Here is a 56,307-nt window from a genome sequence, read left to right as displayed (position 1 = left end):
AAAGTTCAAAAATATGCTCTGCACTTAAAATTGGGTACCTTTTTCAGTGCCTTCCAAAGCTTACATCCCTCATTCTAATTTGACAAATTTGAACCAAATGATATCTTATTATGAGGGCGAGGGGGATAAGAAAATGTTGCCTGAAATATATTACTTGGCAGGTTCTACCTATTTTGATTTACACGACTCACCACAAGCATTGGATTATTATCATAAGGTCTTGGATAACATTACAGCCGATGAATATTTGCGCCTGTGGGGAATTACACATGCGCAAATTGGTTATGTCATGCTTTATCAAGGCAATTATATGTCTGCAGTTCAACATTTTAAAGAGTCTTATTTCGTTGATTCTTTAAGAAATGATGTAGAGGGAATGATTTATGACTTGCGAGATTTGGGCTATTCTTATTCAAGTACAGAGAAATTGGATAGTGCGATTTTTTATAGCCATAGAGCTTTACAGCTTTCTTTGAAAATAAATAATTCAAAAATGGCAAATAATGCAATGTCAAGTTTGGTGGGAATTTATTTGGACTCTCGTTTTTGTAATGTTGATTCTGTAGCCAAATACATTTACCCTATGATTAATGATGTTGAGCCTGAAGATAGGAGCGGTGTGTATTGCGTTGCGATGAAATATTATATGTTGCGCAATATGCCTGATTCCGTCAATTACTACATAGAGAAAATAGAAAAGTATGGAGAGGTATATGCAAAATGTGATGCCTATCGTATAAAATTAGAAATGATGTTAGAACAAAAAGCAGACAAAAATAAGTTGAAAGTATGGCGTCAGTTTCTAAACTATAGTGATTCTATAGAAAAGATTACCAAAACAGAGGCTGTTTCCAAATGCCAGTCTCTTTATGATTATACACAAAGAGTAAAAGAAAATACAAGGTTGAAGAGTGAGAATGAGTATCATAAGCTTCTATTAATTATATTGGGATTATCTGCATTTCTACTGGTCATCTTGTTTTATGTGTATTATACGAAAAATAAATATGCCAAAGAAAAGCAGCAAAGGCAAATGGAAGAATTACAACATCTTTTGGATAAAAGCACATTGCAAGTTCTTAACAACAAAAAAGCATTGACACGAATAAAGGAGTCGGAAATATATGCGTTGTTTTTAGGGAAGATAAGAGCTGGACAAAATGTGACACAAGAAGAGTGGGATAAACTCGATAAGGCTGTTAATGATTATTTTATAGACTTTAAGTTGAAGCTTTATAGAATTTGTAAGCTATCTGATTTAGAATACCAAATATGCTTACTGTTAAAGATAGAACTTTCTTTGGCTGATATTGCAGTACTCGTTCATCGAGAACCATCTACAATAACTATGTCAAGAAAACGACTATATAAAAAGTTGTTTCAGAAAGAAGGAAAAGCAGAAGAATTGGATATGTTTATTCGTTCCGTCTAATGTGAAATATTTCACAACTATACAAGATAAAACTTGTAATGCTTTGTTTGCGAGGTAGTTATAAGTTGTGAAATATTTGTGAATATTTTTTTTAGGTGATAATTCTCGTTTTTTCATACTTTTGCACCATTATTTTTTTGCGTATGAAAAAAGTGAGTTTAATCTTTATGATGTGCATATTTGTATTAGGTATGCATGCTAAACAACAAGAAAAAGTCAATTTGGAGCTTGTTGTCACTTGTGAAAATAAACCTGGTAATTACCGAAAACGTCACAAGGCACCAAACGTAAGGCCTTTGCAGGTTTATTACGATGGCGGCTTTGTGTATTTTCAAAATGCTTATGTGGGGGCGTATGTTACATTCCTGGATGAATTTGGAAATGTTCTCGATGAAGAGACTATTTTTGCAAGCGAGTGTGATATTCCGCAACCTCAATTAGCCAAAGCTCTCCAAATTAGCTTTAGCGATATTGTATGGATCGGTTATTTTAATCAGTAGTATTAATAAATTATCAGATTGTTATGAAGAAATTATTATCACTTTTGATGGCAGTTTTTGCTGTTGTGTTGGTATCTTGTTCTGATACCGACGACTTACGGAGTAGTCAACCTCAGTCAGACAGAATCTATTTTGCGGACAAAAATGCTTTTGAAGCATATCTGGCTTCTCCGACATCTGTAGAGTTGGCTTTTCCAAGTGCTTCTGCCTCCAATGATGTTGTTGGGCAGTTCAAAGAATATACAGATGTAGGTAAGTTGTTGAATAAAGACTTGGAGTTTCAGGTAGGTGACACGATATATAAATATTGTGCTTCGGGTAATGGTGTATTTGAGATAGAGGCATCCAAGTATGATATGTTACGTTCTTTCTATGATAAGGATGCGGAGTTGATAGATAACTTGAGTAGTTTGAAAGAAGTCTCACCTTACAGATATCAGGTAACAGAAGGATTGATATTTGTGTATACAGGAGAGCCAATTATTGTTGTTCAAGATATTATAGCTCCTGTTCCAACTCGTACTTCTCTTGATGGATTAACTCAAGTTCAAACTTCTTTTTGGACAAGTAAAGGAATAACATCGAGTTGCGGTGTAAGGGTTAAGGCCTGGTCAAGAGAAAATACTAATCAAGCATTCCAAGATGCAAATACAGATATGACATTGGAATGGAATATCCAAATAAGAGCTGATAGTGGCGTTGCTTATCGGTCAAGCAAAGGTGGGCTGGCAGGAAAAGGTAATATGATTAAACAAAAAGTTACATCTGACAGTGGATTTGTTAAGTATACTTTGTGGACTAATAGTTTGATACTTTGCAGAGCAAAGTGTTGGGATGGTTCATGGATTGAGGCCAAAGTCACTAAATGATAAAAAAAGAAGTCATGAGGAAAATATTGTTTATATTATTGTCGTTAATGACATGTTTCTCTTATGGGCAAAATAAGGAAACATTTTCTGTGCAAAGTTCTGCATGTCCCAAGCAAATGATAGGTAACTTGACCGTATTTGTTAATCCTGTTAGTAGTAGAGGTATTGTCCCATATTCCGTAAAGAGCAGAAGCATGAGTAATGAGTCTTCTGTTGCTGTTTTAAAGACAACATTCAAAGTGGAAGTAGAACAAAGTGGTGACTATTACCTTCTTGCTAACACATTGTCTACTTACGTACAAAAAGATAAGTTTCAGAAAATTTCTGTATATGTAAATGGAATGTATCAAGGTAAGTTGAATAATACAGAAGCAGACTGGGAAATTATTGGGATAAAAGGAAAAGAAAAAGTGTCTTTGAATAAAGGAAGTAATGAAATAGTATTTTCTTCCTCTGCTCCATTTTATCCTGAAATTGATGCTGTACAGTTGACTTTAGACAAATCTTCTTTGATCACTACAAACGCTCCATATAATGCTTGTAAAGCATTGGCAGCGAAAGATGCGGTCACAGAAAAAACAAAAGAAAGCTGGGAAGTAACCCCAATTGAAGGTAAAATTGTTGGTAATGCAAATGCAACAGTTTGGCAGAATGTCCCAACTGTATATACTTATCACAGAAAGATTTCGGTGACTTCTAAAGAGAAGATGGAAATCCACACTACTCCTGTTGAGAGTGAGGACTATTACGATGTAGATACGTATATGTATTTGTATAAGATAGATGATCCTTATCACTATTCCTGGACTAATGATGATTTTATTGGTTATCATTCAAAGATAGAAGCCACACTTCCTGCAGGTGAATACTATTTGGTTATTCGTGCCAAACAGAGTGACTACGCATCTCAATATATGCCAAGACAAGGGCTTGTGAACGTGTATTGTAATGGTGCATTGCTGAATGAGAATGTACCAATTTCAGGATATCTGATAGATGCACCTGTTAGAACAACAGGAATATTGAATTTCTTTACCAATAAGACATCAGCTTCGTCTCAGTTGTTCCTTATTGATGGTGATCGAATGATGTATAATAGCGAACCATATACCTATTATCCACCTGCGGATTATGGTTGGCTGGATGGCTCCCGAAAGAAAATCACATTTAGAAGGGGTGTTCCCAATTGGAAGGTTTTGGTAACTACTACGAGTGCTTGGTGGATTTGTTTTGGAAAATGTGATGTGTATGCGCCGGTCTAAAGGATGCACCGTCTAAGTATATGGACAAATTCTCTAATCTGAAATCTGGAGATGCGATTTTGATGGCAGATGATGACTCGAAATACAACTCCGCAGCATGGGCTGGTGGTATTACAGATAGAAAAATCTGGATAGGTAATTCTTCTAAAGGATCACCTTATGTCTGGAATTCTTGGGATGATTATTTCGGCAACAATCCTGCTCGTTATCAGAACGCTCCTACCTACACAAGAAATGGTGGTGGAGCAAGAAGTATTATTGTATATTCTAAAGATAGTACCATGACGGGCATTACGCATTTTGCAGTTATGAATAAGGCAAATGATCAACTTCATGGTTTTGACTGTGAAAGTAAAATCGGTACTTGGGGCAGAATTACCCATACCGAAAAATCTCTTTATGGTTCTGAATATGGTAAAACTTATTATAGTTACTATGAGGTTCAGAGTCCTTTGAAATTCAAACATAATACGCTAACCAAATTGGCTCTTCCTACGGTTTGTACTATGGAACAGTCTATTAAAGAGGGATTATCTATAGATAGAAAAGTTGAACTTTCGGCATCGGAAAAGGAAGAGCTTGATGGCTTTGGTAGATTAGTCTTAGATAAAGACTTCGAAAAAATGTATAGTGATTGGGTGGCTGATTATACACTTGCCGATAACTTCGGTGAGGATAATGCAATCTTTTCTGGTCAAGAATTCCAAAAGTTGGTACAACAAGGAAGAAAACATTGGAAGAAAAACATGTCCTTCCTTTGTGACAAAATATTTGTTAATACAAATGAGTATGAGGATGAACAAGATTTGGCTTCTGTGCTCCTCTGTGAAATGGTTGCCCCTTATTATGCTGCCAAAATGGATTCTATTAAGGACGATTGGTTTAAAAATCAATATACAGAAGATGGAAAGTATATCTGTCCTACAATAGAATATTTTACAAAGCGATATGTGAAGAGTATTCTTGAAGAAGAATACACCAAGGCTAATGTCGCCCAAGATTTTGATGGAAATTTCATAGTTTTAGAAGGTAGAAACTTAAAAGTCAACCTCGCAAAGGATGCTGTTGTTTCTCTTCAATTCCAAAATGTAACGACAAACAGTAGTTTGATGTTGCTAAACTCTCAGTTAATGAAAAAGGGAAAATATGTGTATGAGATTGATGTGTTACCTTTAGCGTCTGGAGTGAATGTATGTACTTTGGTTGTTAATGGTAAAGCCTCTTCTGTGAAATTGATAAAATAACGACTATGAAACAAGTGGTTTATAATGTAATAGCAGCTATGCTCCTTATGAGCATGGCTGCATGTTCTAATCCTGAAAATCTCTGTGTTGATCCGCAAACTCCGTCAGCATCTGTCGATACCTTGACATATTGGGAACAAGTGAGTTTGTTAGATAACTACCAGCTGTCTGAGTCTGCAGTCTTAAAGTCTGTGGAAAAGTTCAGTGAATTAGCTTCGCCTAAACCTTCAAGAAGTACAGAGGGAAAACTTGATTTGAAGATTATTTCTAAGCAGAATGTTTGTTTGGGTGGACTTTCAAGATGTTCTGAAAATCAAAAGCAAGACTCTATTCCGATATATTATGTCCAAATGGACAAAGATGACAAGCATGGCTATGCTTTGGTTTCTGGAGACATAAGGACGGCAAGAATTCTCGCTTTTGTTCCTAATGCTACTTCAGAAAAGACCTATGAGCAATATCAAATTATTTCTTTGCTGAAAGAAGCCAGTATTCATGCTTGCTTAAAACAAGCATACTTCTTTAATACAATAAAGGACTCTTTGGCGAATACTGCAAAAAAGAAGAGCGTAATGCAAACTCGATCAGAAAAATTGGAAATTTATGAAATTTGGGAAATGGAAGATCAAGGATGGCAGTTTGAAAGGTCTAACACAAAGTTTCCAGAGCTATCTGTTAAATGGGGACAAGGTTATCCATATAATTGCAAGTTGGAGCAAAAAGGATGTACTAATGCAGCTTACGATTACAGGTGTCCTGCTGGATGTGGTGTAGTTGCAATAGCTCAAGCACTTGCATATTATGAGCCAAAACTTAGTATAAATGGTCAATTGGTAGATTGGAAAATGCTTAAAAAGCAAACATGCATAGATAGATCGGCAAGCAGGCAATTAAAAAATCAAATTGGTTTTTTGATGAAGTGGATTGGTGATAAAGCGGAGGCAAAACATGAATGCGATGCGACCTCAACAAATATTAATGCTATCGAAGTTGTATTGGGACAAGTTGGTATGCAATGTGATAAATTGACTCCTTTCAATTGGAATAGTATATATAATTCTATAAATAATGGCAGTCTTGTCGAAGCAAATGCTGTAGGGCTTGAAAATGAGGTTGAAGAAGTATGTCATTCTTGGATTATTGATGGTTATATGATTGCAAATTTCAATTTTGAATCATATAAAGAACACGCTTTTTATGTTCATAATAATTGGGGGTGGAATGGTTCTTATGATGGTTATTATCTTTTAGAAGATGCTGGAATCAAGTTTGATTTACCTGGGGTGAAATTAGATAGATTGTTAAATATACATGCAAACATTAAAAAGAAATAAAGTGATGAAGCAGTGTTTTTGTAAAGTGAGTTTGTTGTTTGTAGTAATAATAAGCGTGTTGTTGACAAGCTGTAAGGACGATGATGCGCCTTATTTCGAGCGGAGCGGCTATTTGTTGGATTGTTTCTTGGACGCAGATGAGGAGTATTCTTTGGAGGATGCTGTTGGGCGAACCTTGGATGCATCGTGCAGTATTTCTAATGAGAATGATGGTGTGGCAGAGTTGCAAGTGAATCAAGAAACTGGTAATCATATCATTGTACCCAAGAAGATTGGTCGTACTCGTGTCAAATTAATGAGAGGTGAAGAAAAGGTTTCTATTACTGTTGTGGTAAAGACAGAGGCTATAGACTTCTGGAGAATAACAGACCGAATCGAAAAAATAGATTGCGCTTCTGATTTGAAGGAGATTATACGTGCTGATATGTATGAGTCGCAAGTTCTTCCGCTACTGAAGGTAAATGATGATGTTTATTTCGGTTATGGTAGTAAAGGAAGATGGAATATGAGTTATTCCAGCAATCGTGATGAATTAAGGGACTTTTATGTGGATTATGCAAAAGGAGATACTGAATACAAGTTCTATGCTTGGCCTGACATGGATAAGAAGCAGGCCTTTACTTTCTCGCTGGATGAAGTGAGACGACCTTCTGGTGGAGAACCTACGAAGTATGGAACTTTTACTTGTGACTTGACGGATTACTATCAACAGAAGTTTGGACAGGACAAAGTGAAACGAGTGGTGCTGTCGTATAAAGTAGTAAGCTTTCGAATGATTATTTAGATGCTTTCGCCTGTCCTGTGCATGCTCATAAGAGCTACTTGCGACAGAAAAAATGATCCTTTCCGCAGAAATAAGGAGAAATCCTGAGATAATCCATGGCCTTTGCCGTCAGCAAACAACCGCAGACGGTGAAGGCCACAGCTGTTATTGTGAAGAGGATGACCGTAGGATCGAAAGTGAACAAAGGCACAAAGAACTTGGTGATGATGGTGAAAGCCGGCGAGAACAACAGGATGGGGAGGGTGTTCTTTCCGATGACGAACGCTCCTTTCCTGAAGAGTTGGGGCATGAATCTATATACCGTCAGCCAGAATACTGTCATCACGTAGGTGAGCCACAGGCTGCGGACCAGGGCAGGATAAGAACTCTGCCAGGAAGTAATGCCCACGATGGTGACGATGATGGCAAACAATGACGGGCGGAAGACACTCAGGAATGGCACGCGAAGGAGCTTGATGCCCACACCAATGGTGAAGAAGATGCAGCAATGCCAGGAGATGATGTCCAACCAAACCACAAAAATACCGATGAAGGCAACCGTGAGCAGCAGGGCTCCTATCTTGATCTTGTTGCGGTAAAGCCATGAAACGGCATAATAGGCCACATAGCTGATGATGAGATTGTGGATGTACCAGTATGGCCCCAGTGGCTCCATGGCAAGTTTGCGCAGAAAGACGAGCCTGTCGAGCCTGTCGATATGCTCATTGATGGGCAGTATCGAAGCCAGGATGATGTAGAGGCCCTCCATGACAATGTAGGGCACAAGCCACCATTTCACCTTTTGGCAGAATTCGGAAAATGGCTTGTCGACATGAGCCAGGAAACCCGAGATGACAAAGAAGACAGGCGTAGTATAGAGCAGAAAGAACTCCTTGAGCCATGGGTAGGTCTGTCCCAAATAAACCAAGTGTATCATGATGACGTGCAGGATGAACACACACTTCAGAAAGTCTAATTGTACGATTCTATTCTTCATTGATAAACGACATTGTTCTGAAGATATAACGCAACAAGTCTTTTTTTATTATTTTTCATGAGCCTTGCTTTGCCGTTTCGGTGAAATTGCTTAACTTTGCACGCAGAATTCGAATTTTTATATCTTTAATGTAATTATGGCAAAAAAAGCTCTTTTGATGATTCTCGATGGATGGGGAATCGGACAGCATGGCAAGGGTGACGTAATCTATAATACGCCAACTCCTTACCTGGATTATTTGACAGCAGTTTCAGCACACTCTCAGCTCCAGGCTTGCGGTGAAAACGTAGGCTTGCCTGAAGGACAGATGGGTAACTCAGAGGTAGGTCACCTCAATATCGGCGCAGGTCGTGTGGTATATCAGGACCTCGTTAAGATCAACAAGGCTTGCGAAAGCGGTGATATTCTGAAGAATCAGGAAATCATCAACGCTTACAGCTATGCTCAGAAGACAGGCAAGAAGCTCCACCTGATGGGTCTTACCTCTACTGGCGGCGTGCACTCTTCTCTCAACCACCTCTACAAGTTGATTGAGATTTCTAAGGAATATGGTTTGAAGAATACATACGTTCACTGTTTCATGGACGGCCGTGATACCGACCCAAAGAGCGGTAAGGGCTTCATCGAGCAGGTTCAGGCTTGTTGCGAGAAGAACGATGCTCATATCGCAAGCATCGTAGGTCGTTTCTATGCTATGGACCGTGACAAACGCTGGAACCGTGTGAAAGAGGCTTACGACCTGCTCGTAGAGGGCAAGGGCAAGCAGGCAGACGATATGGTAAAGGCTATGCAGGAAAGCTACGATGAGGACGTGACCGACGAGTTCATCAAGCCAATCTGCAACTCTACCGTTGACGGCACCATACAGGAAGGTGATGTCATTATCTTCATCAACTACCGTAACGACCGTGCCAAGGAGCTGACCCAGGTGTTGACTCAGCAGGATATGCCAGAGGAAGGCATGCACACCATCAAGGATCTGCAGTACTACTGCATGACTCCATACGATGCAAGCTTCAAGGGTGTACACATCCTCTTCCCTAAGGAAAATGTAATGGATACTCTTGGTGAGTACCTGAGCAAGCAGGGCAAGAAGCAGCTCCATACAGCTGAGACAGAGAAGTATGCACACGTGACATTCTTCTTCAATGGTGGCCGTGAGACACCTTATGAGGGTGAGGACCGTATCCTCGTGCCTTCTCCAAAGGTTGCTACCTACGACTTGAAGCCAGAAATGAGCGCTTACGAGGTGAAGGACAAGTTGGTGGGTGCCATCAATACACAGGAGTATGACTTCATCGTTGTCAACTTCGCCAATGGTGATATGGTAGGCCACACCGGTATCTACAATGCTATTGCCAAGGCTGTTCATGCTGTAGACAACTGCGTAAAGGATGTTATCGAGGCAGCTAAGGCCAACGATTATGAGGCTATCATCATCGCTGACCATGGAAATGCTGATCATGCCATCAATGCTGACGGTACTCCAAACACCGCCCACTCGCTGAACCCAGTGCCATTCATCTATGTAACAGACAACAACTCAGCTACTGTTAAGGATGGTCGTCTGGCCGACGTGGCTCCTTCTATCCTCCATATCATGGGCTTGGAGCAGCCTGCTGACATGACAGGTGAGAACTTGATTTCTGACAATAAGTAAAATACGATTTTATATACCTATAAAAAGTATCCTAAGATACTTGACCAAGTAATATAAGATACTTGCACAAGTATCTTAAGATACTTTTAAATTTATATTAAGCATGAACGTAAAGATAGAAGACAGCTGGAGACAGCACATAGGTGACGAGTTCGAGAAGCAGTATTTTGTCGATCTCAGCAACTTTGTACGAGAGGAATATCTGCATACGCCTTGTTATCCTCCCGGACGCCTGATATTCAATGCCTTCAATCTTTGCCCTTTTGATGATGTAAAGGTGGTGATTATCGGTCAGGATCCTTACCATGAGCCAGGACAGGCTATGGGACTGAGTTTCTCTGTACCCGAAGGAGTCACTTTTCCACCATCGTTGATGAATATCTTTAAGGAAATACAGATGGATCTTGGTATTCCGATGCCTGCTACAGGTGATTTGACCCGCTGGGCCAAACAGGGAGTGTTATTGCTCAATGCCACCCTGACAGTTAGAGCCCATCAGGCTGCGAGCCATCAGCGCAAGGGATGGGAACAGTTTACGGATGCTGCTATCAAGGCTCTCAGCAGGGACAAGGAGCATCTGGTATTTATTCTTTGGGGAGGCTATGCCCGCAGCAAGGCTTCACTCATCGACTCTTCGCGCCATCTGATATTGCAGAGCGTGCATCCTTCGCCATTATCTGCCAACCGCGGCGGATGGTTTGGTAATCATCATTTCTCCCGCAGTAACGAATATCTCAGACAGAATGGGATAGAACCGATACAATGGTAGAGGCAGCAGAAAAGAGGTTATACATATTTATATATACAGGAAACATTTATGAACAAAGACGAACTGCGTATTCTTCAGGTGGGTGATGTGCTGGTATCACCTAATATTATTACTGAAAAATTCTGTTGCGACCTTGATGCCTGCAAGGGAGAGTGCTGTATCGAAGGCGATGCCGGTGCTCCTGTAAGTCTCGACGAGATTATGGAGATAGAGAATATGCTCGATGTCGTTTGGGAAGACCTGTCGGCTTCGGCACAGGCTGTCATAGATAAGCAGGGTGTGGCGTATACGGATATAGAAGGCGACTTGGTGACGAGCATCGTTAATGGCAAGGACTGCGTATTTACCTGCTATCAGGACCTGAAAGACATGAGCGACGGACACACCATACAGAACTGCTGTCTTTGTGCCTTGGAGCGTGCCTATCGTGAGGGAAAGTCTAAGTTCATGAAACCCATCTCATGTGCCTTGTATCCCATTCGTGCCAAACACTTTGGCAACGGGGTGTATGGTTTGAACTATAACAAATGGAAGATCTGTAAGGCAGCCGTGAAGAAGGGCGAGGAGTTGAACCTGCCCGTATATAAGTTCCTTGAAGGCCCTCTTGTCAAACGATTTGGACAAGAGTGGTATGACGAACTGTGTGCTGTAGCCCGTGAGTTGGGCTATTAGTAGATTTCCAATCCTTCTATTTTCTGTATCTGACTCTTGCGGAAATGGCGGTCGCCCTTGATGGTGATGGATTTTTGCCGGCTCGTGCTGAGACGGCGGAAGGCTTGTTCGTCCATTTCGCCACTGCAGATATATACCAGTCCGTTTATCTCAAGTTTTTCTCCCTTCTTGGCCTCGCGCAGTGTGATGCGTACGGAGCCTTGGAAGAAACGGCCGAAGTCGTAGTGGAGGCCTAAAGAATCTTCGTATTCGGCAATAGGCGACAATACATATCTTAGCCTGTTGACATAGGCAGGGTAAGTGGGTAGTGTGGTGTAGATGCCCTTGGTCTCTTTCAAAAGTCTGTGCACGGGCTTTTCGGATTCTTGGAAGAAGAAGTCGGAGGCTTTCCAGTTGTTGTCATATTGTCTGTTGTCGAAAACCTCTATGGTGTTTCCTATGCTGTCTTGCGTTATCCGGTTGCCTTCAGACAGGCTGCAGCTCCAGGATTCGTCGGCTTGTTGATAGAACGCCGAGCCGTTATGGCTTGTTCCATAATAATCCAATGTTAGTTGTTTGCTGGCAGCATTCTGTGAATATGCTGTAGCCTGAGGGCATGGCGCATACCATACGGCTATGGTATTGGAGTCTGGTCGCAGATAACGAGTCACATCGTAGGTATGCAGAAGGATTCCCTGCGGAGTCGTGTTTTTGTAGTAGACTTCTCTCGATACATTTCTCTCGTTGATATATACCTTGCAGCTGCCCATACTGGCAAAGGTGATATATGCCTGTTGGGGACGGTGCTTGGTGATATAAGTATGGCGGAACATCACCTCGGTGCTGTCGTCGGGAAAGGGATAAGAAATCCAGTGGGTACCGAACTCTTGACTATGCGAGTTCAGTACCCAGAGGATGGAGAATATGATACAAATGATTTTGCGTATCATTTATTTGAAAGTTATTATTATCGTCACTTGGTCGCAGCCTTTTATTTGACCGTCTTGGTCTCACCAGCCTTGAAATGCAGTTTTTTCTGCTTGCCGTTGTAGCAAACGGTGAGCACGCCAGCCTGATGGCTGGTAATCTTGGCTTTGGCAACCTTCCGATTCTTCCAACTGAGGTCGATCTTGTAGTTGCCACGCGCCTTGATACCGTTTATCTCGCCAGTATTCCATACTTCAGGGAGTGATGGCAGCAGTTCCATCGTGTCGCCATCACACTGCATCAGCATCTCACAGATACCAGCAGTTCCACCAAAGTTTCCATCAATCTGGAAGGGTGGGTGAGCATCAAAGAGGTTGGGGTAAGTGCCTCCGGAAGAATGGTTCTTTAACGTGTTGGGACTGACATAGTTGAGCAGTTTGCGCAGAATGGCGTACGACTTGTCGGCTCTGTGCAGACGAGCCCACAGACAGATGCGCCATCCTGTACTCCAACCAGTAGAGTTGTCGCCCTTGATCTCCAACGATTTGGATGCGGCTGCAGCAATTTCAGGAGTCTTGACTAATGTGATATGGTTGAAAGGATACAGACCTAAGAGATGAGACTGATGGCGATGTTGCCAATCCCGGTCGTCCCAGTCGTAGTACCATTCTTGCAGATTACCCCTCTTGCCTATCTGATAAGGATGCAAACGATTGATGGCATCTTGCAGAGTAGCCTGATATGCAAGGTCGGTATTGAGTGCCTTTGCTCCCTTGATGGTATTCCTGAAGAGCTCGTGAATGATGGCAAGATCGGCAGTTCCTCCATATAGGGTGCTTCCCTTGTAGCCTTTGTCTGTTATATATTGTGCCTCGGGTGAGGTGGAAGGGGCTGTGATGAGTTCGCCCGGTTTCTTGGGGTTGTCGATAAGCCACTTCAGCATGAAGTCGGAAGCACCTTTCATCAGTGGGTAAGCTGTCTGGCGCAGGAAGTCGAGATCGCGTGTGTAGTCATAGTGATCCCAAAGAGTCTGTACGAGCCAGGCTCCACCCATGTTCCAGTTGCTCCACTTGGGGCTTCCCTTTTTGGTGCCTACAGGATTACTCATGGCCCATGCATCAGTATTATGTCCGGCACACCAGCCTTCCTCTATACCATAAAAATGCTTGGCGGTGTACTTTCCTGTTACGGCAAGGGCTTTTACCAGTCCTTCTACAGGCATGGTGAGTTCTGAGAGGTTGGCTACTTCTGCAGGCCAGTAGTTCTCTTCCAGATTGATGTTGGTGGTATAGTTGCCTCGCCATGGCGACAGACGGGCTGGTGCCCACAGGCCTTGCAGGTTGGCAGGAACACCCGGAGTGCGTGAGCAACTGATGAGCAGGTATCTGCCAAACTGAAAATAGAGCATCTCGAGATATGGGTTTTGTTCCTGCTTCTTTGTATAGTCGAGGAGTTGTTGCTCCGTGTTGCGCTGAGTGTCGTATCGGGCTCCTTTCAGTATGAAACGGGTGCGGTCGAAAAATTGTTTGTAGTCGTTTACATGACGTTGGCGTAGTTCGGGATAAGTATAGTTGACCAGATGCCAGGCGTCATCTGCCACCTTTTCTATATATGGAGTTCCTTCGGTCACGGGATGCTTGTCGAAACCATTATAGCTGGTCTCGTTTACGAAGCATATGATGGCCTCGCTCACGCCCTGTAGGTGCAGGGTAGAGTCGGTAGGCGTGATACTTCCATCTGTGTTTCGTATGCTCAGTATGGAGCAGAAATGCGTGCTGTTCTCTGGCTCTCCTATGGCATGACCGGTAAGTGTGAGCTGGTTGCTTGAAGCTTTTACCTGATGAGGGATAAGCGATGTAAGCGAGATGTCGCAGTTGATGGCTTGTTTCTGTGATGCGGTGAGCCTGATGGCTATCACTTTATCTGGATGTGATGCGAAGTACTCCCTTGTGTAGCTAACCCCTTCACGGCTATAGCGAAGTGTGGCTATGGCGCTGTCGAGACTGAGCTGACGGTAGTACTGGGTGGCTTGTCCTGGGTTCTGGTCCTTGATGTTGATGATGGCAAGAGGCTGATAATACTCCGAATTGTGCCCTTGTACATGCAGCTGAAGTGAGTCGGCAGCCTTGTAATCTTCTCTGAAGAGTGCTTCCCTTATCTTAGGAATCCACTTGTAGGCTTCGCCTCCTTCCTGCCTGTCAACAGGTTTCCCCGTCCACAGGGTGATGTCGTTGAGGTAAATAGAATCGTTGTTGGCGCCTCCATATATGAGGGCTCCCAACTTGCCGTTGCCTATAGGCAAGGACTCTTCGAAGACTGTTGCAGGCTTGGTGTACCATAAGTTGAATGGCAACTTGTCCTGTGCAAGTTCTGGTAAACTGTTGGCTAAGAGTAGCGCTGAGAAAACAAACTTTCTCATGGTTTTGGGATTTAAGTACTAAAAGGGCGGACATTCTTGATAAGAAGTCCGCCCTGGTATAAATGGTTTAATTAAGCGTCAATATTAGCGTAGGTAGCGTTCTGCTCGATAAACTCACGGCGTGGCTCTACATCGTCTCCCATCAGCATAGAGAAGATCTCATCAGCATGAGCTGCATTCTCGATGGTGACTTGTTTGAGGAGTCGTGTCTTTGGGTCCATGGTGGTTTCCCAGAGCTGCTCGGGGTTCATTTCACCCAAACCTTTGTATCGCTGAGTGTGGATGTTCTTGTCTTCCACGCCTTCGCCATACTTGTCGATAAAGGCCTGGCGCTGCTGTTCTGTATAGCAGTATTCGCTCACCTTGTTCTTGAAAGAACATTTGTACAGTGGTGGAGTGGCGATATAGAGGTGTCCCTCCTCGATAACCTTTGGCATGAAGCGATAGAACAATGTCATAATCAGGGTGTCGATGTGTGAACCATCGACGTCGGCATCCGTCATGATAATAATCTTGTCGTATCTCAACTTGTCTGTGTTGGCCTCCTTGCTGTCTTCTCCGTCTACTCCGAAGCGGACTCCGATGCTCTGGATGATGTTCATTACTGACTCCGCCTCGAACACCTTATGCCATTGCACCTTCTCTACGTTAAGAATCTTACCGCGCAAAGGAAGAATAGCCTGATGGAAGCGGTCGCGTCCCTGCTTGGCAGAACCACCAGCCGAGTCACCCTCGACAAGGAAAATCTCGCACTCCTTAGGATCCTTGATAGAGCAGTCGGCCAACTTGCCTGGCAGACCTCCACCAGTCATAAAGTTCTTGCGCTGTACACTCTCGCGTGCCTTGCGTGCTGCGATACGTGCTGTAGCAGCCAAGACCACTTTTTCACAAATCTTCTTTGCCTCGTCTGGATGTTCCTCTAAATAGTCGGTCAAAGCTTCATTGACAGCCTGTTGTACGGCACCCTGCACCTCGCTGTTTCCAAGCTTGGTCTTGGTCTGACCTTCAAACTGCGGCTCAGCGACCTTGATAGAGATGACAGCTGTAAGACCCTCGCGGAAATCTTCAGGTGCAATCTCGACCTTGGCTTTCTCAATCTGCTTGGCTATGGTTGGCTCTGCTTCTGCGTATGCTTTCAGTGTGCGGGTGAGCGCCATGCGGAAACCAGTGAGGTGGGTTCCACCCTCGATGGTGTTGATATTGTTTACATACGAGTGAATATTCTCGCTGTAATCAGTATTATACATGATGGCAATTTCGATAGGAATGCCCTGCTTTTCTGTCTTCAGATAGATGACATCGTCGAAGAGATGAGTGCGGTGACGGTCTACATAGCGAACGAATTCCTTCAAACCGTCCTTGGCATGGAACACCATCTGTTTCGTTTTTCCCTCTTCGTCGGGACGAAGGTCTGTCAGCGTTATCTTGATACCGGCATTAAGGAATGCCAACTCACGCATGCGGCTTGCAATAATATCCCATTTGTATATTGTAGTGGTGAAGATGGTTGGGTCTGGCCAGAACTGCTGGCGTGTACCGCGCTTGTCGGTCTCGCCAATCACCTTTACAGGATAGAGAGGCTTTCCCTTTTCGTATTCCTGCTGGTAGATCTTGCCTCCACGGAACACCTGAGACATCATGTGTGTTGACAGAGCATTAACGCAACTAACACCCACACCGTGCAAACCTCCGGAAACTTTGTAGGAACCTTTGTCGAACTTACCTCCGGCATGGAGCACTGTCATTACTACTTCGAGAGCAGACTTGTGCAATTTTTTATGCTCGTCTACAGGAATACCACGTCCGTTGTCTTCTACTGTGATAGAGTTGTCTTCGTTGATAGTTACCTCTATGTCTGTACAGTAACCTGCCATGGCCTCGTCGATAGAGTTGTCTACAGTCTCATTTACCAAGTGATGCAGACCTTTCTCGGAGATGTCACCGATGTACATCGCAGGACGTTTGCGAACAGCCTCAAGTCCTTCGAGAACTTGGATGTTGCTCGCTGAATAATTATTTGCGTTGTTTTGATTTTCTGCCATTTCTTTGTTTAGTATTATTTCCGTGCAAAGATAACAAAAAAAAGCGAGAAAAGGGATAGAATGTTGCTAAAAAACCACAAAAAAGCGATGCTTATTTTTTTATTTTTCCCTTTTATATTCAAAAGGGTCGTTTATGCTCCTTTTGTGTGTGAGTTCCTGGATGTTTGGTAAACAAATTAAGGCTGCAATCCTTTCGGAATGCAGCCTTATGTATGTTTATCTCCTAATTTGAGATTAGCCCAACTTAGCGATATGCTGAGCAAGACCAGACTTCAAGTTAGCAGCCTTGTTGCTGTGGATGATGTTGATCTTAGCCAACTTGTCTAAAAGCTTCTGAACAGTAGGATACAGCTTTGTAGCCTCTTCCTTATCTGTCATGTTGCGCAACTTGCGTACAGCGTTACGCATGGTCTTTGCATAATACTTATTGTGCAGAGACTTCTTTTTGTCCTGACGGATTCTCTTGATTGATGATTTATGATTTGCCATCTTTTTTTATTATTATATATTCTACTTGTAGTCCCTAGCAGAGTCGAACTGCTCTTTAGAGAATGAAAATCTCTCGTCCTAACCGATAGACGAAGGGACCATTTGTTGTTTGCGGGTGCAAAGTTACTACATTTTTTTTGTTCTCACAAATTTTTTATGTGGAATTTTTCTTCAAATGCATATTTTTTCGTATTTTTGCCATAGTTTTGGTAAAAAAGGCGAGTAAATGGTTATAAAAACGAAAGCTGTTGTGCTACATGTGGTTAAATTCGGTGACAATCAACTTGTTGTTGATTTTCTTACCGAGGCATTGGGGCGTTTGTCTTTTATGATTCGTCTGCCCAAATCGGCGAAGGCTAAGGTGAAGCGTCAGTATTTTCAACCTCTTTCTGTTTTGTCCTTAGAGTTTGATTATCGTCCTAAGGCCAGTCTGCAACGGCTCAAGGATGTTTTCATTGCTGTTCCTTTTACAGATATTCCGGTTTCGCCCTATAAAATGTCTATGGCGATGTTCCTTTCTGAGTTCTTGTATTATACTACACGCCACGAGCAGGAGAACGTTTCCTTGTTCAGTTTTGTAGTGAGCAGTCTGCAATGGTTGGACTTGGCGCGTGAAGGGTTTGCCAACTTCCATATCGTTTTCATGATTCGTCTTACCTTGTTTTTGGGAATTGCGCCCAATGTGGAAGATGCGTCACAAGGTGGTTGCTTCGACCTGAGTGAGGGAATGTTTGTTGCCCCAGCATCTGTACATTCGATGTTCTTGTCGAAAGATGATTCTTTGCGGATGCGCGATTTGATGAGGCTTCGCTTTCAAACAATGCACCTCTACACAATGTCACGGCAGGAGCGTAACAGATGTGTAGAGGTGATTATAAGTTATTATCGGTTGCACATGCCCGATTTTCCAGAATTGAAAACTCTCCCTATATTGAAGGAACTGTTTGTTTAAGCGAAACTGATGACGCCTTTTACTGGTTCGTCGCCCTCTTCTTTCTTAGTGGTTTCTTGCTGACCGGAGGCGATGTGGCGAATGTCTTCAAGCATCTGACGTGTACGCTTGTAGGTTGGAGTATCTTCCACTTGCATGATGACGTCCTCGTTGTCCAGGTCTTCAGGACGGAAGAGGAAGATATGTGGATGACGCTTGTACTGAGGTGTATTGCCGTCAGAACCATAGTAATGTTTTCTGCGGTCTTCTCGCTCAGCTCTTTTCTCTTCCTGTTCGGCGATTCTGCGTGTCTCTTCCTCTGTATGTTTTCTGAGATGTACGTTCATACCGTCTACATCCTCTATGCCGAATCCTGTAGCAAGAACAGTCACCTTTACCTTGTTGCCCAGCTCGGGGTCGATAGCCAATCCCCATTTCAGTTCGAAGTCGTCGCCAAAGTTGCCCATGAAGTCGTTGACGTCATTCATCTCGTCCATGGTGAGACCAGTGTTGTCTTTTCTCTCACTTGAGAAGGCAATGCTGAGAAGAATCTTCTTGGAGTTGAACACATCGTTGTCGTTGAGCAATGGAGAGTTGAGCGCATCCTCGATGGCTTTTTTCACTCTGCCTTCTCCCTCGCCATAGCCTGTACTCATGATAGCCACGCCGCCATCTTTCAATACTGTCTTCACATCGTTGAAGTCGAGGTTGATGAGTCCGTGTACGGTAATGATTTCGGCGATACTCTTGGCTGCAATGCTCAGTGTGTCGTCTGCTTTGCCGAAAGCATCGAGCACAGCCAGTTCTGGATAAATCTGACGCAGGCGCTCATTGTTGATAACGAGCAGAGCATCGACGTGCTTTGACATTTCCTCAACACCATCCAGAGCTTGGTCTATCTTCTTAGTTCCCTCGAAACGGAAGGGGATTGTAACGATACCTACGGTAAGAATGCCTAATTCCTTGCTTACTCTTGCTATGACTGGAGCTGCACCAGTACCGGTGCCGCCACCCATACCAGCTGTGATGAAGGTCATCTTGGTACCGTCATTCAGCATGTTCTTGATGTCGTCCAATGTTTCTTCGGCTGCCTCGCGTGCTTTTTCTGGTTTGTTGCCGGCACCAAGTCCTTCCTTGCCTAATTGGAGATGTACGGGCACAGGAGAGTCGTTGAGAGCCTGATTGTCGGTGTTGCTGAGTACGAAACTCACATCATGGATGCCCTCTTTGTACATGTGATTGACTGCATTACCGCCGCCACCGCCTACACCAATTACCTTGATGATGCTGTTCTCTTTCTCTGGTTCTCCAAAATCCAGAATATGTGGAGTGTTATCTTGCATGATGAATATCTATATTAAATTTGTTGTTTGTATATATATTAAAGAGGTGTAACTATTCTTCCTCAGAAATACTGTCTTCGACGAATTTCTTCAAGAATCGGAAGCCTCTGTGGAAGATGCTCTTCTCTTTCTTCTCTTTCTTGATTCGCTCTGCCTCCTCTTCGGCAGCTTTTCTTGCAGCCTCTTCCTCTTCTTCTATTTTCTTACGTGCCTCCTCTTCTGCTTTCTGCTTTTCGGCAGCAGTGAGAACTACGCCTGTTCCAACTGTATCGTTAGGATTTCGTGGAGTTTTATGTACATCATTGACAGTGGTGTGACCATCCTGATTGAACAGGTCGGTGTTGATTTCGTCGCCAGCACAGTTCATATTGCCTTTTGCCAACAATCCAAGAACAGTGTTCATCGTTCCGTCGTGGTTGGTGTATCTTGGATCTTTCGAGTTGACTGTCTGGTTGATGAACTTAGCAATTCTAATTTTGTCGATATGAGTGTGCATCTTGAAGGCCCTGCCTATCTCTGGCATATTGCTGCCGCCTCCGGTAAGGATGATGCCACCCAGCAGTTTGTCGGCATATTCTGCTGGAACCTGGAACCATACATTTTCCACGATTTCCTCAACACGTGCTTCCACAATCTCGATAAACTTTTTGCTTTCTACAACACGGTCTTTGTCTATCGGGTAGTTGAGTGTTGGGTCGATATTGCTGTTCTCTGTATAAGCCTTGCCATATTTGAGCTTCATCTTCTCGGCATCCTGTTCCTCGATTTGCAGGCTGGTGATGTCTTTTGTGATATTGTTGCCTCCCAGTGGGATGACTGAGAGATGACGCAAGATGCCCTTGCTGTAGACTGATACTGTAGTGGTGTCGGCACCTAAGTCGACAAGCATACAACCCGCTCTCTTCTCTGAGTCTGTCAGTATATGGTCGGCCAATGCCAGAGGTGCAAGATACATCTCGGCAATAGAGATGTGGGCATTCTCGAAACATGTGTTGATGTTGTTGTAGAAAGTCCTGCGCCACAGGATATTCAGGAAGATGCCCTCGAGGTGAGAACACTGTATGCCAACAGGATCCAGCTGGTGCTGGCTGTCTATCTTGTATTCTTGGGTGATGGCATCAAGGATTTCCTGGTCTGGATAGGTCATGTTGCGGTTGATGTCCATCAACTCGTTGATCATTTCCTGTGTGATGATGGTGTGCTCAGGCAGGTCTTTCACGATCACGTTCTTGATGCTGCGGATAGAACGGCCACCCACACCGACATAAACCTGTCGGATATCTTGCTTCAGTATTGCCTTCAACTTTTTGATGATATTGGTCAGGCAAAGACATGTCTGGTTGATATTGTATATCACACCTTTTCTGATGCAAGAAGACGAGTCTTCCTCCACTGTGGCAAGAACCGTGATGCTTCCGTCCAGGTTCTTCTGTCCTGCTATACCTGTCATCTTTGATGAACCAAGTTCAATTGCTACGATAAATTCCTTTGGCATAGTTGTATCTATTTTTTATTTGCTGTGTTGTTTATTGCTGCCTCTTTTTGCAGATAATCTGGTTGTCGAACTCGATGTTGATGTACGAGTATTTGTTCCATCCTGCCTGTGAGAGTCCGTATTTGTAGAATTTCTCCAATCTGTCCATTTTCTTATTGACAAAATTGTTGATATCCTCTTCTCTCTTCCTCTTTGAGCTGCATTCAGGCAGGCGTCCTATATATACAATGTGGTTGCCTACTCTGGGTACCAGTTCTATGCTTCTGTCGGGCAGAACATTGATTTGTTCTATCTGGTTTCTCCATAACTCGTTGACCATAAGCGATTTGCTTAATAGTGAGATATAGTTCTGCGCAAACCATTTGTTGATCTGCCCTGTCGCTACAATGAGGTCGCTTGTATATTTGGTATTCGGCATCACCTGATAGTGGTCGTCAATATAGTAGTCTTCGTTGTTGGCGCTCTTTATCCGCACGATAGGCATTCGCTGTGTCAGATGGATGTCGACAAGGCCGTTTTGTGTCTTGTAGCATTCTGCTGTCTTGACAAAAGGACTGGTCTTCAGTGTCTCTTCTATTTTGCGGGCACTGATGTCGGTCATCTTCTTCTTCAGAGGGTACAGTTGCTTTGCTTCTAACCTTTTCTTTATTTCTTTAGCGTTCAGAAAACCATTCGTCATCTCGTCTTGTATGTTGATGTTCACCTTTGTGCAGACTTTCTTGCTTTCATCAGGTTTGTTAAACTTGGTGATAGCGAAAGTCAGGTAAACGCCGAGCATGAGGTCGAGCAAGATGATAATAGTCTTCTTCCAATTGATGCGCATTATATTTTTTCCTTTAGAATTTTTTCTATTTCAGGGACATAGTTGTCCAAGTCGCCAGCTCCGAGTATGACGAGCACGTCGAAATCTCTGCTTCTTACGAGGTCGAGAACATCTTCCTTATGAATCATACTCTTCTCTACGCCTGGTTTGAGGTTGTCGTAGATGAGTTTGGAGGTGACTCCTGGTATAGGTTGCTCTCTTGCAGGATAGATGTCGCAGAGGATTACTTCGTCGAGCATGCTCAGACTGTCGGCAAAGTCCTTGTAGAAATCTCTTGTACGGGTGTACAGATGAGGCTGGAAGATAGCTGTTATCTTACGGTTCTTGTACAACTCGCTTAGGCTCTTCGCACTTTGGTAAATCTCCTTGGGGTGATGAGCATAGTCGGAAAGCAGTACCAACTTGTCGGTCTTAATCTTGAAGTCGAAGCGGCGAACCACTCCCTCGTAAGTCTTCATGCCCTGTCGCAACTCTTCTGCTGTGCAGCCATTGAGCTGTGCCATAGCCATAGCTGCCACTCCATTCTCTATATTGATAGGAACGGGTTGTCCTAAGATAACACCGGGCACGTTCTCAATAGGAGAAACAAAGTCGAATGTGATTTCGCCGTTGTCGATCTTGATGTTCTCGGCATGGAAGTCTCCTTCGTCGAGGCTGTATTCATATACGCGAACGCCTTCCTGTACATGCTGTTTCATCTCCAGGTTTTTGTGGATGATGAGGGCACCGCCAGGTTGGATGAGTTCTGTATAATGGCGGAAACTCTCCAAGTAGGCTTCCTTTGTGCCATAGATGTCAAGATGGTCGGGGTCGGTAGCTGTAATGACGCTCATCCAGGGACGAAGCCAGTGGAAACTGCGGTCGAACTCATCAGCCTCAATGACTACATAGTCGCTCTTGTCGGACAGGATGTAGTTGGTTCCATAGTTCTTTGAAATGCCTCCGAGGAATGCGTTGCAGTCGATATGACTCTCGTGCATGATGTGTGCGCACATGGTGGAAGTGGATGTCTTGCCATGAGTACCGGCCACGCATAGTCCTTTGTGTGTGCGGGTGAGTGTGCCCAATACCTGAGCGCGTTTCTCGATGGTGAATCCATTCTGTTGGAAGTATACAAGCTCCTGATGGGTGGCGGGGATGGCAGGTGTGTAGATGACCAGCGTGTTCTTGGCATCCTTGCATGCAGAAGGAATCAGTTCTACATTCTCCTCATAGTGGATGAGCATACCTTCCTTTTCCAGTTCGTGTGTCAACTCGGATGGAGTCTTGTCGTAACCGGCTACGGTGAGCCCTTTCTTTAAGAAATATCTGGCGATGGCGCTCATTCCGATGCCGCCTGCTCCTACGAAATATACTGCTTTTATATCTTTGATTTCCATTATTTTGTTGCTAATTTTATGACTTCGTCGGCGATGACGTCGGCAGAGTTCTTCAGTCCTAATTTCTTGATATTCTCGCGCATAGAAGCGAGTTTCTGTGCATCCTCAACTATGCCGACAGCCTTCTTGATGAGTACTGCCGGTGCGTCGGCATCCTTCACATAGATGGCTGCATCCTTGTTGACCAGTGCCATGGCGTTCTTGGTCTGATGATCTTCTGCTACATTCGGGCTTGGTACCAAGATGACAGGCTTGCCGATAAGGCAGAACTCGCTGATACTGCTGGCTCCTGCACGACTTATGACAAGGTCGGCTGCCTGATAGGCTGCCCCCATGTCGCTAATAAAATCGGTAACCTTCAGCATAGGAAGGTCTTTGTCTTTGAGCTGATTGACGATGCTCTCGTGGTAGTACTTACCTGTTTGCCAGATAAACTGTACGCCACTTTTTTCTATGATGTCCAGGTTCTGCAAGACACTTTCGTTGATGGTTCTTGCACCTAAACTTCCGCCTACGAGCAGAATTGTCTTCTTCTCAGGGTCCAGACCGAACTGCTTGCGTGCTTCCTCTTTAGTGAGAGTAGTGCTCAGCACATTCTGTCTTACGGGATTACCTGTCATGATAATCTTGTCGGCAGGGAAGAAACGCTCCATTCCCTCATACGCCACACATATCTTCTGGGCTTTTTTTGCCAGAAGCTTGTTGGTTACTCCGGCATAAGAGTTCTGCTCTTGAATGAGGCAGGGAATACCTTTGCTGGCACACACGTTGAGAGTTGGACCGCTTGCATAGCCTCCAACTCCTACTGCTGCCATTGGCTTGAAATCCTTGATGATCTTCTTAGCCATTCTTTGGCTTTTCCAGATTCTGAAAAGTACAGCGAAGTTCTTGAGCAAGTGTTTGCGGTCGAATCCGCAAATGGGCAAGCCTTTGATCTCGTATCCTGCTGCAGGGACACGTTGCATTTCCATTCTGCCTTTAGCCCCGACAAACAATATTTTTGCATCAGGACGCTTGGCTTTAATTGCGTTGGCAATAGATACGGCAGGGAAGATGTGTCCACCAGTTCCACCGCCACTAATGATAATTCTTAGCTCGTTATTCATATTTTTTCAGTTTCTATCGCAAAGGTAAATAAAAAAATCCATTTTATGGCATTTTTTATTTAAAATGTTGTTCTTTTTTATGCTGTAGCCAATTTTGGGTCAGTCTGCCTGTCATCTGCTCCTTCTTTCTTCTTGGCTGTTCTGCTGATGCTTAGGATGATACCCACATACATGCAGTTGATGATGGATGATGTTCCACCTCGGCTGATGAGAGGAAGTGGCTGTCCGGTAACAGGAGCGAGTCCTACGGCTACTGCCATGTTGAAAAGGGCCTGTGTGACGAGAAGAATGGCAAGTCCCATGGCAAGAAATGCCGGGAAATTGTTCTCACACCGGTTGGCTATTCTTCCTGTTCTGAAGAGCAGGATGATATATAGGAATGCGACAAAGAGTCCTCCCGGCACCCCCATCTCCTCAATGATGATGGCATAGATGAAGTCGGAGAAGGCCTGCGACAGGAAGTCGCGTTCTACAGAGTTTCCCGGACCTTTGCCCATGACGTTGGATGAGGCAATGGCAATATTGGCATGAGCCACCTGAGCATCCTTGTCAAGGTCTACCTCCTCTGGCGACACAGGCTTTGTGTCGAGGAAGTGGTCGATACGAGCTTTCCATGTATCCATACGGTGGAACATCTTCTGTACGGTATTCTTCTTCTCAGGTTGCTCTGTCGCTACCTGTTCGGTAAAGGTGTCGTTTGTCTTTGCCAACTTCTCTTCGTCATGCCCCAACAGCATGACCATCGAGATGGCGAAGACGATGGTGAGCAGTACAATACCAGCAAGCTTTCCGAGCAGTTTACCAGGCACTCTTCCTATGATCATCATGAAGAAAATGGTGATACACAAGAGCATGGCTGTAGACATATTCTCGAGCATGATGGGGAAAATCATAACGGCGCTGATTGTCAGGATGTATTTGAATGCCCGCTTGTCAGCTCCGTTCTCGTTCTGCATGGCACTTAGAATCTGTGCTACTGCAAGTACGAGTGTTCCCTTGGCTATCTCGGAAGGCTGAAACTGGATGCCCACGAGGCTGATCCATCTGGATGCGCCATTGGTAGACTGTCCTGCCAACAGTACCCACAGAAGTAAGACTATAGAGATAAAAATCATGAAAGGAGTCACGATTTTGAAATACTTGCACTTGACCTTCAGCATGCAAATCATGACGAAGACACCGCCAACAAGGATAGCCATGTGCTTGATGACTGGCCCCATGAAGTTTCCGCTCTTGTACGACAGCGTACTTGAGGCTGAGTAAACCTCAATGATGCTGATCATACAGAGGAAGAAAAACACCATCCATATGACTTTGTCTCCCTTGAATATGTTACCTATTTTGTTGCTCATTTCTCTTTTTTGTCTTCTTCTTTGTCTTTAGTCTTTCTGTCTTTTACAGTTGTCGGGCAAGTGTCTTGAACTGTTCGCCTCTGTCTTCCATGTTTTTGAACAGGTCGAAGCTTGCACAACATGGACTCAGCAGAACAGTGTCGCCTTCTTTTGCCATCTTGTGGCAAGCTGCGATACAGTCTTTCATGCTGTGAGTATCACAAACAGGAATGCCAAGACAGTCGAAGTTGTCGTGTAACTTCTTGTTGTCGGCTCCCAAATATACCAGTCCTACACACTTTTGCTTTACCAGTTCTGTGATGTGGCTGTAGTCGTTGCCCTTGTCCTTTCCTCCCAAGATCAGGATGGTAGGTGTCTTCATGCTTTCGAGTGCATACCAGCAGGCGTCTACGTTGGTAGCCTTTGAGTCGTTGATGTATTGCACGCCATTCACCTTGCATACTTTCTCCAGGCGGTGTTCCACGCCAGGAAAGTCGCCCAGGCTCTTGCGGATCGTAGCCTCGTCAATTCCTGCAATATGGCAGGCAAGTCCTGCTGCCAGGCTGTTGTAGATATTGTGTTTGCCTGTAAGGCTCAGCTCAGCTTCTGGCATGGCGAAAGGAGTAGGGTAGTCGAGTTTGTAGAGTCCGTCCTCTATGTATCCTACACATCCTTCCTCCTTGTTCTCAGCAAACGGACAGATTCTTGACTTCAGATTGTATTTCTCAATCTCTTTCTTCACGATGGGATCGTCGTTCCAATAGATGAAACTGTCTTCTTCTGTCTGATTTTGTGTGATACGCATCTTGGCGTCCACATAGTTTTGCATGCAGAAGTCGTAGCGGTCCAGGTGATCGGGTGTGATGTTGAGAAGGATGGCTATGTTGGCGCGGAACTTGTACATATTGTCAAGCTGGAAACTGCTCAGCTCGATGATGTAGTACTTGTGTGGCTCCTCTGCAACCTGGAGGGCAAGGCTGTTTCCGATGTTTCCTGCCAGACCTGCATCCATGCCTGCCGCCTTGAAGATGTGGTATATGAGTGATGTGGTTGTGGTCTTGCCATTGCTGCCAGTGATGCACACCATCTTGGCGTCAGTATATCTTGCGGCAAACTCTATCTCGCTGATGATAGGTGTGCCCTGCGCCATCAGTTTCTGAATCATTGGAGCCTCTTTAGGAATACCCGGGCTCTTGATGATTTCGTTGGCATTCAGTATTTTCTCTTCTGTATGGTGGCCTTCTTCCCATTCTATCTGATGGTCATCAAGCAGTTTTTTGTATTTGTCCTTGATTTTTGACATGTCGGATACAAATACATCAAAACCTTCTTTCTTGGCAAGTACGGCAGCTCCTGCTCCGCTTTCGCCAGCACCTAAAATTACAATTCTACTCATATTTTTTATCTTATCTTCAATGTTATAATTGTTAAGGCAGCAAGAATGATGGTGATAATCCAGAAACGGATTGTTATCTTTGATTCGTGGATGGCACCATGTGGCTTCTTGATGAGATACTTACACTCAGGGTCGAGCTGGCTGTCCTGTGTTCTGAAGTTGTCGTGGATAGGCGTTCTCTTGAAGATGCGCTGCTTGATACCTTTACGCTTGCCTAATTTATAGTAGTATACCTGTACGATGACGCTGAGGCTTTCTACGAAGAAGATGCCACAGAGAATAGGCAGCATGAGCTCTTTGTGGATGATGATGGCTCCCACGGCAATAATGCCGCCAATGGTCAGCGAACCTGTATCGCCCATGAATACTTGTGCGGGATAGGCATTGTACCACAGAAAGCCAATCAATGCTCCAATGAAGGCGCAGAAGAATACTACGAGCTCCTCGGAGCCAGGTATGTACATGATGTTGAGGTAGGCGGCATATTGGATGTGGGAAGACACATAGGCCAGTATGCCCAATGCCACACCTATGATGGCAGAGTTGCCTGCACACATTCCGTCCATACCGTCATTCAGGTTGGCTCCGTTGGATACGGCTGTCACGACAAAGATAGTCATCAGGACGAAGAGAATCCATCCTGCTGCCGTCTTGTATTTGCCGCAGAATCCCATGATGCGTGAGTAGTCAAGGTTGTGCCCCTTGATAAATGGTATGGTGGTCTTCAGCGACTTGGTAGACTCTGCCCTGTGCTTGACGACCATCTCCTGTCCCTGACGCTCGATGGCTAAGTTCTCGTTCATCTTGACATCAGGTGAGGCCCACAGCACCAAGCCAACGATAAGTCCGATGCCGAGCTGTCCCACTATCTTGTATTTTCCTTTCAGTCCTTCCTTGTCGCGCTTGAAAATCTTGATGAAGTCGTCCATACCTCCCAGGAATCCCAGCCATACGGTGGTGATGAGCATCAGTATCAGATAGATGTTGCGCAAACGTCCCAACAGCAGTACCGGTATGAGTATTGCCATGATGATGATGACGCCACCCATGGATGGAACTCCTATCTTCTTGACACCAAATGGGTCGATGCTGGCATCGCGCTGAGTTTCAGTTATCTGCTTGCTTTTGAGGTATTTGATGAACTTCTCGCCAAACCAAGCAGAGATAACCAACGAAAGAATGAGAGCCAGGAGGGCACGGAAAGAGATGTAACCCCACATGTGGGAGCCGGAAATGCCCCATTGCTCTAAAAATCTAAAGAGATAGTATAACATTTTCTTCTTTTATTATTTCTTGTTAATACCGAAGATGCCGCGAATCACTTCCTTGTCGTCGAAGTGGTGTTTCACGCCCTTGATTTCCTGGTAGTCCTCGTGGCCTTTGCCTGCCACCAGAATCACATCGCCCTTCTTTGCCATCATGCATGCTGTGCGGATGGCCTCTTTGCGGTCTACGATGCTGATGACTTTCTTCATCTGCTGCTCGTTCAGACCAGCCAACATGTCGTTGATGATGTCCTGTGGCTCCTCGAAACGGGGATTGTCGCTGGTGATAATCACCTTGTCGCTTTGTTTGACGGCTTCTTGTGCCATGAGTGGTCGCTTGCCCTTGTCGCGGTTTCCGCCTGCACCACATACGGTGATGACTTCTCCCTTTCCGTTGAGCACCTCATGTATGGCATTGAGCACATTCTCGAGAGCATCGGGAGTATGAGCATAGTCAACGATGGCTGTGTAGCCTTCTGGTGACTGGATGGGTTCGAGACGTCCGTTCACGCTGTGCAGTGTGCTCAGTACTACAAGCACATCTTCTGGCTTTTTGCCCAGCATGATGGCTGTGCCATATACAGCCAGCAGATTGCTTACGTTGAATTTACCGATAAACTGCACGCCTACTTCTCTGCCGTCCACATCTAAGTACATGCCTCCGAAGTGGCATTCCAGGATTCTTGCCTTGAAATCGGCCATGCTCCGTGTAGAGTACGTCTTGATGGTGGCTTTTGTGTTCTGTACCATGATCATGCCGTTCTTGTCATCGGCATTGGTAATGGCAAAGGCCGACTTTGGCAGACCGTCGAAGAAGGCCTTCTTGGCATTGCGATAGTTCTCGAAAGTCTTGTGATAGTCGAGATGGTCGCGTGTGAGGTTGGTGAAGATGCCGCCTGTGAATGTCAGACCGCCGATACGCTTTTGTGCTATGGCGTGCGAAGAGCATTCCATAAAGGCATACTCGCATCCTGCTTCTACCATCTTGCTCAGCAGGAGGTTGAGCTCGATTGGGTCGGGAGTGGTGTGGTCGGCAGGAATAGCTTCGTCCTCGATATAGTTGCAGACGGTAGACAGCAAGCCGCACTTATGTCCGAACTTGCGGAACATATTATATAATAAGGTGGCGATGGTGGTCTTTCCGTTTGTTCCAGTCACACCCACCAGCTTCAGTTTCTTGGATGGATCGCCATAGAACAGGGTGGCAACTTTTCCCACTGCGTCCTCTGTAGATTCTACTTTCACGTAGGTGACGCCTTCCACCTTCTCCTCAGGCATGTCTTCGCACAGAATGGATTTGGCGCCAAGCTCGATGGCTTTGGGTATAAACTTGTGACCATCTACTTGCGTTCCCTTCATGGCAACGAACAAATGGCTATCTTTGATTTTTCGAGAGTCAATGTTCACTCCTGTAACCTCGGTCTCCACATCGCCTGCTATTTCCACAGGCTGAATGTTCTTGAGTAAATCTTGTAGTTTCATATTCTGTTTCTTTGATGTTTCTATACATTATTATATATTATAGGTCGAGTGTGAGTGCGCAGACTTGTCCTTTCTTGATTCTTGTTCCTGGTACAAGACTTTGTTTTACTACTTTTCCACGACCGTAAATTCTGGTCTTTATGCCTCGGCTTTCCATCATGAAGATAGCGTCTCTTGCTCCCATGCCCGATACATCGGGTACGGCATTCTTGCTGTATTGCTTCTCCTTGATGAGCAGTACTTTCTTCTTTCCTTCCTTCTCGGCCTTTCCCCATATAGGATTGCCTGTCGCATAACTGCCCGACCAATTGGTGGCGGTGTTTATTCCGAGATGCTTCAGCACATAGTCGGCAGCCAGTATGTTGCCCGACTTTACGTCTGGCAAGAAGACTGAGGCTGAGTCGCGGGCATCTTTCACATCGAGTTTCAGACTCTGTGCCATGATGCCTTCTGAAATTTCATGAAAGACCTTTCCACTCATTGTGCCGCCCGAAGCTGGGAGTCCCGATTTCTGAATGCAGACGATGCAGCTGTATTGAGGAGCATCGGCAGGGAAATAGCCTGCGAAACTGACGAGGTAGTTTGTTCCTCCGTTCTTGTATCCCCCCGCACCTTTAGATATCTGAGCTGTACCCGTCTTGCCTGCCACCTTGAAATTGGGTGAGCCTGCCTTACGTCCCAATCCCACACTTACCACTTGCTCCAAGATGGTCTGCAGTTCTTTGATGCTTTTTTCCTTGGCTATCTGTGGTCGCATGACTTCTACTGGGAACTCTTTGAGGGTTTCTCCGTTCTTCACCACTTTGGTGACAAAGCGCGGACGAACCATCTTTCCGTTGTTGGCTACTGCGTTGTAGAATGTCAGCGTGCTGATGGGCGGAACCTGTGTCTCGTATCCTATACTCATCCATGGCAGGGCAGTCTTGCTCCAGTTGACGTATTGTCCACGGCTGTTCTTGCGAGGCATACGGATGATGGCAGGTGTAGAGCCCACCAATGGTATTCTCAGATTGTCTCTCAGTCCGAGACGGTCTATTCCCTGCACAAACTTCTCTGGATGTTTGTGGTAATGGTCGTCTATGATTCGGCTTACTCCGATATTGGAACTGTACCACAGGGTCTCCGCAAAGGTAAGCATTCCGTAGCCTCCCTTTCTCCAGTTATGGTCTTTCATGTCTCGACCATACATGTTCCATACGCCGTTTCCTGTCTCCACTCGGCACAGGGTGTCAACCACTCCGTCGTCCAAGGCTACAAGCAGCGAGGCTGGCTTGAATACAGAGCCTGGCTCCAGCAAGTCGCTGACGGCATGGTTTCTTACTTCCCGATATTCGCCGTCATCACACTTCTCCAGGTTGACGATGGCTTTCACATCTCCCGTATGCACTTCCATGACGATGGCTACGCCCACATTTCCGTTGATTTCCTTCAACTCCTGCTCTAATGAGCGTTCTGCCAGGTCTTGCATGCTCACGTTGATGGTGGTCACGATGTCGGCTCCGTCTATAGGTGGCGTGTCGGTAATGTTCAGGTATTTGTTAAGCACTTTCTTGCGCTGCACGATTCCGTTGGTTCCTCTCAGGATGGAGTCGTATGAGAGTTCCAGTCCGAAGCGGGCAGTATCCTTGGCACCAAACAAGGCTCCGATGGTTCTGCCAGCCAGTCCTCCGAATCCACGTGTTCGGGCGTTGTATTCTTCCCAATGGAAACCGCTGCTGTTCTTTCCCAGGTTGAATACCGGAAGGGCTTTCACCTCGGTGAACGTGTTGTAGTTGATGCGGCGTGGATATAAAGACCAGTGTCGGCTTTGTTTCTTTCTTCCCTCGTCTATGTGTCGCTTGAATTCGGTGAATGTCAGTTCGGGGAAAATCTTACTCAGCCCCATACAGATGGAGTCTTCCTTGACGTCCCACAGTGAGTCGTTGCCAGCTTCTTTGAGTGCCTTGAAGTCCATGAAGAGCTTATACTCAGGCAGCGAACTGGCCATCAACTGTCCATCGCAACTAAGGATGTTTCCTCTGGTAGGCTTCACGGTTACAGAATCTTTCTTCTGTCGCTGTGCCACCTTCATCCAGTAGTCGCGCTTGGCCGTTGCTATGTATATGGATTTTCCTACGATGCAGAGTGCAAAGACCGTCATGACGATGGCTATGGCGCTGTATCGTGGCATCACTCTCTTATTGTCAAATTTACTCATTCTCCGGTACGTTTATGATGTATGGTGGCTGGGTGGCAATGTGCAGGACGCTGTCTTTGTTGTTCTGCAGCATTTTCAGCACGTTGCTCTCTCGGCTTCTTTCTGTTATTTGGCTGCTGCTCGACAGGGCTTTGTATTTGGCGTTCTGCAGTTCCTCCTGCAGTTGGTCTATCTCTATCATGTCCTGTTGTATGCTGTATCTGTTGGATATGTATATGATGATAAAGAACACCACTAACACGATGAGCCATATCTGCCGGCGTATCACTTGTGCCGTCAGAATGTCGCCGCCCAAAATCTTTCTCAGGGTGAAGCTCGACGATAGGGGCGCCTCGTCTTCTATGGCTTGTTTGGCGATGGCTTCCTTGAGTGACTCCTCGTGTTCCTCTCCCTCAGCCGGCTCCTTTGAGTCATCTGAGTCTTGCGAGTCTTGGGGCTTTTGTGAGGCTTTCGTCTCTTTTGCCTCTTTTGCCTTCTTGCCCGGCTCTTGAGGAGCGGGTGTCTCGGCAGTCTTGCTGTCGGCCTTCGCTTCCTGGTCTTCCTTTATTTCTTTTTCTTTCATCTCTTTTCTGCAATTCTAAGTTTGGCGCTTCGGCTTCTTGGGTTTCTTTCTTGCTCTTCCTGATCGGGGATGATGACCTTGTTGTTGATGAGTCTGAAGGGAGATTCTATTCTTCCGTAGAAGTCCTGCACCACTTTTCCCTCTGGGTTTCCCGTCTTCATCACGTTTTTCACAATTCGGTCTTCCAGCGAGTGGTAAGTGATGACCGACAGCCTTCCGCCTGGTTTCAGGATTTCTGTCGCAGCCTTGAGCATTTCCTTCAGGGCGTCCATCTCGTGGTTTACCTCTATTCGCAGGGCCTGAAACAGTTTTGCCATATCTTTTTTCTCTCGCTCGCGCTTGAAGAAAGGCTCCACTACGTGTATGAAGTCGGTCGTTGTCTCTATCTTTTGGCTGCTTCTTGCTTTGACGATAGCTGCAGCTATGCGCCGGGCGTTGCGCAGTTCGCCGTACAGGTAGAAGATGTCTGCAAGTGCCTCCTCCTCGTATTCGTTTACGATATCGGCAGCAGTCTTGCCCGCTCTTTTGTTCATTCTCATGTCGAGCGGAGAGTCGAAGCGGAAGGAGAAGCCCCTGCTCTCATCATCGAAATGATGGCTCGATACACCCAGGTCGGCAAGCAATCCGTCAATACCTTCCTCGCCATAGTAGCGCATCCAGTTTTTCAGGTATCTGAAGTTGGAGCATACGAAGGTGAAGTGCTCATTGGGGATGACGTTCTGTTCGGCGTCGGCGTCTTGGTCGAAGCTGTACAGGTGACCGTTGTCGGCTATTCGTGAGAGTATCTCCTTAGAGTGGCCTCCGCCTCCAAAAGTAACGTCCACATACACTCCTCCAGGATGTATGGACAGACCGTCTACGCTTTCTTTGAGAAGCACAGGCACGTGGTATGTATTGTTGTCGATTAATCGCATGTGTACCTATTTAAATAAGAATTCGGGTTCAAAGGTACACAAAAATCCTCATATCTGTTTACTTTTTCTTGCAAAATTTATAAAACTTAATAAAATGAGGTCGCTTTTTGTCTTGTGTCAAGAGTTGGCGAGAGTTCTTTCAGAATGCTTAAAGTGAGCTTCAGACATAAAAATGAAAGCCAAAAGCTATATAAATCGACTGTTTTTTCATCAAAAACATCGTATTTTATCATTTTTTCATTAAAAATGGCACGTATTTAAAAAAGTTGAGTTATTTTTGCACGTACTTTAGATGTTTTTACAGCAAACATGAGCGAATCTATAGAGAAAACGATTGACATAAGCAGGATTTTGAAGAGCAAGATGGGAGCAAAGGCAAAGTTTGTGCCCTCTTTTCTTGTTTCCTGGCTCAAGAAGACCGTTCACGAGGATGAAGTGAACCGCTTCTTGTGGGAAAGTCGTCATCTTCAGGGTACCGAGTGGCTTACTGAGTGCGTGAAGTATCTCAAGATGAACATACAATTGGAGGGAGTGGAGAATCTGCCCGACAAGAACGATGGCAAGCTTTATACCTTCGTGTCCAATCATCCGTTGGGAGGACAGGACGGTGTGGCGCTTGGTTCCATCATTGGCACCCATTATGACGGAAAGTTCCGTTATCTTGTGAACGACCTGCTTCTTAATCTGCCAGGTCTTAAGCCCGTCAGTATAGGTATCAACAAGACGGGACGCCAGAGCCGTGACTTCCCCCGTATGGTGGAGGCTGGCTTCCAGAGCGACAATCACATGCTGATGTTCCCTGCAGGTCTCAACAGCCGCAAACAGCCAGATGGCAGTATTCGCGACTTGCCCTGGAAAAAGACATTTATCTCAAAGAGTGTGGAGTATCAGCGCGATGTGGTGCCTATCCATTTCAGCGGACAGAACTCGGAGCGCTTCTATCGCATCGCCCGATTCAGCGACAAGTATTTGCCTTTCAACTTAGCCATGCTTTTCTTGGTCGACGAGATGTACCGGAACGTGGGAAAGGACTTCCGTATCGCCTTTGGCAAGCCCATACCCTGGCAGACCTTCGACAAGAGCAAGACTCCCACAGAATGGGCGCAATATGTAAAAGACAAAGTTTACGAATTATAGAAAGTTACATCATAGATTATGGAAGAAGATATAATCCAGCCAATAGACAGGGACTTGTTGAAGAGTGAGCTCACTCCCGACAAGCAGCTTCGTATGACAAACAAGAGTCATAACGAAATCTATATCGTGACAGCCAACGACTCTCCCAATGTGCTGAAGGAGATAGGCCGTCTTCGTGAAATCGCATTCCGTACAGCAGGAGGCGGCTCGGGCAAGTCGATGGATTTGGACGAGTTCGACTTTGGAGATAATTGTTATAAGCAGCTCATCGTGTGGAATCCTGAGGCCGACGAGATTATTGGCGGTTATCGTTATCTCTTGGGTAAAGACTGGAAACTCGATGCTAAAGGACAGCCTATATTGGCTACGAGTCATATGTTCCATTTCTCAGACAAGTTCCTTAAGGAGTACATGCCTTATACCGTGGAGTTGGGACGTTCCTTTGTCTCATTGGAATATCAGAATGTGCGCATGAACAGCAAGAGCATTTTTGCGCTCGACAACCTGTGGGATGGTCTGGGAGCTCTTACCGTGCTCTATCCCGAACTGAAATATTTCTTTGGCAAGATGACGATGTATCCGTCTTATATTCGCCGTGGTCGTGACATGATTCTCTATTTCCTCAAGAAGCATTTCGATGATAAGGAGAATCTTGTTATCCCGATGAAACCATTGAAAATAGAGACTCCAGAGAGTGAGCTGAAGGCGATCTTTACCGAAGATGACTTCCGCGCCGACTATCGCATTCTCAATCGCGAGGTACGTGAGTTGGGCTACAACATTCCCCCTTTGGTGAATGCTTATATGAATCTCAGTCCTACGATGAAGCTTTTCGGCACAGCCATCAATTATGGTTTTGGTGATGTGGAGGAAACTGGTATTCTGATTGCTGTCGACGAGATTTTGGAAGAAAAGCGTGTGCGCCATATCAACAGTTTCATAGCCGAGCATCCGGAGGCGTTGAAGATAACAAGTGGCGCCAACAATATTATTTATAAGGAAAAGGAAGGCGAGTAAACCTTATCCGTTTTATAAAAGACATTCAACTTCCGAGTGGAGTGAAAGTTGGAGAAGTAAAACAAGATACTAAAGAAGCGTTTCGTTCATTCGAGGCGCTTTTTTAGTATTCTTGTTTATGAATGTCTGCGATTTTTAACCTGCTGATAAAACGAAGTTGCTTGTGATGGACAATGCAAGTACTTGTTTTTTCTATTTATTCTGCTGAAAAGCTTTAGTATATATATTCATCGGGGCGCTATGGTTAACTGCGAAAAAATAATTTCCCAGTTGGGAAAAAATATTTTTCCAGTTGGGCAGATTCTTTTTCCCAGTTATGTGGCGCTTTTCGGACAATTATCGCATGAATATACAGTATAAATATGCGTTCGTGTTTTCCGTTTCTCTCCCTCACGCCCTATACGATAGGCAGGCTGATACCGTTTATCTTCTGATAGATGTCGAGGGCGTAAATGTCGGTCATTCCGCTGATATAGTCGATGACAGCCATGATTCGCTCCTCTATATTCTCGTTGTTGATGTCGTACTGACTGCTTACCCGTCGCAACAGTTGTTGAGAGTCGAAACGTTCGGGCGTGATAGCTGCATTGACAAACACCTCCATAAGTGTAGCCATAATCTTGTAACCTGACAGTTCGATGTCGAGTACAGGCTTGCTGTGGTAAATCTTTGCAAACGAAGTCTTCTCGCATTCTTTGTAGGCATTTCGCTGTTGTTCGGCGATATGGTCGATGAGGCTTCCCTCGAATGTTCCTGCCAAAATCTCCTTCTCATGCTCCAGGAAGGCCGTTACACATTCGTTCTCCAGTCGGCCGATGGCGCTGGCTCTCATGTAGACCACCTTTTCGTTCTCGTCGGTCACGCCTTCTTCCTTGATTCGCTCCTTAATCTTATTTTGGGTTTCCTTGTCGAAGAATCCCAACAGCAGTCTCTCCGTCTCTTCGTAAGACAGGATCTTGAGTTTGTGGGAGTCTTCGATGTCCATGATTTCGTAGCAGATGTCGTCGGCAGCCTCTACCATATATACCAACGGATGACGGGCGTATCTTAGAGGCTCACCAGGTTTTGACTTGCAAAAAATGCCCAATTCATCGGCCACTTTCTGGTACGAGTCCTTTTCCAAGGTGAAGAAACCGAATTTGCCATGACTTCCAGCCAACTGGCTGGCGAATGGATATTTTACGATAGAAGCCAGCATGGAGTAGGTCATGACGAAGCCGCCTTTGCGTCTTCCCTTGAATTGGTGGGTCAGTATGCGGAAGGCATTGGCGTTGCCTTCGAAGTGAGTAATATCTTGCCAAAACTCCGGTGAAACCAGCTCTTTTACTGCTTTTCCTGCTCCTTCGCTGAAGAAAGTCTGTATGGCTTTCTCTCCAGAATGGCCGAAAGGAGGATTGCCCAAGTCGTGTGCCAGACAGGCTGCGCTCACGATAGTTCCTATTTCCTCAAAGAGAGTATCCTTCAGTTCTGGGCGCTTTTCTATGATACGTTTCGAGATGTCGTTGCCCAATGACATTCCTACACTCGATACTTCCAGACTGTGGGTCAGTCGGTTGTGTACAAAGATAGAACCAGGCAAGGGGAAAACCTGAGTCTTGTTTTGCAGTCGTCTGAAAGCCGACGAGAAGATGAGCCTGTCGTAGTCGCGTTTGAACTCCGACCGGTCGTCGTGGCGCTCGGCATGCTTATGCTCCTGTCCGAAACGCTTGTTAGATATGAGTTTAATCCATTCCATATCGCAAAAATACAGCAATCCTGACACAATACAAAATAAAAAAGCATTTATTTTTTATAAAATCTATCATTTTCGTCATGAAAATGCCTAAATGTGCCCGAAAAACATTATTTTTGCATCTTAAAAGAATGAACATGATGAAAGTACAAATTATCAACCGTGGGCATCAGCCGTTGCCAGCTTATGCCACACCCCAGAGCGCAGGTATGGACCTGCGTGCCAATATCGACGAATCTATCGTGCTTCACCCCATGGAACGCCGGCTTGTACCTACAGGTCTTTTCATGGCTTTGCCAGCAGGCTTCGAGGCACAGATACGTCCTCGCAGTGGGTTGGCATTGAAACATGGCATTACTGTTCTTAATACCCCAGGCACTATTGATGCCGATTATCGAGGCGAGATCATGGTTCTGCTCATCAACTTCTCGCAGACCGACTTTGTCATCAATGATGGTGAGCGTATTGCCCAAATGGTGATTGCCAAGCACGAAAATGCTGAATTCATCGAAGTAGAGACGCTCGATGAAACCGAGAGAGGTGCTGGTGGCTATGGTCATACAGGTGTAAAATAAATATAGATACATTCAATTAATCTGTTGTGAATAGAATCAATATTTTGAGACAAGTATTCTTGGGCTTCATAAGCTTTATGGCATTCCTGACAGCTATGCCCGTGCAGGCTGCCGATGGTTTGACGGGCAATGACCGCAAGCGTTACGACTACTTCTTTCAGGAGGCGGCCCGTCTTCAGGCTTTGGGTCGTTACGGCGATGCATTCGAGCTTTTTGAGCATGCCCGCAAGATCAATCCACGTGCTGCTGAGGTGTATTTCTATCAGTCGATGTACTATCAGCAGATGAAGCAAGACTCCTTGGCTCAAGACTGTCTGGCGCGTGCCATCACCTTGGCTCCGTCCAATCTTACCTTTCGCGAGCGGATGGCACAGTATTATGTTGCCAACCAGCAGTACGACAAGGCTATCGAAGCTTATGAAGGCATCTTCGCTCAGAATCACGACAATACCGATGCGCTCTATATGCTGTTGCGCCTTTATCAGCAGCAGAAAGAATATCCACAGATGCTGAAAACCCTCAACCGCTTGGAGACAGAAGAGGGCGAGAACGAGAAGTTTACGCTTGAGAAGATGCACATCTACGAGTTGATGAACGATTCCAAGTCAGCCTACAAGGAACTCAAGTCGCTGACCGAGGCGCATCCGCTTGATATGATTTATAAAACCATGTTGGGCAACTGGCTTATGGAACACCAGCGCCGGAAAGAGGCCTACAAGTTGTTTACCCATGTGCTCGAAGAAGAGCCTGACAACTCGTATGCCCAGATGTCGCTCTACGACTATTATAATGCCACCGACCAGAAAGAACAGGCTCACGCCATGCTCGACCGCATTCTGTTGGGCAAGAAGACCGACCTGGATACCAAGTTGATGATGATTCGCTCGTTCATACAGGATAACGAGAGCCATGGTGCCGATTCAACCCAAGTCATCGCTCTTTTCGACAGAATGCTGTCTCAGCCCAAGCCCTCGGCAGACATCGCTGAGTTCCGTGCTGCCTATATGAATATTAAGAAAATGCCGATGGATACGGTCAATGCCGCTTACCGCAAGGTGCTTGAGATAGCTCCCGACCGTAGTGAGTCGCGCATCCAACTCATTCAGAATCTATGGGAAAAGAAAGACTACGACGAGGTTATCCGCCTGTCTAATGCTGCCCATGACTACAATCCGGAAGAGATGGTATTCTATTACTTTGGCGGTATGGCGCACTATATGAAGCATGAGGAAGATGCCACGCTCGAAGAGTTCCGCCGCGGAGTGGGACAGATCAACAGCAAGAGCTCTCCCGATTTGGTGTCCGACCTTTATATGATCATGGGCGACATCCTTCATGGCAAGAACCGTCAGGCAGAAGCTTTTGCCGCTTACGATTCCTGTCTGCATTGGAAACCCGACAATGTTCCAGGACTCAACAATTATGCTTACTACATCAGTCAGACGGGCAAGAACCTGCAGAAGGCAGAGTTGATGAGCTACAAGACCATCAAGGCAGAGCCCAAGAACTCCACCTATCTTGATACTTATGCGTGGATTCTCTTTATGGAGGAACGTTATGCCGAGGCCAAAACCTATATCGACCAAACCTTGGCGTATAGTGATTCAACGGCCGACAACAGTACCGTTATTGAGCATGCAGGCGACATTTATGCTATGAACGGACTTACCGACCAGGCTGTGGCCTACTGGAAGCAGGCACAGAAAGGCAGCCAGGACCCTGATGCTCTGAAGGTGAAAATCGAGTGCAGGAAATATATGACAGAAAGTGAAATCATTAAATATAAGCGAAAATGGAAAAAAACAAAATAATGAAACTGGCAGCATTCTGTCTGCCCTTGATGTTGCTGGCATCGTGTGGCACCAAGAAACAAATTATCTCTGATGGCGTGAGCAACAAGAACTTGCCACATCAGGAGGTGAAAAGTGTAGAGACCGAACGCATGCAGAAACTGGCTTTTGTACAGAAGGTGTCCGACAATCAGGTGTACGCCAAGAACATTACGGGCAGCATAAACTTCACCATCCGCATGGGAGAGAAGAAAATTTCGGTAGATGGTGCGCTTCGAATGCGTAAGGACGATGTGATACGTCTACAGTTGTATGCTCCCATCCTGGGTTTCGAGGTTGGCCGTCTGGAGTTTACCCCCGATTATGTGCTCATCATCGACCGTTATCACAAACAGTATATTAAGGCCGACTATAATCATGTAGACTTCCTGCAGAAGCAGGGCATCAACTTCTATTCGTTGCAGGCGCTGTTCTGGAATCAGCTTCTCTTGCCTGGAGCCAAGCAGGTGAAGGAGTCTGATCTGAAGAAGTTTGATGCCGATTTGGCTGTAGAGGGAAACGAAGTGCCAGTCACCTTGAAGAATGGCAACATGACGTATGCCTGGACTTCCCAGCGTGCCACAGGTCGTATAGACAAAGCCGACGTGGAGTATGTCAGTTCGCAGCATGGCACATCGGGAGTGCATATTCGTTATGACAACTTCCGCGCCGTAGGTGTCAAGATGTTCCCAGCCTTGTTGGATATGACTCTTGTCACTAATGCAACCCGCCAGAAGAAGGAGGTCAATCTCGTTATCAAGATGAACGAGGTGAAGACCGACAGCAACTGGGAGTCGCGTTCCGAAGTTTCGAGCAAGTACAAGCAAGTATCGGCAGAAGACGTGCTGAATAAAATAATGAGTCTGTAAATGAAACGTATATTATTGATTATTCTGGCCTTGTCGTTTGTCTTGACTCCTTATGCGCAGAAGACTGCACAAAGAAAGAAGACTGCCACAACGGCAAGAACGGTAAGAACCCAAAAGAAAACCTCAAAAAAGAAGCCTGTGAAAAGGCGCCAATCCAAGGCTCCCACACGGGCAGAGAAGAAAGCCGCCTATAGCAATGCTTCCATTCGAGGATTGCAGGGACAGCGTGCCAACATACAAAAGAAAATCAAGGAGCAGGAGAGAGCTCTCCGCCGCAATCAGGCCGACGTGAAGAAACGTCTGCAAGACCTCATGGTGCTTAATGGCGAAATCGACCAGCGACAGAAGAACATCGATGGTATACAGCAGGATATCCACCACATCGATGGCAATATCGGCTTGCTTAATACTCAGCTCAAAACCCTTGAACAGCAGTTGCAGGACCGAAAGAACAAGTATATCCGTTCTATGCGCTATATGACCCGTCATCACTCTGTGCAAGACAAGCTCATGTTTATCTTCAGCGCCAAGAACCTTACGCAGATGTATCGCCGCCTGTCGTTCATACGTCAGTATTCTGCCTATCAGAAGGCACAGGGCGAGGCGGTAAAGGCCAAGCAGAAGCAGGTGACCGAGAAGCACAAGCAACTGCAGGTGGTGAAGGGACATAAGAACAACCTTTTATATAAAGGTCAGCAAGAGAAAACTGCGCTCGAAGGCAAGCAGACCGAGCAACAGCAAGTGGTGCAGGGATTGCAGAAGCAACAGAAAACCATTCAGGCTGTTATTGCTGATCAGCGCAAGAAGGATGCTGCTATCAATGCGCAGATTGACCGTCTGATAGCCATTGAGGTAGAGAAAGCGCGTGCCCGTGCGGCAGCTGAGGCTAAGCGTAAGGCTGAAGCTCAGGCGGCAGCGCAGCGTAGGCGTGAGGAACTGGCTCGTCGAAAGGCACAGGCCGAGGCAGAGGCGCGTGAGAATGCCCGCCGTATAGAGGAGGCACGGCGCAAGGAACGTGAGGCCGAGTTGGCTCGTCAGCGTGCTGCAGAAGAGAATCGTAAGGCTCAGGAGTTGGCTCGTAAGGCCCAGGAGGAAGCTCGTCTGCAAGCCGAAAACAGTGCTAAGGCCAGAGCTCAGGATAAGGCACGTGCCCGTGCAGAGAAGGCTGCCCGTGAGGCTGCTGAACAAGCCAACCGACAGGCCAGAGCTGAACAGGCTGCTCGTGAGGCTGAGGCCGACAGACGAGCTGCAGAGTTGAAGGCAAAAACTGATGAGGCACGCAACCGCAAAGAGTTGGCAAGCGCCCGCCGGGAAGCCAATGATGCTGCTACTCTCAGTACGGTAGACCGTATGCTGAGTGGAGGTTTTGAGGCCAACCGTGGTCGCCTTCCTATGCCTATCACAGGAACTTACAAGATAGTGAGTCATTTCGGACAATACAATGTACAGGGTCTTTCCGGCGTTACCCTCGACAATAAGGGTATCAACCTTTTGGGCAAACCCGGTTGCGTGGCTCGTAGCATCTACGATGGTGAGGTAAGTGCCGTCTTTGGTTATGGAGGCATGTGGAATGTCCTTGTCCGCCATGGTGCCTATATCTCTGTATATTGTAACCTCAAGTCGGTGAGTGTTCACAAGGGCCAGAAGGTAAGTACCCGTCAGGCTTTAGGTGCCGTGGGTGCCGACAACATCCTGCAGTTCCAGTTGCGCAAGGAAACAGCCAAACTCAATCCCGAGGCATGGCTTGCCCGTTAATGTAAACTTCTCTAACTTCCGTACATGCGAAAGTTAGATTAAAATATTCTTTGAAGGAGAGGTAGTACTTACTTGCCCAAGTGAGCACTACCTCTTTTTTGTATTGCTTCAATAATATGGTGGATTTCCTTGAAACCGTGCAAACGATTGCTCATGGAATAAGCGTTTTTTTCCTGATAAACTTAGTGGTCTATCAAAACTTATTTCTATTTTTGCCAACGTTTGAACTAATAACTTATCAACTTAACATATTATTTTATGCAAAAATTTTCTACGATGCTTTGTACTTTGGCAATGCTTTTCGGCATGATGATGGCTCCGGGAAATGCTCTCGCTGCTGTTACCGCCGATGATTATACGCCAATAGTTACAGAAAATGAGATCTCCGTGTTCTTGGAGACAAGTTATGATAATGCCAAGATTTGGGCCTGGAATGACAAGGTAAAACAGTTTACTACTGCTGCTTGGCCTGGAGATGCCATGACCCTGGTGGGAACTAAAGGTGGCAAGAATGTCTTTAAATGGACATATACAGCTGGTACTGAAATTCCTACTGGTGTGATTTTTACTCATGATGGTGAGCAGAAACTGAATGGCGGTGATCAGGAATTCAAGAATCATGGTTATTACGTAGAAGGTAAATATGAAAAGACGATTACCCCAGGCCCTGAAGGCAAGGTAATGGTCTTCTTCGATAATTCCACAGCCAACCTCGCAGATGTATATTGCTATATCTACGACGGTACAAAGGCGGCTCAGGAATGGCCTGGATTGAAGATGAGTCTTGACAACGAGACTGAGAACAATGGCAAGAAGGGCTATTATACAGTAGAAGTCCCTGCTGCTTTTGTCACAGGCTATTTCGTAATCAACAACGGACAGAATGGCTCTGTTCTCACAGGCGAGACGGTTTATGTAAACGGACAGGCTACGTCTATCGAAAACACCGTTCTTCAGGAGGTGCAGAAGGCAGAGAATAATGCTTGGTACACCTTGACAGGTATGCGTATCAGCAAGCCTGCTCAGCCAGGTCTCTATATTCACAATGGTAAGAAAGTAATCATCAGAAAATAATAGCAGATTATGAAAAAGACAATCAATTATGGTCTCCTGATGTTGGTGATGCTGTTCAGCATGGCATCCAACATCTTTGCAGACAACAAATACGGTCTTAAAGACAATATTCAGGATGGTGTCATCCTTCATTGTTTCGACTGGACGTTGGCAGATATCCAGGAAGAAATTCCTAATATCGCCAAGGCAGGCTTTACTGCCGTTCAGACATCTCCTGTTCATGAGAGAGCAGGTAAAGGATCCGTTTGGTATGATGTTTATCGTCCATACGACTTTAAGATAGGTAATGGACTTGGTTCTGAAGCAGACCTGAAGGCTCTCTGTGCTAAGGCTCATGAGTATGGTGTTAAGGTGATTGTGGATGTTGTTGCCAATCATACCGATTATGGTAACGTGGCTGAACGCTTACTGGATGAGAGTCTTTATCATGAACGATTTGGTGTGGGTAACTGGCACGACCGCCATCAGGTTACATTTGGTATGATTGGAATGTGGGACCTCGATACCAACAATCCTACTGTGCAAGCCATCATCAAACAGTACATTCAGGACTTGAAAGCCTGTGGCGTGGATGGTATCCGTTGGGATGCTATCAAGCACATCGGCTTGCCTTCTGAGGGTGACTCTTTTATGCAGAATGTGGTGGATCAGGAGATGTACAACTATGGTGAGATCCTTGACAGTACTGGTGGTGATGATAATGTCCTTTTCCCAGAGTATCAGACCTACATGAGCATTACTGATAATGGTTATGGTAATGGATTTGCCAATTCCTTTGCCGGTGGTTCTATCAACGAGTCAGTAGGTAATTTCAATCAGAGAAAGGCAAAGACAGAAAAGTTGGTTTATTGGGGTGAAAGCCATGATACTTATGCCAACGATGGTGGTGAGTCAAAGAATAAAAGCCAGAATGTTATCGACCGTGCGTATGCTGTTGTTGCAGGTAACAATGGAGCTACCGCTCTTTATTTCTCCCGTCCTGCTCAGAAGGCAAAGAATGATATCAGATTTGGCGATAAGGGAAGTGTTCACTTCAAAGATGCCGAAGTGGCTCAGGTAAACCACATGCACAATGTTTGTGCCGGCGAGCCTAACTATTATGTAAAAGGTAATGGCGTTTGTGCTCAGGTTCGTAAGAGTGGCGCTATTATCGTATTGGGAAGTGGTTCTGACCGTGACGTGACTGTAGCCAATGGTGCTGGCGACGGCAAGTGGCTCAAGTCTGGTACTTATAAGGATATGGTAGGCGGTGGTGCTTTCACCGTCAATGCTTCTACAATCTCTGGTCATGTTGGCGAGTCAGGTATTGCTGTCATCTATAATGCTGGTCCTGTCGTGCTGACTCCTGAGGTTGTTTTCAATCCAGCTGATGGTACAGCCTTCTCTGATGAGTCTCTCACTGTGACTGCTACTCCTTTGAATGCTGTTTCTGCCTGGATTCAGGTGAATGATGGTGCTAAGCAGACTTTTACTGCAGCCAAGCAGTTTACTGTAGGTGCTGATGTTGCCTATGGTAAGAATGTCACTATCACTTGGGGTGCAACCGACAAGGAAGGCAAGACAGAAACAGGTTCGGTCACTTACAAGAAGGTGAAGGCTTACGTTCCAGAATTGGGTAAGGCTGATGAAATCTCCTGTTTCTTGGAGACATCTAATGCGGCAGCAGCCGTATATGTATGGAATGACAAGGTTAGTCCTGTAATTCAGCATGCTGGTGCATGGAATGATGCTATCAATAAAAAGTTGCCTCTTGTAGGTAAGAGTGTTTCTGGAAAGAATGTCTTCAAGTGGACTTATGATGGCACCGAGACAAGTGCTCCTACTCAAATCATTTTCTTGGATGGTAATGGAAATAAGATAACTGCTGACGTGGAGTTTGTCAACCACGGCTACTATGTTGACGGAACATACAGCAATACTGTGACCAAGGTACATGAAGATGAGATCGTTGATCCAGAGTATGTTTACTTCGATAACGCTTCCAACTGGGAGAATGTGTATTGCTACTTCTATAATGGTAAAACATCTTCTTCTGTATGGCCAGGTGTAAAGATGACTTACGATGCTTCTGCTTCTCATAATGGTAAGACAGGATGGTATAAGGCAACGATTCCTACAGCATACCTCAATGCTAAGTTCTTTATCAACGATGGTACTCCTGGTACTGCTATCAATGGCGCAAATGCTTCTGCTGAAAAGGTAGTAAACAAAGGTGCTGTAGTGGCACCAACTCCAAACCCAGAACCAGAGCCTGAGCCAACTCCAGAACCAGAGCCAGAGCCAACTCCAACTCCAGAACCAGAGCCAACTCCAACTCCAGAACCAGAGCCAACTCCAACTCCAACACCTACCCCTGATCCACAGAATCTGGATGCTCAGTATCAGACCAATCCAAATGGTGCAGGTGTTAAGAAAACCATTACTGTAGATGGTGACATCAGCGATTGGGATGAGAGTATGATTATAGCACAGGGTGCTGCCAATGACGACCCACGTGTATATATGGATGCTTCCATGCACGAGATTCCTGTCGATCTCTATGCGCTTTATGGTTGCTATGACGACAATAACCTCTATCTGATGTGGGAGATGACCAATGTTCAGGATGTGGTAGCTCCAGAAGCTGATTACCCACTCAGTAATAATGGTGTCCTGTTCCCTAATTACAATATGCCATTCTTTATCGGCATCAACACAAACAATGCCTCTACAAGAATAGGTAATAGTTGCAAGACTACAGCGGGTGGTACTCTTTGGGATAGTGGTATTACTTGCGAAAGCCCAGTTAACAAGGTGGTGGTTTTCTCAACCAATAACACCAATGGTCCATTCATTTATGGTGGAAGCAGCGCAGGACTGAATGCTTTGGAAGAGGTTGCCTATAAAGAGACAGGTGTTGTTGTGAAGTATGGTATGGGTATTCTCAGCAAGACGATAAAGGGTATTAAAGAATGTTATGGAGAGTCACAGAACCGTCTTGTCGGTGATATGACAAAGGGTACATCTACTTATGTCGATTTCAATACCTTAGGACACGAGTCTTCCAAATACGATTTCCATTATGAAATCTCGATTCCTTTAGCTAAGCTTGGTGTTACAGCTGCCGATGTGGCAAGCAAGGGATTGGGTGTGATGTTAGTAGCTACCTTTGGTACAAGTGGTATGGACAGTCTGCCTTACGACACAAGTATGAGTGACAATGCCGATCAGCCTTATTCTAAGGATCCTTCTACTACATACGAGAAGGAAGATGCCGACAATATCACCGTTCCTTTCGCTTATATTGGTAAGTCCTTGTAATGTCATATATATTAAGGTATAATAGATGAATAGAGTAGAGCTCTTAGATGGCAGCGCCATCTAAGAGCTCTTTGTATTTGGCGATAGCATCAGCTATTTCGCTGATTTTGATAAACTCGTCTGCAGAATGGGAGCGGGAGGATTCGCCCGGACCTAACTTGAACGAAGGGAAGTGCATCAGCGCCTGGTCGCTAAGGGTAGGACTACCGAAAGGTTTCATTCCCATGGCTACACATTTCTTAATAAGAGGATGCTCAGGATCAATACGGGATGATTTTAGACGGAAACTGTGAGCTTTTACTTCGCTCTTCAAGTGCTGGCAGATAAAATGATACAACTCCTCATTGTCGTAGAACTCATTGGTGCGGATATCCACCAGCATGGTGCAGGTGTCGGGAATCACATTGTGCTGGGTTCCTGCGTTGACTACGGTAAGTGTCATCTTGGTAGAACCTAAGAAAGGACTCACCTTCTCAAACTTGTAATCACGAATCCAGCGCATGTCATCCAATGCCTCATAGATAGCGTTTACTCCTTCGTTTCGGGCTGCATGTCCGCTTTTTCCGTGCGCTATCACGTCTAATACCATCAGTCCCTTCTCTGCCACGGCAGGCTGCATGCCCGTAGGCTCACCCACAATAGCCATGTCGATTTTTGGCAAGAGAGGCAAGGCTCGGCTGATGCCGTCTTTGCCAGACACTTCCTCTTCGGCCGATGCTAAATAGATAAGGTTGTAGTTCTGTGTTTTCTCTGTCAGCATCCGGAAAGTCTGCAGTAGTGAGCACAGACCGCCTCCACAGTCGTTGCTGCCCAGACCATAAAGCGTGTCGCTCTCTATTGTAGGAGCAAAGGGATCGCGCCTCCATGAATCGACAGGCTTCACGGTGTCTATATGGGCATTGAGTAGCAAAGTGGGCTTCTGCTCGTCGAAGTGTGGGTCAATCACCCATACATTGTTGGCTTCACGATGTGGCGTGAAACCATAGTTGCGAAGGGCTTTCTCCATAATGTTGGCGGCATCTTTCTCGTTGCGACTTGTCGAAGGGGTAGCAATCAGCTGGCTGAGCAACCCGATGGCGTCTCTTACATATTCCTCTTGTGTCATCATATCTGTCTCTCTTAGTCTTATTTGTGATGCAAAGTTAAGCTAAAACGGGATAAGGACAAAATAAAATTCCGATTTATTTTGTTTTCTTAATGTTTTCTATTATCTTTGCATCCAATAATTAAACATTATGCTTATGCAAGTCAAAAGTCATCTTTCGGTACTGATTCACGATTTGGCCAATAAATATGGCGATAAAACTGCACTTACGTTCAAGAAGTTTGGCAGCGACAAGTGGCAGTCTGTGTCATGGAATCAGTTTTCGCTGAGAGTGAAACAAGTGAGCAATGCTTTGCTGAACATCGGTGCAAAGCCGCATGACAAGATTGCTGTTTTCTCCCAGAATTGCGTGCATTATCTCTATACCGACTTTGGTGCTTATGGCATCAAGGTGTGCTCGATTCCATTCTATGCTACCAGCAGCGAGCAGCAGATACAATATATGATTAACGACGGACAGGTGCGCTTCCTTTTTGTAGGCGAGCAGGACCAGTACGACAAGGCACATCGTGTCTTTGCTCTCTGTCCTTCGTTGGAGCGTATCATCATCTTCGACTCCAGCGTGCGCATCAGTACTCACGACCCGGCTGCCCTTTACTTCAAGGATTTCATCAAGTTGGGCGAGAACCTGCCTCGACAGACTGAGGTGGAGACTTTGTATCAGTCGGCAAGCATGGATGATATGGCTAACATCCTTTATACCAGTGGTACTACCGGTGACAGCAAGGGAGTCATGCTGACCTATGGACAGTATGATGCTGCCCTGAGAGCCAACGACGAGGTAGTGCCTGTCTCTGAGAAAGACCGTGTCATCAACTTCCTACCATTTACCCATATCTTTGAGCGTGGATGGGCTTACCTCTGTTTGAGCGAGGGAGCACAGTTGATTATCAACACTTATCCGCACGAGATTCAGGAGAGCATGCGCCAGGTACATCCTACCTGTATGAGCAGCGTGCCCCGCTTCTGGGAGAAGGTGTATATAGCCGTAAAGGCCAAGATGGATGAGGCTGGTTCTGTACAGAAGAAACTTTTCTATCATGCCCTTGCCGTAGGTCGCAAGCGCAACATAGAGTATATTGCCAATGGCAAGCGTCCTCCTTTGACACTCGAGTTGGAATATAAGATTATCAACAAGACCATCCTGAGCATGGTGCGTAAGCAGTTGGGCTTGGAACATCCTAATATCTTCCCTACGGCAGGTGCCTATGTGAGTCCGGAAGTCGAGGAGTTTGTCCTCTCTATCGGAATTGGCATGGTCGTAGGCTATGGCTTGACCGAGAGTCTTGCTACGGTATCTTGTGTGCATCTCGACAAGAAGTTTACCATCGGTTCTGTTGGTCGCCCTATCTCCAGCATCCAGATCAAGATAGGTGAGGACAACGAGATATTGCTCAAGGGTCCAACCATTACAAAGGGATATTATCATCGCGACACCACCAATGCCAAGGTGTTCGACGAGGAGGGCTTCTTCCGTACTGGCGATGCCGGATATATGAAGGACGGCGAGTTGTTCCTCACCGAGCGTATCAAGGACTTGTTCAAGACATCCAATGGTAAGTATATCGCTCCACAGCAGGTGGAGGCGCTGTTGCTTGTTGACAAGTTTATCGACCAGGTGGCAGTCATTGCAGACCAGCGCAAGTTTGTGTCTGCACTCATCGTACCGGAGTTCCGCCTTGTAGAGGAATGGGCACGTGAGCATCATATCGCCTTTAGCAGTCGTGAGGATCTTTGTGCCAACGAGCAGGTGAAGAAGATGTTGCAGGAGCGTGTCAATACCCTGCAGCAGCAGTTGGCCTATTACGAGCAGATCAAGCGCATCACCCTCTTGCCCCATCACTTCTCTATGGAGTCGGGCGAGTTGACCAACACGCTGAAGATTCGTCGCCCTATTATCAATAAGAACTATCAGGCAGAGATTGACAAGATGTATGAGGAGTAACATGCAGCATAAGGCTGTTGGCTATAACTTCTAACGACCGAAGGAGTGATAACTTCTTTAACTTCTATAACTTCTGAACTTTTCAGAGTTCAATAATTTATAATAAATTAATGATAACAGCTGACCAATTGAAGGATGTGATGGAGCGCGCTGACGCCCTGCATCGCTATCTCAATATAGACCAGAAACAGGTGGAGCTCGAGGAAGAAGAACTCCGCACACAGGCTCCCGATTTCTGGGAGGACCCAAAGTATGCCCAGGAACAGATGAAGAAAGTGAAGGGTATACAGAAGTGGATAGACGGCTACAAGGCCGTGCGCCAGTATGCAGACGAGCTGCAGTTGGCTTTCGACTTCTACAAAGACGAAATGGTGACCGAGGAAGAGGTGGATGCCGACTACGACAAGGCCATCAAGGCCATTGAGGATTTGGAACTGAAGAACATGTTGCGCCAGAAGGAAGACCCGATGGACTGTGTGCTGAAGATCAACTCAGGTGCCGGTGGTACTGAGAGTCAGGACTGGGCTTCCATGCTGATGCGTATGTATATGCGCTGGGCTGAGGCTCATGGCTACAAAGTGACCATTACCGATATGCAGGAAGGCGATGAGGCTGGCATCAAGAGTGTTACCATGACGATAGAAGGAAACGAGTATGCCTATGGCTATCTGAAGAGCGAGAATGGTGTGCATCGCCTGGTGCGTGTGTCGCCTTTCAATGCTCAGGGCAAGCGTATGACCAGTTTCGCAAGTGTCTTCGTTACGCCTTTGGTCGACGAGACTATTGAGGTATATGTAGACCCAGCCAAGTTGTCTTGGGATACTTTCCGCTCCAGTGGAGCCGGAGGTCAGAATGTCAACAAGGTAGAGTCGGGTGTTCGTCTACGTTATTGGTATACAGATCCCGACACAGGCGAGGAAGAGGAAATCCTCATCGAGAATACCGAGACGCGCGACCAGCCTAAGAACCGTGCCAAGGCTCTGCTTCTCTTGAAAAGTCAACTCTACGACCGCGCCATGAAGAAGCGCCTTGAGGCGAAGGCGAAGATAGAGGCAGGCAAGAAGAAGATAGAGTGGGGAAGCCAGATACGCAGTTATGTGTTCGATGACCGTCGTGTCAAGGACCATCGCACCAACTATCAGACTTCCGATGTCGATGGCGTGATGGATGGCAAGATAGACGGATTCATCAAGGCTTACCTGATGGAGTTCCCCTCTGAGAATGAAGAATAAGAGAATGTAGAATAGTAATAACCTAATAATATAGAACGACTATGAGTAGTAACAAAGAATTAAGAAAGTCAAAGCATGCAGCTTACGAGAAGAAGCAGGCTGAAAAGGGTGAGAGAATCATCAAGTGGATATTTTTCGTGCTGATAGCATTGGCCATTTGTTTTGCCATCTATTCGGCTACCATCGTGTAACGGAACATATCCTGATATAACAGAAAATAAAACAATGAGTGGACTGGAAATAGAGAGAAAGTTCCTTGTCAAGAAAGGCGACGCATACAAGAGCGCCGCCTTTTCTGATAGTCATATTCAGCAGGGCTATATTCCTGCGAAGGGAGCTACGGTGAGAGTGCGCACACGCGACGACAAGGCTTACCTTACCATCAAGGGCAAGTCGGTGAATGGCGGTATGACGCGTTATGAGTTCGAGAAAGAGATAACCCTCGATGAGGCACAGCATCTGCTGCAGTTGTGCCAGGGTGGCGTCATCGACAAGCGTCGCTATCTGGTAAAAAGTGGCAACCATGTCTTTGAGGTCGACGAGTTCTATGGCGACAACCAGGGACTGGTCATGGCAGAGGTGGAACTGGACAGTGAGGATGAGGCCTACGAGAAGCCCGACTTCATAGGTCGTGAGGTGACGGGCGACAAGCGCTTCTATAACTCTCACCTCTTGATAAATCCCTTTTCTAAGTGGCGTGAAAGTCTGCCAAAAGAATAGGTTTTTTACTAATTTTGCATTTTTACTTTCAATTTATACGTTTATATGCAAAATATTTTATAATTTTGCAGTCGTATTATAGAGAAAGGATAAAAATGACAGAATTAGATAGAGGTAGTTTTGGTAGCAAGATAGGATTGATTCTTGCTACTGCGGGTGGTGCTGTAGGTTTAGGCAATGTATGGCGCTTCCCTTATATGGCAGGCCAGGAAGGTGGCGCAGCCTTCATCTTGGTTTATATAGGGTGTATGCTTCTTTTGGGCATCCCCTGTATGATTTCCGAGTTTATCATAGGCCGTCATGGCGCTTCAAATACAGCCCGTGCCTATACCAAGCTGTCGAGAGGCAAGGCCTGGAAGTGGGTGGGCTACTTGGAGGTGCTTACCGGTTTCCTTATTACGGGCTATTATGCCGTTGTGTCGGGTTGGTGTCTACAATATGTGTATGCCAGCATCATGGGCGAGCTGCATGGCGACCCAACCTTTGTGGCAGAGTACTTCAAGGAGTTCTCTGCCGATCCTGTACGACCTGTCATGTGGACGGTAGTCATCTTTCTGATTTGTCATTTTGTGATTATCCATGGTGTTCGTGGAGGTATCGAGAAGGCGTCAAAGATTATGATGCCCGTCTTGTTCATCCTCCTGCTTATCATCGTGGTGGCTGCCTGCCTGTTGCCTAATGCCGGAAAGGGCGTTGAGTTCTTGCTGAAGCCCGACTTCTCCAAGGTGGACAACGGCGTTTTCTTGGGTGCCTTGGGGCAGTCGTTCTATTCGCTCAGCATCGGTATGGGTTGTATCTGTACCTATGCTTCCTACTTCAGCCGACAGACCAATCTGTTCAAGACCGCTCTGCAGATATCAGTCATCGATTTCATGGTGGCTATACTTGCCGGACTGATGATCTTCCCTGCGGCTTTCTCTGTGGGTGTCTCGCCCGATAGTGGCCCGTCACTCATCTTCATCACTCTGCCCAATGTCTTTAATGAGGCTTTCGCGGCAGTTCCTGTCCTGGGCTGGATAATCTCGCTGTTGTTTTATGTTCTTTTGTCCTTGGCGGCTCTTACATCGCTCATGTCACTCCATGAGGTCAACACCTCTTTCTTCTATGAGGAGCTGAAGGTAGGCCGCAAGAGTGGCGCTTTGATTGTCACCGTGTCTTGTGCGGTGATAGGTGCTTTCTGCTCGCTGTCTTTAGGGGCTACAGATGCGCTCACGTTTGCCGGCAAGTCGTTGTTCGACTGGTTCGACTTTGTCACGGGGCAGGTGTTCCTGCCTGTAGCAGGCTTCCTTACCTGTCTGTTCATAGGCTGGTATGTGCCCAAGAAGCTGGTCAGGGACGAGTTTACCAACTGGGGAACATTGAAGGGAAATCTCTTCTTCGTCTATCTGTTCTTGGTGCGTTTCGTGTGCCCGGTACTCATCCTTTTGGTGTTCCTCAATCAGTTGGGACTTCTCGAAGGCATCCTGTAAAGGGGTAAATCAATCATATCAACCATATAAAAAAGAGAGAAAATGGAAAACAGCAGAGGCAGCTTTGGCAGCAAGTTGGGCGTGATCCTTGCCACGGCAGGATCGGCAGTGGGCTTGGGCAATATATGGCGCTTTCCCTATATGACAGGGCAGAATGGTGGCGCAGCCTTCATTCTTATCTATCTGGTGTGTATCTTTATGTTGGGCATTCCCGGCATGGTGGCTGAGTTTATCATCGGTCGTCATTCTGCTGCCAATGCTGCGCGGTCGTACAAGAATCTTTCCAACGGCAAGCCCTGGGGCGTTATCGGCTACATGGGTGTCTTTACTTCAATGATTATCCTGGGCTTCTATGCGGTGGTGGCTGGCTGGTGCCTACAGTATCTTTATGCCAGCATCATGGCCGAGGTGCAGGGCGATGCCAATTTCGTAAAGGAGTACTTTGCCTCTTTCTCTTCGGATGCGGTGCGGCCCACTTTGTGGACCATCGCCTTCATCCTGCTGACTCATGTGGTCGTGGTCAAGGGTGTACGCAATGGTATAGAGCGTGCTTCCAAGATACTGATGCCCCTGCTCTTTGTGCTGTTGGTGGTGCTGGTAGTTGCTTCCTGCTCTTTGCAGGGAGCCTGGAAGGGTGTGGAGTTCTTGCTGAAGCCCGACTTCTCTAAGGTAGATCCGAATGTGATGATAGAGGCTTTGGGACAGGCTTTCTTCTCGCTGAGTCTTGGCACGGCCTGTCTTTGTACCTATGCCTCCTATTTCAGCCGTCAGACCAATCTCCTCAAGACTGCCACACAGATAGCTTTCCTCGATACGCTGATAGCCATCCTGGCAGGACTGATGATCTTTCCTGCAGCCTTCTCCGTGGGCGTGCAGCCCGACAGCGGTCCTTCGCTTATCTTCATCACCCTGCCCAATGTGTTCAATGAGGCTTTTGCCTCCATGCCTGTGGTGGGTTATGTCATCTCGGTGCTTTTCTATGCCCTGCTTGTATTGGCGGCGCTTACCTCCACCATCTCCATGCACGAGATAGGTACGGCTTTCTTCTATGAGGAGATGCATATTTCCCGCCGTGGCGGAGCCTGGATAGAGACGGTGGCTTGTTGTGTGATAGGTGTCTTCTGTGCCTTGTCTTGCGGTGCGGTTCCCGAACTCACCTTCTTTGGCAAGTCGTTCCTCAACTGTTGCGACAACTTCACGGCACAATGGCTCATGCCGATGGCTTCTTTCTTTACCTGTATCTTTGTGGGATGGTATATTCCAAAGAAAGTGGTGCATGACGAGTTTACCAATTGGTCAACCCTTCGTGGCACGTTCTTTGGCGTTTATCTTTTCATGGTACGTTTCGTCTGCCCTCTCTGCATCCTCATTATTTTCCTGCATCAGTTGGGTGTACTTTAATGCTTCGTCTGTCATTTGTCAATCTTCGTACCTTACGTGAAACAAGTTCGTATCTTATTCGTACGACACGTAAGGTTCCAGACGTTCTATCTGTGCAGGAGGAAAAGTCTTGAGGAGCGATAGCTGCTGCAGGCTCTTGATGGGACCGTGCAGCCGGCGATAGTCGCAGATGTCGCGTGCCTGGTAGAAGTTGAGATAGGGATGTCGGCGAAGCTGACTCATCGTGAGCTTGTTGATCTTCAGTTTCGTTATCTTGTCTTTCTCTACTTGCATGAATGACAGCGCCTCCTCAGGGAAACCTTCTATCTCCAATAGTTGGTTGGCATTGACGTATCCACCCAAGCGTTCCCGGTATCTCACGATGGCACGCGAGTATGCGCTGCCGATACCTGGAATCTTCTTCAGCTCGGTGGTGTCGGCAGAGTTTAGGCTGACATGCTCGCCAGCTTTCAACTTCTGTGGATAACTGTAAATCTTCTCTTCGCCTTTCTCGCCTGTGGCTTGGCCTTTCTCCGTTTTCCCTTCTTCTCTCGCTTGTCGGCTGTAAGCATAGTCTTTTTGCTGTCCGTAGTAGTCGGCTGCCGGTCGGTAGTCTTCACCTATTATTATATAGGGGCGTAAGGTCTCGTATTGTTTCTTGGTGAGACCATAAAGACGGGCAAAGTCTTCGGGCCGTCTGTAGATACCGCCCTTGGCACGGTAGCGGTAGATGTTTCTCACCTGCCATTCCTGCAACCCCAGCCTGAGCAGGTCGGTGCTGTCGGCAGTATTGGGATCGAAGGCGAAGACTTCGTGTATCTCTTCGTCTACCTTATAATATAAAGGATGTTCCTTGTCTACGCGTTCCGGGTGCTTGGTGAGGGTAGAGTCGGCAGCTCCATAGCTGGAACCGTCGTCCTCGCCTCCGATGAAGATAATAAGTGAGCAAATGATAGCTATTATCATCAATATGACGATAATTGCGTTTCGATCGTTGCGTTGAAGATAGAATATACTTCTCATAAAAGTCGGGATTAGGCGACTCGAACGCCCGACCCCTACGTCCCGAACGTAGTGCGCTACCAACTGCGCTAAATCCCGATAGGTTTTTTCTAAAACCTCTTGCAAAGATAAGAAAATAGGATGAAAAGTCCAAGTAATATGTCTTTTTTTTGCTTTTTTGAAAGAAAGTTGCTGAAATATTTGCAAGAACCAAAATAAAATGTTACCTTTGCACCCGCAAATAAGGCTTCTCGCCTTGTGAGGCATAAATTATAATGGTGCCATAGCTCAGTTGGTAGAGCAAAGGACTGAAAATCCTTGTGTCCCCGGTTCGATTCCTGGTGGTACCACACAAAAGGCTGACTTTCTTACGAGAGTCAGCCTTTTTGTTTCTCTTCAAGCAGGATACCCAAAATATTTCTTACGCTCCTTTTGTTGTTCTTCTTCGGAAGTTGTAACGGCTCACCCGATATATCTAGGGGAAATTTTTTTGATTCTACAGAAAAATTTATACCTTTGCACCATGAACAATCAAGGACTATTATCATTGGCACAGTTGATACTGCCATCAGAGATACTTTCAA

At 45.9% G+C, this 56,307-nt stretch carries 46 protein-coding genes and 2 tRNA genes; 26 read left to right on the top strand and 22 right to left on the bottom strand.

Annotated features, from left to right (window positions below):
• Positions 1-97 precede the first annotated feature (97 nt).
• From F7D20_RS09200 to F7D20_RS09170, 7 genes are all read left to right on the top strand, one after another.
• Positions 98-1,432 (top strand): hypothetical protein, encoded by a 1,335-nt coding sequence (locus F7D20_RS09200; protein WP_158463790.1) that lies wholly within the window; start codon positions 98-100, stop codon positions 1,430-1,432.
• Between the two features lie 143 nt (positions 1,433-1,575).
• Entirely contained in the window at positions 1,576-1,932 is a 357-nt protein-coding gene (locus F7D20_RS09195; protein WP_158463789.1) for a hypothetical protein, read from the top strand.
• 23 nt (positions 1,933-1,955) lie between these two features.
• On the top strand, positions 1,956-2,801 hold the full coding sequence (locus tag F7D20_RS09190; RefSeq protein ID WP_158463788.1) for a hypothetical protein: 846 nt from the start codon (positions 1,956-1,958) through the stop codon (positions 2,799-2,801).
• Positions 2,798-4,063: a hypothetical protein gene (locus F7D20_RS09185; protein WP_158463787.1), complete on the top strand. Its 1,266-nt coding sequence runs from the start codon at positions 2,798-2,800 to the stop codon at positions 4,061-4,063. The genes F7D20_RS09190 and F7D20_RS09185 overlap by 4 nt, the downstream gene beginning before the upstream one ends.
• Positions 4,064-4,083: 20 nt before the next feature.
• Entirely contained in the window at positions 4,084-5,307 is a 1,224-nt protein-coding gene (locus F7D20_RS09180; protein ID WP_158463786.1) for a DUF7689 domain-containing protein, read from the top strand.
• A 5-nt stretch (positions 5,308-5,312) separates the two neighbouring features.
• Entirely contained in the window at positions 5,313-6,641 is a 1,329-nt protein-coding gene (locus tag F7D20_RS09175; RefSeq protein WP_158463785.1) for a C10 family peptidase, read from the top strand.
• A gap of 4 nt (positions 6,642-6,645) precedes the next feature.
• Positions 6,646-7,425, top strand: a complete 780-nt coding sequence (locus F7D20_RS09170; protein ID WP_228114158.1) for a hypothetical protein — start codon at positions 6,646-6,648, stop codon at positions 7,423-7,425.
• Positions 7,426-7,459: 34 nt separating this feature from the next.
• Here F7D20_RS09170 and F7D20_RS09165 read toward each other — a convergent pair whose 3' ends face one another.
• Positions 7,460-8,401, bottom strand: a complete 942-nt coding sequence (locus F7D20_RS09165) for an acyltransferase family protein (protein ID WP_158463783.1) — start codon at positions 8,399-8,401, stop codon at positions 7,460-7,462.
• 136 nt (positions 8,402-8,537) lie between these two features.
• Here F7D20_RS09165 and gpmI point away from each other — a divergent pair, with 136 nt between their 5' ends.
• The 3 genes from gpmI (at position 8,538) to F7D20_RS09150 (ending at position 11,502) form a co-directional block, all read left to right on the top strand.
• Positions 8,538-10,061, top strand: a complete 1,524-nt coding sequence (gene gpmI / locus F7D20_RS09160) for a 2,3-bisphosphoglycerate-independent phosphoglycerate mutase (RefSeq protein WP_158463782.1) — start codon at positions 8,538-8,540, stop codon at positions 10,059-10,061.
• Between the two features lie 103 nt (positions 10,062-10,164).
• Entirely contained in the window at positions 10,165-10,830 is a 666-nt protein-coding gene (gene ung, locus F7D20_RS09155; RefSeq protein WP_158463781.1) for a uracil-DNA glycosylase, read from the top strand.
• Between the two features lie 48 nt (positions 10,831-10,878).
• The gene (locus F7D20_RS09150; RefSeq protein WP_158463780.1) at positions 10,879-11,502 is read left to right on the top strand and encodes a DUF3109 family protein; all 624 of its coding nucleotides are present in this window, start codon (positions 10,879-10,881) and stop codon (positions 11,500-11,502) included.
• Here the strand turns inward: F7D20_RS09150 and F7D20_RS09145 are convergent.
• From F7D20_RS09145 to rpsT, 4 genes are all read right to left on the bottom strand, one after another.
• Entirely contained in the window at positions 11,499-12,431 is a 933-nt protein-coding gene (locus F7D20_RS09145; protein WP_158463779.1) for an alpha-L-rhamnosidase N-terminal domain-containing protein, read from the bottom strand. The genes F7D20_RS09150 and F7D20_RS09145 overlap by 4 nt on opposite strands.
• A gap of 41 nt (positions 12,432-12,472) precedes the next feature.
• Positions 12,473-14,827, bottom strand: a complete 2,355-nt coding sequence (locus F7D20_RS09140; protein WP_158463778.1) for a glycoside hydrolase family 95 protein — start codon at positions 14,825-14,827, stop codon at positions 12,473-12,475.
• A 71-nt stretch (positions 14,828-14,898) separates the two neighbouring features.
• Complete coding sequence (gene gyrB / locus F7D20_RS09135; protein ID WP_158463777.1) at positions 14,899-16,869, bottom strand: DNA topoisomerase (ATP-hydrolyzing) subunit B; 1,971 nt, start codon at positions 16,867-16,869, stop codon at positions 14,899-14,901.
• Between the two features lie 234 nt (positions 16,870-17,103).
• Positions 17,104-17,358, bottom strand: a complete 255-nt coding sequence (gene rpsT / locus F7D20_RS09130; RefSeq protein WP_022252070.1) for a 30S ribosomal protein S20 — start codon at positions 17,356-17,358, stop codon at positions 17,104-17,106.
• Positions 17,359-17,584: 226 nt separating this feature from the next.
• Here rpsT and recO point away from each other — a divergent pair, with 226 nt between their 5' ends.
• Positions 17,585-18,310 carry a DNA repair protein RecO gene (recO, locus tag F7D20_RS09125; protein ID WP_158463776.1) on the top strand — a complete coding sequence of 242 codons (726 nt, stop codon included), beginning with the start codon at positions 17,585-17,587 and terminating at the stop codon, positions 18,308-18,310.
• Here the strand turns inward: recO and ftsZ are convergent.
• From ftsZ to rsmH, 12 genes are all read right to left on the bottom strand, one after another.
• A complete protein-coding gene (gene ftsZ / locus F7D20_RS09120; RefSeq protein WP_158463775.1) occupies positions 18,307-19,632 on the bottom strand; it encodes a cell division protein FtsZ in 1,326 nt (441 codons plus the stop codon). The genes recO and ftsZ overlap by 4 nt on opposite strands.
• A gap of 52 nt (positions 19,633-19,684) precedes the next feature.
• Positions 19,685-21,127 carry a cell division protein FtsA gene (ftsA, locus tag F7D20_RS09115; protein ID WP_022252073.1) on the bottom strand — a complete coding sequence of 481 codons (1,443 nt, stop codon included), beginning with the start codon at positions 21,125-21,127 and terminating at the stop codon, positions 19,685-19,687.
• A gap of 31 nt (positions 21,128-21,158) precedes the next feature.
• Positions 21,159-21,950, bottom strand: coding sequence for a cell division protein FtsQ/DivIB (locus F7D20_RS09110; protein WP_158463774.1), 792 nt, complete (start codon positions 21,948-21,950; stop codon positions 21,159-21,161).
• Positions 21,950-23,329, bottom strand: coding sequence for a UDP-N-acetylmuramate--L-alanine ligase (murC, locus tag F7D20_RS09105; RefSeq protein ID WP_022252075.1), 1,380 nt, complete (start codon positions 23,327-23,329; stop codon positions 21,950-21,952). The genes F7D20_RS09110 and murC overlap by 1 nt, the downstream gene beginning before the upstream one ends.
• On the bottom strand, positions 23,329-24,435 hold the full coding sequence (gene murG, locus F7D20_RS09100; RefSeq protein WP_158463773.1) for an undecaprenyldiphospho-muramoylpentapeptide beta-N-acetylglucosaminyltransferase: 1,107 nt from the start codon (positions 24,433-24,435) through the stop codon (positions 23,329-23,331). The genes murC and murG overlap by 1 nt, the downstream gene beginning before the upstream one ends.
• Before the next feature lie 77 nt (positions 24,436-24,512).
• Positions 24,513-25,787, bottom strand: a complete 1,275-nt coding sequence (locus F7D20_RS09095) for an FtsW/RodA/SpoVE family cell cycle protein (RefSeq protein WP_158463772.1) — start codon at positions 25,785-25,787, stop codon at positions 24,513-24,515.
• A 43-nt stretch (positions 25,788-25,830) separates the two neighbouring features.
• Positions 25,831-27,162 (bottom strand): UDP-N-acetylmuramoyl-L-alanine--D-glutamate ligase, encoded by a 1,332-nt coding sequence (murD, locus tag F7D20_RS09090; RefSeq protein ID WP_158463771.1) that lies wholly within the window; start codon positions 27,160-27,162, stop codon positions 25,831-25,833.
• Positions 27,163-27,167: 5 nt separating this feature from the next.
• Entirely contained in the window at positions 27,168-28,436 is a 1,269-nt protein-coding gene (locus F7D20_RS09085) for a phospho-N-acetylmuramoyl-pentapeptide-transferase (protein WP_022252079.1), read from the bottom strand.
• 12 nt (positions 28,437-28,448) lie between these two features.
• Positions 28,449-29,909: a UDP-N-acetylmuramoyl-L-alanyl-D-glutamate--2,6-diaminopimelate ligase gene (locus tag F7D20_RS09080; RefSeq protein ID WP_158463770.1), complete on the bottom strand. Its 1,461-nt coding sequence runs from the start codon at positions 29,907-29,909 to the stop codon at positions 28,449-28,451.
• Between the two features lie 37 nt (positions 29,910-29,946).
• Positions 29,947-32,106 (bottom strand): penicillin-binding protein, encoded by a 2,160-nt coding sequence (locus tag F7D20_RS09075; RefSeq protein ID WP_158463769.1) that lies wholly within the window; start codon positions 32,104-32,106, stop codon positions 29,947-29,949.
• Positions 32,099-32,464 (bottom strand): FtsL-like putative cell division protein, encoded by a 366-nt coding sequence (locus tag F7D20_RS13285; RefSeq protein ID WP_217757158.1) that lies wholly within the window; start codon positions 32,462-32,464, stop codon positions 32,099-32,101. Before F7D20_RS13285 ends, F7D20_RS09075 begins: the two co-directional genes overlap by 8 nt.
• A 200-nt stretch (positions 32,465-32,664) precedes the next feature.
• Positions 32,665-33,582, bottom strand: coding sequence for a 16S rRNA (cytosine(1402)-N(4))-methyltransferase RsmH (gene rsmH / locus F7D20_RS09065; protein WP_158463767.1), 918 nt, complete (start codon positions 33,580-33,582; stop codon positions 32,665-32,667).
• Between the two features lie 309 nt (positions 33,583-33,891).
• Between rsmH and F7D20_RS09060 the strand changes: the two genes are divergently transcribed.
• Positions 33,892-34,719, top strand: a complete 828-nt coding sequence (locus F7D20_RS09060) for a glycerol acyltransferase (protein WP_158463766.1) — start codon at positions 33,892-33,894, stop codon at positions 34,717-34,719.
• Between the two features lie 18 nt (positions 34,720-34,737).
• Positions 34,738-35,736, top strand: coding sequence for a GNAT family N-acetyltransferase (locus F7D20_RS09055; RefSeq protein ID WP_158463765.1), 999 nt, complete (start codon positions 34,738-34,740; stop codon positions 35,734-35,736).
• A 397-nt stretch (positions 35,737-36,133) separates the two neighbouring features.
• Here the strand turns inward: F7D20_RS09055 and F7D20_RS09050 are convergent, their stop codons facing one another.
• Complete coding sequence (locus F7D20_RS09050) at positions 36,134-37,471, bottom strand: deoxyguanosinetriphosphate triphosphohydrolase (RefSeq protein WP_022252086.1); 1,338 nt, start codon at positions 37,469-37,471, stop codon at positions 36,134-36,136.
• Positions 37,472-37,605: 134 nt separating this feature from the next.
• On the opposite strand from F7D20_RS09050, the gene dut reads away from it, so the two are divergent.
• From dut to F7D20_RS09020, 6 genes are all read left to right on the top strand, one after another.
• Positions 37,606-38,043, top strand: coding sequence for a dUTP diphosphatase (gene dut, locus F7D20_RS09045; protein WP_158463764.1), 438 nt, complete (start codon positions 37,606-37,608; stop codon positions 38,041-38,043).
• Between the two features lie 44 nt (positions 38,044-38,087).
• Positions 38,088-39,854 (top strand): tetratricopeptide repeat protein, encoded by a 1,767-nt coding sequence (locus F7D20_RS09040; RefSeq protein ID WP_228114157.1) that lies wholly within the window; start codon positions 38,088-38,090, stop codon positions 39,852-39,854.
• Entirely contained in the window at positions 39,836-40,741 is a 906-nt protein-coding gene (locus F7D20_RS09035) for a DUF4292 domain-containing protein (protein ID WP_228114156.1), read from the top strand. The genes F7D20_RS09040 and F7D20_RS09035 overlap by 19 nt, the downstream gene beginning before the upstream one ends.
• On the top strand, positions 40,742-42,496 hold the full coding sequence (locus F7D20_RS09030; protein ID WP_158463763.1) for a peptidoglycan DD-metalloendopeptidase family protein: 1,755 nt from the start codon (positions 40,742-40,744) through the stop codon (positions 42,494-42,496). It abuts the gene before it with no gap.
• A 258-nt stretch (positions 42,497-42,754) separates the two neighbouring features.
• The gene (locus F7D20_RS09025) at positions 42,755-43,570 is read left to right on the top strand and encodes a starch-binding protein (protein WP_158463762.1); all 816 of its coding nucleotides are present in this window, start codon (positions 42,755-42,757) and stop codon (positions 43,568-43,570) included.
• Between the two features lie 9 nt (positions 43,571-43,579).
• A complete protein-coding gene (locus tag F7D20_RS09020; RefSeq protein ID WP_158463761.1) occupies positions 43,580-46,870 on the top strand; it encodes an alpha-amylase family glycosyl hydrolase in 3,291 nt (1,096 codons plus the stop codon).
• Between the two features lie 43 nt (positions 46,871-46,913).
• On the opposite strand, the gene F7D20_RS09015 is transcribed toward F7D20_RS09020, so the two are convergent.
• Positions 46,914-47,978, bottom strand: coding sequence for a M20 family metallo-hydrolase (locus F7D20_RS09015; protein WP_158463760.1), 1,065 nt, complete (start codon positions 47,976-47,978; stop codon positions 46,914-46,916).
• Positions 47,979-48,111: 133 nt separating this feature from the next.
• On the opposite strand from F7D20_RS09015, the gene F7D20_RS09010 reads away from it, so the two are divergent.
• The 6 genes from F7D20_RS09010 to F7D20_RS08990 all read left to right on the top strand — a co-directional run bounded on the left by F7D20_RS09010 (position 48,112) and on the right by F7D20_RS08990 (position 54,742).
• Complete coding sequence (locus F7D20_RS09010; protein WP_158463759.1) at positions 48,112-49,920, top strand: AMP-dependent synthetase/ligase; 1,809 nt, start codon at positions 48,112-48,114, stop codon at positions 49,918-49,920.
• A gap of 110 nt (positions 49,921-50,030) precedes the next feature.
• The gene (gene prfB, locus F7D20_RS09005; protein WP_158463758.1) at positions 50,031-51,152 is read left to right on the top strand and encodes a peptide chain release factor 2; all 1,122 of its coding nucleotides are present in this window, start codon (positions 50,031-50,033) and stop codon (positions 51,150-51,152) included.
• A gap of 41 nt (positions 51,153-51,193) precedes the next feature.
• Positions 51,194-51,343, top strand: a complete 150-nt coding sequence (locus tag F7D20_RS12940) for a hypothetical protein (protein ID WP_022252096.1) — start codon at positions 51,194-51,196, stop codon at positions 51,341-51,343.
• 34 nt (positions 51,344-51,377) lie between these two features.
• Positions 51,378-51,872 carry a CYTH domain-containing protein gene (locus tag F7D20_RS09000; protein ID WP_158463757.1) on the top strand — a complete coding sequence of 165 codons (495 nt, stop codon included), beginning with the start codon at positions 51,378-51,380 and terminating at the stop codon, positions 51,870-51,872.
• 95 nt (positions 51,873-51,967) lie between these two features.
• Entirely contained in the window at positions 51,968-53,341 is a 1,374-nt protein-coding gene (locus F7D20_RS08995; RefSeq protein ID WP_158463756.1) for a sodium-dependent transporter, read from the top strand.
• A 42-nt stretch (positions 53,342-53,383) separates the two neighbouring features.
• Positions 53,384-54,742, top strand: a complete 1,359-nt coding sequence (locus F7D20_RS08990) for a sodium-dependent transporter (protein ID WP_158463755.1) — start codon at positions 53,384-53,386, stop codon at positions 54,740-54,742.
• 54 nt (positions 54,743-54,796) lie between these two features.
• Here the strand turns inward: F7D20_RS08990 and F7D20_RS08985 are convergent, their stop codons facing one another.
• Together F7D20_RS08985 and F7D20_RS08980 are read right to left on the bottom strand one after the other, a co-directional pair.
• A complete protein-coding gene (locus tag F7D20_RS08985; RefSeq protein ID WP_158463754.1) occupies positions 54,797-55,744 on the bottom strand; it encodes a helix-hairpin-helix domain-containing protein in 948 nt (315 codons plus the stop codon).
• Positions 55,745-55,749: 5 nt separating this feature from the next.
• Positions 55,750-55,822: transfer RNA gene (locus F7D20_RS08980), tRNA-Pro, on the bottom strand.
• A 178-nt stretch (positions 55,823-56,000) separates the two neighbouring features.
• Here F7D20_RS08980 and F7D20_RS08975 point away from each other — a divergent pair.
• A tRNA-Phe gene (locus F7D20_RS08975) sits at positions 56,001-56,073 on the top strand.
• Between the two features lie 27 nt (positions 56,074-56,100).
• On the opposite strand, the gene F7D20_RS13080 is transcribed toward F7D20_RS08975, so the two are convergent.
• The coding region (locus F7D20_RS13080) for a hypothetical protein (RefSeq protein WP_228114155.1) at positions 56,101-56,307 on the bottom strand (207 nt) is incomplete at its 5' end.

This window comes from Segatella copri (assembly GCF_009495355.1).
Lineage (GTDB): Bacteria > Bacteroidota > Bacteroidia > Bacteroidales > Bacteroidaceae > Prevotella.
Note: the sequence above shows the minus strand (reverse complement) of the source record. Positions and strands in the feature narration are given on the sequence as shown.

Bases quoted from the DNA above. Each gene is read 5' to 3' on its own strand.
- F7D20_RS09200 (WP_158463790.1), top strand. From the start codon at position 98: ATGATATCTTATTATGAGGGCGAGGGGGATAAGAAAATGTTGCCTGAA.
- gyrB (WP_158463777.1), bottom strand. From the start codon at position 16,869: ATGGCAGAAAATCAAAACAACGCAAATAATTATTCAGCGAGCAACATC.
- F7D20_RS09020 (WP_158463761.1), top strand. From the start codon at position 43,580: ATGAAAAAGACAATCAATTATGGTCTCCTGATGTTGGTGATGCTGTTC.
- rpsT (WP_022252070.1), bottom strand. From the start codon at position 17,358: ATGGCAAATCATAAATCATCAATCAAGAGAATCCGTCAGGACAAAAAG.
- F7D20_RS09190 (WP_158463788.1), top strand. From the start codon at position 1,956: ATGAAGAAATTATTATCACTTTTGATGGCAGTTTTTGCTGTTGTGTTG.
- dut (WP_158463764.1), top strand. From the start codon at position 37,606: ATGATGAAAGTACAAATTATCAACCGTGGGCATCAGCCGTTGCCAGCT.
- F7D20_RS09000 (WP_158463757.1), top strand. From the start codon at position 51,378: ATGAGTGGACTGGAAATAGAGAGAAAGTTCCTTGTCAAGAAAGGCGAC.
- F7D20_RS08990 (WP_158463755.1), top strand. From the start codon at position 53,384: ATGGAAAACAGCAGAGGCAGCTTTGGCAGCAAGTTGGGCGTGATCCTT.
- F7D20_RS08985 (WP_158463754.1), bottom strand. From the start codon at position 55,744: ATGAGAAGTATATTCTATCTTCAACGCAACGATCGAAACGCAATTATC.
- F7D20_RS09055 (WP_158463765.1), top strand. From the start codon at position 34,738: ATGGAAGAAGATATAATCCAGCCAATAGACAGGGACTTGTTGAAGAGT.
- F7D20_RS09075 (WP_158463769.1), bottom strand. From the start codon at position 32,106: ATGAGTAAATTTGACAATAAGAGAGTGATGCCACGATACAGCGCCATA.
- ftsA (WP_022252073.1), bottom strand. From the start codon at position 21,127: ATGCCAAAGGAATTTATCGTAGCAATTGAACTTGGTTCATCAAAGATG.
- F7D20_RS09140 (WP_158463778.1), bottom strand. From the start codon at position 14,827: ATGAGAAAGTTTGTTTTCTCAGCGCTACTCTTAGCCAACAGTTTACCA.
- ung (WP_158463781.1), top strand. From the start codon at position 10,165: ATGAACGTAAAGATAGAAGACAGCTGGAGACAGCACATAGGTGACGAG.
- F7D20_RS09080 (WP_158463770.1), bottom strand. From the start codon at position 29,909: ATGAAACTACAAGATTTACTCAAGAACATTCAGCCTGTGGAAATAGCA.
- rsmH (WP_158463767.1), bottom strand. From the start codon at position 33,582: ATGCGATTAATCGACAACAATACATACCACGTGCCTGTGCTTCTCAAA.
- F7D20_RS09025 (WP_158463762.1), top strand. From the start codon at position 42,755: ATGCAAAAATTTTCTACGATGCTTTGTACTTTGGCAATGCTTTTCGGC.
- F7D20_RS09010 (WP_158463759.1), top strand. From the start codon at position 48,112: ATGCAAGTCAAAAGTCATCTTTCGGTACTGATTCACGATTTGGCCAAT.
- F7D20_RS09180 (WP_158463786.1), top strand. From the start codon at position 4,084: ATGGACAAATTCTCTAATCTGAAATCTGGAGATGCGATTTTGATGGCA.
- ftsZ (WP_158463775.1), bottom strand. From the start codon at position 19,632: ATGCAAGATAACACTCCACATATTCTGGATTTTGGAGAACCAGAGAAA.
- gpmI (WP_158463782.1), top strand. From the start codon at position 8,538: ATGGCAAAAAAAGCTCTTTTGATGATTCTCGATGGATGGGGAATCGGA.
- F7D20_RS09095 (WP_158463772.1), bottom strand. From the start codon at position 25,787: ATGAGCAACAAAATAGGTAACATATTCAAGGGAGACAAAGTCATATGG.
- F7D20_RS09110 (WP_158463774.1), bottom strand. From the start codon at position 21,950: ATGCGCATCAATTGGAAGAAGACTATTATCATCTTGCTCGACCTCATG.
- F7D20_RS09150 (WP_158463780.1), top strand. From the start codon at position 10,879: ATGAACAAAGACGAACTGCGTATTCTTCAGGTGGGTGATGTGCTGGTA.
- F7D20_RS09195 (WP_158463789.1), top strand. From the start codon at position 1,576: ATGAAAAAAGTGAGTTTAATCTTTATGATGTGCATATTTGTATTAGGT.
- murD (WP_158463771.1), bottom strand. From the start codon at position 27,162: ATGAGTAGAATTGTAATTTTAGGTGCTGGCGAAAGCGGAGCAGGAGCT.
- murC (WP_022252075.1), bottom strand. From the start codon at position 23,329: ATGGAAATCAAAGATATAAAAGCAGTATATTTCGTAGGAGCAGGCGGC.
- F7D20_RS08995 (WP_158463756.1), top strand. From the start codon at position 51,968: ATGACAGAATTAGATAGAGGTAGTTTTGGTAGCAAGATAGGATTGATT.
- recO (WP_158463776.1), top strand. From the start codon at position 17,585: ATGGTTATAAAAACGAAAGCTGTTGTGCTACATGTGGTTAAATTCGGT.
- murG (WP_158463773.1), bottom strand. From the start codon at position 24,435: ATGAATAACGAGCTAAGAATTATCATTAGTGGCGGTGGAACTGGTGGA.
- F7D20_RS09030 (WP_158463763.1), top strand. From the start codon at position 40,742: ATGAAACGTATATTATTGATTATTCTGGCCTTGTCGTTTGTCTTGACT.
- F7D20_RS09170 (WP_228114158.1), top strand. From the start codon at position 6,646: ATGAAGCAGTGTTTTTGTAAAGTGAGTTTGTTGTTTGTAGTAATAATA.
- F7D20_RS09145 (WP_158463779.1), bottom strand. From the start codon at position 12,431: ATGATACGCAAAATCATTTGTATCATATTCTCCATCCTCTGGGTACTG.
- F7D20_RS09165 (WP_158463783.1), bottom strand. From the start codon at position 8,401: ATGAAGAATAGAATCGTACAATTAGACTTTCTGAAGTGTGTGTTCATC.
- F7D20_RS12940 (WP_022252096.1), top strand. From the start codon at position 51,194: ATGAGTAGTAACAAAGAATTAAGAAAGTCAAAGCATGCAGCTTACGAG.
- F7D20_RS09175 (WP_158463785.1), top strand. From the start codon at position 5,313: ATGAAACAAGTGGTTTATAATGTAATAGCAGCTATGCTCCTTATGAGC.
- F7D20_RS09050 (WP_022252086.1), bottom strand. From the start codon at position 37,471: ATGGAATGGATTAAACTCATATCTAACAAGCGTTTCGGACAGGAGCAT.
- F7D20_RS09015 (WP_158463760.1), bottom strand. From the start codon at position 47,978: ATGATGACACAAGAGGAATATGTAAGAGACGCCATCGGGTTGCTCAGC.
- F7D20_RS09035 (WP_228114156.1), top strand. From the start codon at position 39,836: ATGGAAAAAAACAAAATAATGAAACTGGCAGCATTCTGTCTGCCCTTG.
- F7D20_RS09185 (WP_158463787.1), top strand. From the start codon at position 2,798: ATGATAAAAAAAGAAGTCATGAGGAAAATATTGTTTATATTATTGTCG.
- prfB (WP_158463758.1), top strand. From the start codon at position 50,031: ATGATAACAGCTGACCAATTGAAGGATGTGATGGAGCGCGCTGACGCC.
- F7D20_RS09085 (WP_022252079.1), bottom strand. From the start codon at position 28,436: ATGTTATACTATCTCTTTAGATTTTTAGAGCAATGGGGCATTTCCGGC.
- F7D20_RS09060 (WP_158463766.1), top strand. From the start codon at position 33,892: ATGAGCGAATCTATAGAGAAAACGATTGACATAAGCAGGATTTTGAAG.